49 protein-coding genes and 1 pseudogene are annotated in these 51,476 nt (G+C 64.6%); 22 read left to right on the forward strand and 28 right to left on the reverse strand.

Annotation, left to right across the window (positions count from 1 at the left end; all coding sequences use genetic code 11):
* Window positions 1–658 precede the first annotated feature (658 nt).
* The 4 genes from ABD53_RS13750 to ABD53_RS13765 all read left to right on the forward strand — a co-directional run bounded on the left by ABD53_RS13750 (window position 659) and on the right by ABD53_RS13765 (window position 6,159).
* On the forward strand, window positions 659–1,747 hold the full coding sequence (locus ABD53_RS13750) for an OsmC family protein (RefSeq protein ID WP_160309702.1): 1,089 nt from the start codon (window positions 659–661) through the stop codon (window positions 1,745–1,747).
* 100 nt (window positions 1,748–1,847) lie between these two features.
* Complete coding sequence (locus tag ABD53_RS13755; RefSeq protein WP_047866424.1) at window positions 1,848–3,350, forward strand: MFS transporter; 1,503 nt, start codon at window positions 1,848–1,850, stop codon at window positions 3,348–3,350.
* 158 nt (window positions 3,351–3,508) lie between these two features.
* Window positions 3,509–4,759, forward strand: coding sequence for a 4-hydroxybenzoate 3-monooxygenase (locus ABD53_RS13760; protein WP_047866399.1), 1,251 nt, complete (start codon window positions 3,509–3,511; stop codon window positions 4,757–4,759).
* A gap of 137 nt (window positions 4,760–4,896) precedes the next feature.
* The gene (locus ABD53_RS13765) at window positions 4,897–6,159 is read left to right on the forward strand and encodes a CynX/NimT family MFS transporter (protein WP_235401648.1); all 1,263 of its coding nucleotides are present in this window, start codon (window positions 4,897–4,899) and stop codon (window positions 6,157–6,159) included.
* 17 nt (window positions 6,160–6,176) lie between these two features.
* Here the strand turns inward: ABD53_RS13765 and ABD53_RS13770 are convergent, their stop codons facing one another.
* Window positions 6,177–7,040, reverse strand: a complete 864-nt coding sequence (locus ABD53_RS13770; protein WP_235401650.1) for a LysR family transcriptional regulator — start codon at window positions 7,038–7,040, stop codon at window positions 6,177–6,179.
* Between the two features lie 166 nt (window positions 7,041–7,206).
* Between ABD53_RS13770 and ABD53_RS13775 the strand changes: the two genes are divergently transcribed.
* From ABD53_RS13775 to ABD53_RS13815, 9 genes are all read left to right on the forward strand, one after another.
* Window positions 7,207–8,085, forward strand: a complete 879-nt coding sequence (locus ABD53_RS13775) for a CoA transferase subunit A (RefSeq protein WP_047866401.1) — start codon at window positions 7,207–7,209, stop codon at window positions 8,083–8,085.
* Between the two features lie 83 nt (window positions 8,086–8,168).
* On the forward strand, window positions 8,169–8,924 hold the full coding sequence (locus tag ABD53_RS13780) for a CoA-transferase subunit beta (protein ID WP_047866426.1): 756 nt from the start codon (window positions 8,169–8,171) through the stop codon (window positions 8,922–8,924).
* Between the two features lie 3 nt (window positions 8,925–8,927).
* Window positions 8,928–10,217, forward strand: coding sequence for a thiolase family protein (locus ABD53_RS13785; RefSeq protein ID WP_047866402.1), 1,290 nt, complete (start codon window positions 8,928–8,930; stop codon window positions 10,215–10,217).
* Window positions 10,218–10,228: 11 nt separating this feature from the next.
* Window positions 10,229–10,957, forward strand: a complete 729-nt coding sequence (gene pcaH / locus ABD53_RS13790) for a protocatechuate 3,4-dioxygenase subunit beta (RefSeq protein ID WP_084709693.1) — start codon at window positions 10,229–10,231, stop codon at window positions 10,955–10,957.
* Window position 10,958: 1 nt separating this feature from the next.
* Window positions 10,959–11,531: a protocatechuate 3,4-dioxygenase subunit alpha gene (pcaG, locus tag ABD53_RS13795; RefSeq protein WP_047866403.1), complete on the forward strand. Its 573-nt coding sequence runs from the start codon at window positions 10,959–10,961 to the stop codon at window positions 11,529–11,531.
* Window positions 11,524–12,933 carry a 3-carboxy-cis,cis-muconate cycloisomerase gene (gene pcaB, locus ABD53_RS13800; protein WP_235401652.1) on the forward strand — a complete coding sequence of 470 codons (1,410 nt, stop codon included), beginning with the start codon at window positions 11,524–11,526 and terminating at the stop codon, window positions 12,931–12,933. Before pcaG ends, pcaB begins: the two co-directional genes overlap by 8 nt.
* Window positions 12,926–13,732, forward strand: coding sequence for a 3-oxoadipate enol-lactonase (gene pcaD / locus ABD53_RS13805; RefSeq protein ID WP_047866404.1), 807 nt, complete (start codon window positions 12,926–12,928; stop codon window positions 13,730–13,732). The genes pcaB and pcaD overlap by 8 nt, the downstream gene beginning before the upstream one ends.
* Window positions 13,729–14,100 (forward strand): 4-carboxymuconolactone decarboxylase, encoded by a 372-nt coding sequence (pcaC, locus tag ABD53_RS17540; RefSeq protein ID WP_084709695.1) that lies wholly within the window; start codon window positions 13,729–13,731, stop codon window positions 14,098–14,100. Before pcaD ends, pcaC begins: the two co-directional genes overlap by 4 nt.
* Window positions 14,101–14,180: 80 nt before the next feature.
* The gene (locus ABD53_RS13815) at window positions 14,181–14,483 is read left to right on the forward strand and encodes an EthD family reductase (protein ID WP_047866405.1); all 303 of its coding nucleotides are present in this window, start codon (window positions 14,181–14,183) and stop codon (window positions 14,481–14,483) included.
* Between the two features lie 152 nt (window positions 14,484–14,635).
* Here the strand turns inward: ABD53_RS13815 and ABD53_RS13820 are convergent, their stop codons facing one another.
* Both ABD53_RS13820 and ABD53_RS13825 read right to left on the reverse strand, forming a co-directional pair.
* The gene (locus ABD53_RS13820) at window positions 14,636–14,863 is read right to left on the reverse strand and encodes a hypothetical protein (protein ID WP_047866406.1); all 228 of its coding nucleotides are present in this window, start codon (window positions 14,861–14,863) and stop codon (window positions 14,636–14,638) included.
* Between the two features lie 56 nt (window positions 14,864–14,919).
* On the reverse strand, window positions 14,920–15,807 hold the full coding sequence (locus tag ABD53_RS13825) for a M15 family metallopeptidase (RefSeq protein WP_053058098.1): 888 nt from the start codon (window positions 15,805–15,807) through the stop codon (window positions 14,920–14,922).
* A gap of 502 nt (window positions 15,808–16,309) precedes the next feature.
* Between ABD53_RS13825 and ABD53_RS13830 the strand changes: the two genes are divergently transcribed.
* A complete protein-coding gene (locus ABD53_RS13830; protein WP_047866407.1) occupies window positions 16,310–16,828 on the forward strand; it encodes a 2'-5' RNA ligase family protein in 519 nt (172 codons plus the stop codon).
* 50 nt (window positions 16,829–16,878) lie between these two features.
* Here ABD53_RS13830 and ABD53_RS13835 read toward each other — a convergent pair whose 3' ends face one another.
* From ABD53_RS13835 to ABD53_RS13885, 11 genes are all read right to left on the reverse strand, one after another.
* The gene (locus ABD53_RS13835; protein WP_047866408.1) at window positions 16,879–17,262 is read right to left on the reverse strand and encodes a hypothetical protein; all 384 of its coding nucleotides are present in this window, start codon (window positions 17,260–17,262) and stop codon (window positions 16,879–16,881) included.
* Window positions 17,263–17,436: 174 nt separating this feature from the next.
* Complete coding sequence (locus tag ABD53_RS13840) at window positions 17,437–18,015, reverse strand: hypothetical protein (protein ID WP_047866409.1); 579 nt, start codon at window positions 18,013–18,015, stop codon at window positions 17,437–17,439.
* Window positions 18,016–18,097: 82 nt separating this feature from the next.
* Window positions 18,098–18,940 (reverse strand): PIG-L deacetylase family protein, encoded by an 843-nt coding sequence (locus tag ABD53_RS13845; protein WP_047866410.1) that lies wholly within the window; start codon window positions 18,938–18,940, stop codon window positions 18,098–18,100.
* 19 nt (window positions 18,941–18,959) lie between these two features.
* Window positions 18,960–20,192 (reverse strand): glycosyltransferase family 4 protein, encoded by a 1,233-nt coding sequence (locus ABD53_RS13850; protein WP_047866411.1) that lies wholly within the window; start codon window positions 20,190–20,192, stop codon window positions 18,960–18,962.
* Window positions 20,189–21,127 carry a sugar phosphate isomerase/epimerase family protein gene (locus ABD53_RS13855; RefSeq protein ID WP_200900399.1) on the reverse strand — a complete coding sequence of 313 codons (939 nt, stop codon included), beginning with the start codon at window positions 21,125–21,127 and terminating at the stop codon, window positions 20,189–20,191. Before ABD53_RS13855 ends, ABD53_RS13850 begins: the two co-directional genes overlap by 4 nt.
* Window positions 21,124–22,653 carry a YcaO-like family protein gene (locus ABD53_RS13860; protein ID WP_160309703.1) on the reverse strand — a complete coding sequence of 510 codons (1,530 nt, stop codon included), beginning with the start codon at window positions 22,651–22,653 and terminating at the stop codon, window positions 21,124–21,126. Before ABD53_RS13860 ends, ABD53_RS13855 begins: the two co-directional genes overlap by 4 nt.
* Window positions 22,650–23,561 (reverse strand): MBL fold metallo-hydrolase, encoded by a 912-nt coding sequence (locus ABD53_RS13865; RefSeq protein WP_200900400.1) that lies wholly within the window; start codon window positions 23,559–23,561, stop codon window positions 22,650–22,652. The genes ABD53_RS13860 and ABD53_RS13865 overlap by 4 nt, the downstream gene beginning before the upstream one ends.
* A complete protein-coding gene (locus ABD53_RS13870; RefSeq protein ID WP_084709697.1) occupies window positions 23,558–24,655 on the reverse strand; it encodes a Gfo/Idh/MocA family protein in 1,098 nt (365 codons plus the stop codon). Before ABD53_RS13870 ends, ABD53_RS13865 begins: the two co-directional genes overlap by 4 nt.
* Window positions 24,656–25,879 carry a class I SAM-dependent methyltransferase gene (locus tag ABD53_RS13875; RefSeq protein ID WP_053058099.1) on the reverse strand — a complete coding sequence of 408 codons (1,224 nt, stop codon included), beginning with the start codon at window positions 25,877–25,879 and terminating at the stop codon, window positions 24,656–24,658. It abuts the gene before it with no gap.
* Between the two features lie 2 nt (window positions 25,880–25,881).
* Window positions 25,882–26,838, reverse strand: coding sequence for an HD domain-containing protein (locus tag ABD53_RS13880; protein WP_200900401.1), 957 nt, complete (start codon window positions 26,836–26,838; stop codon window positions 25,882–25,884).
* A 10-nt stretch (window positions 26,839–26,848) separates the two neighbouring features.
* Complete coding sequence (locus ABD53_RS13885; protein ID WP_047866435.1) at window positions 26,849–28,093, reverse strand: inositol-3-phosphate synthase; 1,245 nt, start codon at window positions 28,091–28,093, stop codon at window positions 26,849–26,851.
* 563 nt (window positions 28,094–28,656) lie between these two features.
* On the opposite strand from ABD53_RS13885, the gene ABD53_RS13890 reads away from it, so the two are divergent.
* The 7 genes from ABD53_RS13890 (at window position 28,657) to ABD53_RS13920 (ending at window position 36,967) form a co-directional block, all read left to right on the forward strand.
* Entirely contained in the window at window positions 28,657–29,625 is a 969-nt protein-coding gene (locus tag ABD53_RS13890; RefSeq protein WP_047866414.1) for an NAD-dependent epimerase/dehydratase family protein, read from the forward strand.
* Window positions 29,622–30,704: an NAD-dependent epimerase/dehydratase family protein gene (locus ABD53_RS13895; RefSeq protein ID WP_047866415.1), complete on the forward strand. Its 1,083-nt coding sequence runs from the start codon at window positions 29,622–29,624 to the stop codon at window positions 30,702–30,704. Before ABD53_RS13890 ends, ABD53_RS13895 begins: the two co-directional genes overlap by 4 nt.
* Before the next feature lie 112 nt (window positions 30,705–30,816).
* The gene (locus ABD53_RS13900) at window positions 30,817–31,710 is read left to right on the forward strand and encodes an NAD-dependent epimerase/dehydratase family protein (RefSeq protein ID WP_047866416.1); all 894 of its coding nucleotides are present in this window, start codon (window positions 30,817–30,819) and stop codon (window positions 31,708–31,710) included.
* A gap of 155 nt (window positions 31,711–31,865) precedes the next feature.
* Window positions 31,866–33,635 carry an SPFH domain-containing protein gene (locus ABD53_RS13905; RefSeq protein WP_084709699.1) on the forward strand — a complete coding sequence of 590 codons (1,770 nt, stop codon included), beginning with the start codon at window positions 31,866–31,868 and terminating at the stop codon, window positions 33,633–33,635.
* Window positions 33,636–34,982, forward strand: a complete 1,347-nt coding sequence (locus ABD53_RS13910; RefSeq protein ID WP_084709700.1) for an SPFH domain-containing protein — start codon at window positions 33,636–33,638, stop codon at window positions 34,980–34,982.
* Between the two features lie 438 nt (window positions 34,983–35,420).
* Window positions 35,421–36,008 (forward strand): metallophosphoesterase family protein, encoded by a 588-nt coding sequence (locus ABD53_RS18040; RefSeq protein ID WP_407690116.1) that lies wholly within the window; start codon window positions 35,421–35,423, stop codon window positions 36,006–36,008.
* A 626-nt stretch (window positions 36,009–36,634) separates the two neighbouring features.
* Window positions 36,635–36,967 (forward strand): SCP2 sterol-binding domain-containing protein, encoded by a 333-nt coding sequence (locus ABD53_RS13920; RefSeq protein WP_053058102.1) that lies wholly within the window; start codon window positions 36,635–36,637, stop codon window positions 36,965–36,967.
* Between the two features lie 53 nt (window positions 36,968–37,020).
* Here the strand turns inward: ABD53_RS13920 and ABD53_RS13925 are convergent, their stop codons facing one another.
* The gene (locus ABD53_RS13925) at window positions 37,021–37,758 is read right to left on the reverse strand and encodes a glutathione S-transferase family protein (protein ID WP_235401656.1); all 738 of its coding nucleotides are present in this window, start codon (window positions 37,756–37,758) and stop codon (window positions 37,021–37,023) included.
* A 140-nt stretch (window positions 37,759–37,898) separates the two neighbouring features.
* On the opposite strand from ABD53_RS13925, the gene ABD53_RS16700 reads away from it, so the two are divergent.
* On the forward strand, window positions 37,899–38,966 hold the full coding sequence (locus tag ABD53_RS16700) for a tyrosine-type recombinase/integrase (RefSeq protein ID WP_152670788.1): 1,068 nt from the start codon (window positions 37,899–37,901) through the stop codon (window positions 38,964–38,966).
* Between the two features lie 53 nt (window positions 38,967–39,019).
* On the opposite strand, the gene ABD53_RS13935 is transcribed toward ABD53_RS16700, so the two are convergent.
* The 13 genes and pseudogenes from ABD53_RS13935 to ABD53_RS13995 all read right to left on the reverse strand — a co-directional run.
* Window positions 39,020–39,550, reverse strand: coding sequence for an adenine phosphoribosyltransferase (locus ABD53_RS13935; protein WP_047866418.1), 531 nt, complete (start codon window positions 39,548–39,550; stop codon window positions 39,020–39,022).
* An 88-nt stretch (window positions 39,551–39,638) separates the two neighbouring features.
* Window positions 39,639–40,616, reverse strand: a complete 978-nt coding sequence (ftsR, locus tag ABD53_RS13940; RefSeq protein WP_084709704.1) for a transcriptional regulator FtsR — start codon at window positions 40,614–40,616, stop codon at window positions 39,639–39,641.
* Window positions 40,617–40,686: 70 nt separating this feature from the next.
* A complete protein-coding gene (locus ABD53_RS17875; protein ID WP_084709705.1) occupies window positions 40,687–41,148 on the reverse strand; it encodes an FHA domain-containing protein in 462 nt (153 codons plus the stop codon).
* Window positions 41,133–41,519 (reverse strand): RsiG family protein, encoded by a 387-nt coding sequence (locus tag ABD53_RS17545; RefSeq protein ID WP_053058104.1) that lies wholly within the window; start codon window positions 41,517–41,519, stop codon window positions 41,133–41,135. The genes ABD53_RS17875 and ABD53_RS17545 overlap by 16 nt, the downstream gene beginning before the upstream one ends.
* Window positions 41,520–41,604: 85 nt before the next feature.
* Entirely contained in the window at window positions 41,605–44,226 is a 2,622-nt protein-coding gene (locus ABD53_RS13955) for a sugar phosphate nucleotidyltransferase (protein WP_053058105.1), read from the reverse strand.
* 225 nt (window positions 44,227–44,451) lie between these two features.
* Entirely contained in the window at window positions 44,452–45,759 is a 1,308-nt protein-coding gene (der, locus tag ABD53_RS13960; protein ID WP_160309705.1) for a ribosome biogenesis GTPase Der, read from the reverse strand.
* A gap of 26 nt (window positions 45,760–45,785) precedes the next feature.
* Window positions 45,786–46,433 carry a lysophospholipid acyltransferase family protein gene (locus tag ABD53_RS13965; RefSeq protein WP_084709707.1) on the reverse strand — a complete coding sequence of 216 codons (648 nt, stop codon included), beginning with the start codon at window positions 46,431–46,433 and terminating at the stop codon, window positions 45,786–45,788.
* The gene (gene cmk / locus ABD53_RS13970; protein ID WP_200900403.1) at window positions 46,430–47,218 is read right to left on the reverse strand and encodes a (d)CMP kinase; all 789 of its coding nucleotides are present in this window, start codon (window positions 47,216–47,218) and stop codon (window positions 46,430–46,432) included. Before cmk ends, ABD53_RS13965 begins: the two co-directional genes overlap by 4 nt.
* Before the next feature lie 2 nt (window positions 47,219–47,220).
* Window positions 47,221–48,594 (reverse strand): 3-phosphoshikimate 1-carboxyvinyltransferase, encoded by a 1,374-nt coding sequence (gene aroA, locus ABD53_RS13975; protein ID WP_200900404.1) that lies wholly within the window; start codon window positions 48,592–48,594, stop codon window positions 47,221–47,223.
* Window positions 48,591–49,292 (reverse strand): pseudouridine synthase, encoded by a 702-nt coding sequence (locus tag ABD53_RS13980; RefSeq protein WP_047866421.1) that lies wholly within the window; start codon window positions 49,290–49,292, stop codon window positions 48,591–48,593. Before ABD53_RS13980 ends, aroA begins: the two co-directional genes overlap by 4 nt.
* Window positions 49,292–49,966, reverse strand: coding sequence for an SMC-Scp complex subunit ScpB (scpB, locus tag ABD53_RS16205; protein ID WP_084709708.1), 675 nt, complete (start codon window positions 49,964–49,966; stop codon window positions 49,292–49,294). The genes ABD53_RS13980 and scpB overlap by 1 nt, the downstream gene beginning before the upstream one ends.
* A complete protein-coding gene (locus ABD53_RS13990) occupies window positions 49,963–50,895 on the reverse strand; it encodes a hypothetical protein (protein WP_047866422.1) in 933 nt (310 codons plus the stop codon). Before ABD53_RS13990 ends, scpB begins: the two co-directional genes overlap by 4 nt.
* A pseudogene (locus ABD53_RS13995) lies at window positions 50,892–51,476 on the reverse strand (alanine dehydrogenase); the annotation flags it as partial. The gene ABD53_RS13990 and the pseudogene ABD53_RS13995, both read right to left, overlap by 4 nt.

Genomic DNA, 51,476 nt, shown 5'->3' on the forward strand with positions numbered 1-51,476 from the left:
AGGAAGGTGTCCACGTCGAGCATGAGCAGTCGGTTCCTTTCCCACGGGATCGGGTGGCAAGCCGACTCTAGGGCGTGGACACCTTCCACTCAAATCTTCACCACCTAACTCACACCAAGCGTTTAAGTCAACACAGGCTAATCTGAACGATAGAATATACCTCAAAGATATACCCAAAACATTTATTCGGTATTTGAACTATATCTTTTCTGCGAAGAGAATCTTACATAAGGAAAGCAAGAAGAAAGCGGAGGTCGAGCCATATGGTGGCCTTCTTGCTTTTTTCTAACAGGGGATTCTTATGGCTCGTAATCTACAAAGCTTTCAAAAGGGTGGGGCGCATCCGGCGGCTCTGGGTTATCTCGCGTGGCCGCATTTGTTTTTCACCAGGTGTGTAACGCCTACAACCTCTACCGCCGACCCACTCTTGCACAAGCGTACTCGGTAGCATGCGGTCTGGGTTTTATAGGCAAGGCGGGGCCTACCATACCGTAGCCCGGGCCCGAAAACGAATCTGAAAAGCCACTAAAAGTTCAGGGAGGTAGCAGGCATGGGCCAGGAAACTCACAACGTACTCGGTGGGGAGGGCCGACCCAGGTTCTTTTCCGTTGGTAATGCCGAGACGTTAGGGATGGAGCCGCCACAGAATCGCCGTGGTGTGGCGCTGAGAACCTGGTCGAGGTCGCTCTCGGGCATGCAGAAGGAGGCGCTGGTTGCCAACTCGGTGGATGGGAAGGTGTGGCGTCTCGTCAGTGATGAGGGTCCCTACCTGGACGGCTATGATGAGGCTCCGTTCCCACTATCTCACATGACCACCGGGATGGTGGCATCGTACATGAGCGAAGTCCTGGCACTCGCAGAGCAGCGCGATATTGCCTTGCGCGACCCGAAGCTAACCCTCCACAACTATTACTCTATGGAAGGCTCGGCGCGCAAGGGCACCATGGTAGGCGGCGCCTTATCACCAAAGCTGGAGGTCGAGGCCGGGGCGGATGTTGGACCGGATACTCTTCGGGAACTCGTGTCAGACGTGGTACAGGCCTCGCCGGTAAATGGCCTGCTACGGCACATCCACGAGAGCTTGTTTACCCTGACCGTGAACGGAGGTCGAGTCGGTCCCGAGCGTGTCAACGCGCTTGATCAAGCCCCGCCGCCCGATCCTGGGGACAGGTTTTCAGAGGTCGAGACCGGTGAGGACGGGATCCCGGCACTCATCGAGCTCTTGTCGAATGCCGAGCAGGTTGAGGGAGAAGGGGGTGTGGGGTCCAGCTACGCTGATTCCCAGAGCCGCATCCTGCACGTCCGCGGCGTCTGCACGGTCCGGGAGGACGGCGTCAAGGAGGTCGAGCAGCGCCTGCTACAGCCCCTCGGATCGACCTTCCGGTTCCTGTCCGACGAGGCACCGAGGTTCAGCGGTAAGGGACTCGCGCCCGACGCCTTAACCTACGTCTCGGCGGGTGTAGCCTTCTGCTTCATGACCCAGTTCGGGCGCTACGCCAAGATCACGAAAAAGACCCTCGACGATTACCGGCTCGTCCAGGATACCCACCTGTCCACCGGGGGCGCCTCGGACGGCACCGGGCAGCCCGGCACCGCGGAGCCGGTGGAGACCCACGTTTACCTGGAGACGCCGGAGGGTGAAGAGTTCGCCCGCAAGGCTCTCGATATGAGCGAGCAGACCTGCTTCCTGCATGCCCTGTGCCGTACGGAGCTAAAGACCACGGTAAAGATCGCGGCCCGGGTATGAGCCCCGAATACGAGACGGCTAAAGGGTGTTTGGAGCGTAGGGCGGTGGCGAAAGCCGTTCGGAAAGCTACCCGGATGGCTTTCTCCAGGAGGAGGATTTGATGCAGGCTGAAGCTGATAATGCGGCCCGGTCTTACCCGGCCTACCGTACGCTCTGGATCTGGCTCCTGCTAGGGTGGATAGTGAGCTACGCGGACCGGACCATAACGGGGCCGGTCGTCACTTACATGATAGAGAACGACATCGCCCTGCTGCGAGGCGTAGAGAACCAGTTTGCCCTCGGAGGCTTGGTGGGCAGTATGTTTTTCGCGGGCTACATGCTCACCCAGTTTCCCGGCGGTTATCTCGGAGACAGGTTCGGCCACCGGACGATCATCGTTATAAGCATCTTCTGGGCCGCCATAGCCACACTGGTGAGCGGCGTGATGACGGCCCTGCTTGGCTTCGTGGCTTTGCGCGTGATCACCGGCCTCGGAGAGGGCACCTTCTACTCCAATGACCGCACCGTGATAACCCAGCAGAGCCCGTATGAAAAACGCAGCCTCGGGCTGGGTGTCGTAATAACCGGGCTCTCGATAGGCCTTACGCTCGCGCTCCTGCTCACCCCGCCCCTGATCCGGCTGGGCGAGCCCATATTCGGTGCGGACGGGGCCTGGCGTATGCCTTTCTTTGTCCTGGGTGCGGCGACCGTGGTAGTCGCTCTCGGCATACAAAGGTTCTTCAAGGGCCAGGGCGGTGATTTCGAGTTCAGGCCTACCTACGGTTCAGCTCTCAAAGGGCTTGCCGGGTACTCCGTCGTGCTATTCGCGGCGGTAATGGTGGTGTACGTGGTCTCTATCCAGGCGGGCCTGCCGGAATGGGGTACGGCTATCCTCGTGACCGTGCTAGCCTTGTTCCTGATCGCCTTCGTGTTTGGCAGCAAGGGCGGCGAGGTATCGCCAATTCTTCACAACAGAAACCTGATCCTCATATATCTCGCGGCCATAGCCTATCTGTGGCACCTGTGGTTCTTGGGTTTCTGGTCCGTCTCTATAATCTCAGACACCGGGGGCACGACCTTCGTGACCGCCGGCCTCACGGCGGCTTTCAACGCCGGGGCCGGTATACTGGGATTCCCCGCCGGTGGCTGGCTCGCCGACTACGCCAAACGCAGAGGCTGGGGCCGCAAGGGCATGCTCGCCTCCTTCACCCTGATACTCGCCGTAATGACCGCCGGCTTCGGCTTTTATGTCGCGGCCGGCGGGCAGTCTCTGTTCGTCCTCAGCATTCTACTGTTCGTATCCAGCCTCTTTTTCTTCGCCCTGCAGCCGATCTCCCATGCTCTTACCGCGGACCTCGTCCCCACGGCGGCCCTCATGGGGGCGGCATTTGGGATGTGGAACCTGGTGGCCGAGATAGGGGCGGTCCTGTCTCCCGCCGTGAGCGGTGTGCTGCGCGGAGCCACCGGTGACTGGGTCGCGGCCGTAATGGTCGACGCCGGTATAGTCTTCGCCAGCTTCGTCCTGATACTCTTCGTTAGAGAGTCCGGGCCCCAAGAAACCTCATCTGCGCCCGAGGACTCGCCGAATGCGGCGAGCGCCCAGAGACAGGAGAACACCGTGTAACAGTGTAATCCGCCAGAGGAAGTAAGCAAGCTGCCGGTCGAGATCCACCACGAGACTCAACATCAGACCGGGCACGATGGCAGCGATAACAGCATTATTAGACGCCGGTACGCGGCATAGAAAAGCTCCCTATACAAGCCCAGACAAGGGGTGAAATCGTGCGCACAAAGGTAGGAATCGTTGGAGGAGGACCGGCGGGGCTGGTCCTGTCTCACCTACTGTACCTGGAAGGCATAGAGTCCGTGGTGCTCGAGTCCCGCAGCCGCGAGGAACTCGAGAACGAGATCCGGGCCGGTGTCCTGGAGCAGGGTACCGCGGACCTCCTTGACGCCACCGGGGTTGGAGACAGGATGCACCGCGACGGGGCGGTGCATCACGGCATAAACCTCCGATTCGCCGGCCGCACGGAGCGCATAGACTTCGCCGACCTCACCGGAAAGGCGGTAACCCTATACGGCCAGCACGAGGTGGTGAAGGACCTCATATCCCGCCGCCTGGAGGACGGCGGACAAGTGCTCTTCGGCGCGGAAGCCCACGAGATAACGGGTATCGAAAGCGAGGAGCCGAAGGTGCGCTTCAGCCACGAGGGCTCTGAGAAGCCCGAAAAGTCCGAAGAGGAGCTGGCCTGCGACTTCGTGGTCGGGGTGGACGGCTTCCACGGGGTGTCACGTCCTGCCATACCCGAGGCTGCGCGGACCGAGTACACCCGAAAGTACCCGTTCGGGTGGTTCGGGATACTCGTGGAGGCCCCGCCCGCCACCGAGGAGTTGATCTACGCCAACCACGAGCGCGGATTCACGCTGGTGAGCACCCGCTCACCGCAGATACAGCGGATGTACTTCCAGTGCGACCCCACGGAAAACGCCGACGACTGGTCAGACGACAGGATCTGGGCCGAGCTCCATGCCCGCCTCGACACGGAAGACTGGACCCTTACAGACGGCGAGATCATCGAGAAAAACGTGGTCGGCATGCGCAGCTTCGTGACGGAACCCATGCAGTACGGTAGGCTCTTCCTGGCCGGAGATGCCGCACACATAGTCCCGCCGACCGGCGCTAAGGGTATGAACCTCGCCGTCGCCGACGTGCGGGTTCTGTCTCAGGGCCTAGCCGCCTACTACTACTCGGGCGATACCGGAGCCCTCGACCGCTACTCGGAAAGATGCCTGAGGCGGGTGTGGAAGGCTAGCCGATTCTCCTGGTGGATGACCTCGATGCTCCACCGCTTCGAGGACGATGACGTCTTCGGCCACCGCATGCAAGTGGCGGAGCTCGACTACGTTACCGGCTCCCGGGCGGCCTCCGCCACGCTCGCCGAGAACTACGTGGGGCTTCCCCTAGAAGCCTCGAAAGGATCGGGGACGGAGTCGCCCCAGCGGCCCGCCGGCGCACCGATGGGCGGAGCCTAGCTTCGGATAGGTACCATAGACAGAATAGCCGAAAGATATATCCGACATCAGGCCCGGGGGCAGTCTTTACGATAGGCTAGCGGGATGGTTGCAGCAGCTCTTGCCGCGGCCAACGCGGTGGATGGAGGCTTCCCAGGGTGCGCGAGCCGAGAGTACCTGATAAAGAGGGACACGGGGCCTCGCCTCTCCGGCGTCTCCGAATCTTGTTCATCGTCGCCAGCGTCTTGCTCGTTGCCTCCAACTTGCGGGCTTCGATCACCGCCGTGGGACCGCTGCTCGATACTATCCAGGAGGGCGTGGGTCTCTCGACCGGGGTGGCGGGTTTGCTCACCGCCGTCCCGCTGCTCGCCTTCGCCGCGTTGTCTCCGGTGGCGCCGGGGCTGTCCGGCAGGCTGGGTATCGAGCGTGTGCTATTCGGTGCCCTCTTGCTGCTGGCGGCCGGGATCTTGCTGAGATCCAGCACCTCCACCCACCCGCTCGTCGCCTTGTTCGGCGGCACGCTCGCCATCGGCCTCGCCATCGCGCTCGGTAACGTGCTCCTGCCAAGCCTCATAAAACGTGATTTCCCTGCCCGTACCGGACTTATGACGGGCCTTTACACCGCCACGATGAACACCGCCGCGGCCCTGGCCTCCGGAATCAGCGTGCCACTGGCGAGTGGCCTCGGGATCGGCTGGAGCGGCGCGCTCGCCCTGTGGACGTTACCCGTTCTCGCGGCCGCTCTCTTGTGGATACCCCGGCTGCGGGTGGGCCCCCGGAGGGGGGACACGCGACACCGCTCGCTGGCGCGCTCCGGCCTCTGGAGCTCGGCGCTGGCCTGGCAGGTAACGCTCTTTATGGGGCTGCAGTCGGTGGTTTTCTACGTCTCCATTACCTGGCTGCCGGCCATCCTGCGCGACGGGGGCCTGGCGGCTGCCCAGGCCGGGTGGATGGTCTCGATCATGCAGCTCGTCGCCATACCAGCGGCGTTTTTCGCCCCGGTGCTCGCGGAGAGGGGCGCGTCGCAGCGGATGGTGATCGTCTGTGCATCCACCCTGAGTGGCGTGGGGATACTCGGGCTGCTCCTCTCCGCCGGCGGAGCCGGCGTGATCCTGTGTGTCATACTGCTCGGCCTCGGGCAGGGTGCCTGCATAAGCCTCGCGCTTACCCTGTTCGCGCTCCGGGCGCCCGACCCCGGACGCGCCGCCGAGCTCTCCAGCATGTCCCAGACCTTCGGATACCTGCTGGCCGCCGCCGGACCGCCCGCGTTCGGCCTCCTGCACGAAGCCAGCGGCTCCTGGAGCCTCCCGCTCCTCGCACTCCTGGCCGTTACCGTGGGCCTCGCCGCCTCCGGCCTTGGCGCAGGCCGGGACGCCCTCGTACCCTCGAGGAGCGCGGTGGGAGTACCCGAAGAAGGATAGCCGTACCTCCGAGGGTGTCAGCCGTTGGTGGCGCAGAGTAGGAAGGACTCGACTACCGGGCCCTGATTCCCCCGGCGCCACACCATGCCGAGCTCTACCGTCGGCGATAGTCCGGCGACCGACCGGTACACCACGCCCGTGCGCCGGAAGTTCCTGAGCGAGGCCGGCACCAGTGAGACGCCGAGGTTCCCCGCCACGAGCCCGACTATGGTCTGCATCAGCCACACGTCCTTCTGTACGGCATCCGGGGTGAAGCCCGCCGCCTGACACGCCTGCGTAACCTGAGCGTAGAGGCCGGGCATCTGGTGCCGGGCCGGCATGATGAAAGGCTCGTCCGCCACCTCCCGCAGATCCACACTCTCCCTCGGAGCAAGGGCGTGCGAGGCCGGGAGCGCGAGCACCAGCGGCTCGCGCGAGACACACGCTATATTCAGCGCCGCGTCCTCGAGTGGCAGGTACAGAAAGCCGATATCCGTCTGTCCGGCGTGCAGGCTGCTTACGATCTGATCCGGCCTCATCTCGCGCAGGAAAAGCTCCACGCCCGGATACCCGGAGCGGAAAACCTTGAGCAGCTCCGGCAATACCTCGTTAGAGGCCGACGGCACGAAACCGAGCGCGATCCTGCCGACCTCGCCGTTGCCCGCCCGGCGCACCGCGCGGGCCGTCTGCTCCACCTGTGACAGAATCCGCCGGCTCTCCTCCAGCAGTAGCCGCCCCGCATCCGTGAGCTGTACCCCGCGGCTGGTGCGGTCGAATACCCGCACCCCGAGCTCGGTCTCTAGCTGCTTGATCTGGCTGGAAAGGGGCGGCTGTGCGATGTGTAGCCTCTGTGCCGCCCGGGAGAAGCTCTGCTCCTCCGCGACGGCCACGAAATATCTCAAACGCCGGAGATTCACGGCCCGATTATATCGTTAAAATATGCCCGGAAGATAAACATGGTATTAGACATATACTAGAAACGCGGCGAAGATGTGTTGAAGCGGTACTACGGGATTTTAGCCGGTTTAAAAGGGAAAGGTGGAGTCATGGATCCAGAAGAGCCAGAGGTTGGTTGAGGTGGAGAGCCTCAGGGAAGCGGTGGCGGAGCTGGTCCACGACGGGGACGAGGTGGCTCTAGAGGGCTTCACGCACCTCATACCCACGGCCGCCGCGCACGAGATCGTCCGCCAGGAGAAGAGGGATCTTACCCTGGTCAGGATGACGCCGGACATCATCTACGATCAGATGATCGGGGCGGGCTGCGCCGCGAAGCTAATCTTCTCCTGGGGCGGCAACCCCGGTGTGGGCTCTCTGCACCGTCTGCGCGACTCTGTAGAGCACGGTCACCCTCATCCCATAGAGTTAGAGGAGCACTCCCACGCCGGGATGGCCAACCGCTACGTCGCCGGGGCCTCGGGGCTGCCCTTTGCCGTGATGCGCGGCTACGTCGGCACGGACCTGCCGGAGGTTACGGGCACCATCTCCACCGTAACCTGCCCATTCACCGGTGAGGAGCTGGCCGCCGTACCCGCCCTGAACCCGGACGTGGCCGTGATCCACGCCCAGCAGGCGGACACGAAGGGCAACATAATGCTCTGGGGCATCACCGGCATCCAGCGCGAGGCTGCGCTCTCGGCGAAACGCGTGATCGCGACCGTCGAGGAGGTCGTCGAAGAGTTCGAGCCGAGGCCCTTCGGGGTCGTGCTGCCCTCGCCGGCGGTGGACGCTGTCGCCGTCGAGCCGGGCGGCGCCATTCCCTCGTACGCGGCCGACTACTACGAGAGGGACAACACCTTCTACGAGGCCTGGGACGCGGTGGCCCGCGATAGGGAGACCTTCGGAGACTGGATGGAGCGTCACGTCCTCTCCACGGAGGGCTTCCCGGAGTACCTGCGGAGCGTCCAAGCAGAGGGATACCACGCAGGCGTAGAGGAGACGACGAGATGAGCCAGCCCGCCGGAGACAGGACCCGCACCGAACAGGCGGAGCAGACTAATCAAAACAGCTACTCGAACTACACCACGGACGAGATGATGACCATCGCGGCCTCCAGGTTGCTCGCCGACGGAGCCGTGTGCTTCGTCGGCATCGGGCTGCCTTCGGAGGCCGCGAACCTGGCGAGGGCGACCCACGCCCCGGAGTGTCACTTGATCTACGAGTCCGGCACCATCGGCGCCAAGCCGGAGGTCCTGCCTCTCTCCATAGGCGACGGAGCGTTGGCCGAGCACGCCGACTCGGTGGTCTCGGTACCCGAGATCTTCAACTACTGGCTACAGGCCGGCCGGGTTGACGTGGGCTTTCTCGGGGCGGCCCAGATAGACCGCCACGCGAACATAAACACCACGGTGGTGGGTTCCTACGAAGATCCGAAGGTTCGCCTGCCCGGAGCCGGAGGAGCGCCGGAGATAGCGGCGTCCGCAAAAGAGGTCGTCGTGGTGCTCCGCCAGAAGTCCCGGGCCTTCGTCCAAGAACTGGACTTCGTAACCAGCGTAGGCTACGCGAAAGGCGGAGACTCCAGAGATCGCCTCGGCTACGTGGGCTCCGGACCGAAGACCGCGATCACGGACCTCGGCGTCATGACCCCCGACCCCGAGACCAAAGAGCTCACCCTCACCGCCCTGCATCCCGGGGCCACGGCGGAGCAGGCGAAAGAGGCGACGGGCTGGGACCTCAAAGTGGCGGACGACGTGGCCCGGACCGACCCGCCAACAGAGAAAGAGCTCGCGGTGCTGCGCGACCTGCACACCCGCACCGAGGCCGCGAGAGAGCAGAGAAGGGAGGCCTGAGGCATGGCACATGGAGCATACGAAGGAGCCACGGAGGCCTGGATCGTCGGTGCCGTGCGTACGCCGGTCGGGCGTCACGGCGGCCAGCTCGCCGGCGTCCGGCCCGACGACCTCGCGGCGGAGGCGATCTCCGCGCTCGTCGAGCGTACCGGCGTATCCGCCACGGAGATAGAGGATGTCTACCTCGGCTGCGCAAACCAGGCGGGCGAGGATAACCGGAACGTAGCCCGCATGGCCTCTATCCTGGCCGGCTTGCCGGAGGAGATCCCGGGCGCGACCGTAAACCGGCTCTGTGGCTCGGGGCTAGAGGCGGTGGCCAGCGCCGCCCGGGGCGTGATGCTAGGTGAAGCCGACGTGTACGTGGGCGGCGGGGTAGAGTCCATGAGCCGCGCGCCCTGGGTGATGGAGAAGCCACAGAAGGCGTACCCGGCCGGTCACCGCACCGTCTACGACACCACCCTGGGCTGGCGCATGACCAACCCGAAGATGGAGAGGATGGGCCACACCGACTCTCTGGGCATGACCGCCGAGAACCTGGCCGAAGAGCGTTACGCGGCGAACACCGGCGAGGGTAAGCCTGAGAGGCTTGCCGGAGAGTACGACATCTCCCGTGAGCGTCAGGATGAGTTCGCCTTGCACAGTCACGAGAAGGCCGTGGCCGCGCAGGAGGCCGGGCGCTTCGACGAGGAGCTTGTGCCGATAACGGTAAAAGGCCGTAAGGAGACGACCGTGGTCGAGGCCGACGAGGGTCCTCGTTCCGACACGACCCTGGAGAAGCTCGCCAAGCTAAAGCCCGCCTTCAGGGAAGACGGTAGCGTGACCGCGGGCAACTCCAGCCCGCTGAACGACGGGGCCGCCGCCGTGATGGTCGTCTCCGCGGAGTACGCCCGCTCCCACGGGCTCACGCCGCTGGCGAAGATAAAGAGCGTGGCGACCGCCGGGGTGCCGCCGCGGGTAATGGGTATCGGGCCGGTCCCGGCGACCCGCAAGGCGCTGGAGCGGGCCGGGCTTTCTTTCGACGATGTAGGGCTAATAGAGCTCAACGAGGCGTTCGCCGCCCAGAGCCTGGCGGTCCTGCACGAGTGGGGCCTCTCCTACGACGACGGGCGACTCAACCCCAATGGCGGCGCGATCGCACTCGGCCATCCTCTGGGTTGCTCCGGGGCGAAGCTGCTTACGACGCTCGTACACGAGATGAACCGCCGGGACGTAGAGGAAGTACGCTACGGTCTGGCGACCATGTGTATCGGCGTGGGGCAGGGCATAGCAATGGTAGTCGAGCGGCCGGAATAGGGAGAGTGGGGATGTCGCGTAAGGTAGATGAGATACACGGGGTAGAGGCTCCCGCGGATACGGGCGACGCTCCGCACCCGCCTTACTCGTACCCCGGCTACGAGTCCACCCGCCTGAGGGCGCCCAAGCGTACGCTTACCATAGCGCCGCGCACCCTGTCCGAGCTCACCGGCCCGGTCTACGGCCACGAGCGAATCGGCGCGCTCGACAACGACCTTACCCGCCAGTACGCCGGCGAGCCGCTCGGTGAGCGCATCATCGTCACGGGCAGGGTGCTCGACGGCGACGGCAGGCCCGTCAGGGACGGTCTTATAGAGCTGTGGCAGGCGAACGCCGCCGGGAGATACACCCACGCCGGGGACCGCCACCCGGCGCCGCTCGACCCGAACTTCTCCGGCGCGGGCCGCTGCGTTACGGACTCCGAAGGGCGCTACCGCTTCGTAACGGTCAAGCCCGGAGCCTACCCGTGGGGCAACCACCCGAACGCCTGGCGGCCGGCCCACATACACTTCTCGCTTTTCGGGCGATCTTTCAGGAGCCGGCTAGTGACCCAGATGTACTTCCCGGGGGACCCGCTCTTCCATCAGGATCCCATATTCAACTCCATCCCAGACGAGCGGGGGCGGGAACGTTTGATCTCCTCTTTCGACCTCGGCATCACCGAGCCCGAATGGGCGCTCGGCTACAATTTCGACATCGTGCTCGAAGGCCGCGACGCGACCCCGATGGAGGACCATTAGGATGCCTGGCGTTACCCCCTCACAGACGGTGGGGCCTTTCTTCCACGACGCGCTGCTCGCGGAGGACCAGACGCGGCTAGTAGACGAAGAGTATCCCGGGGCGATCCGCCTGCACGGCACGGTCTACGACGGCGCCGGAGAGCCCGTGCCCGACGCGATGGTCGAGATCTGGCAGGCCGATTCACGGGGTCGGTATCCTCACTCCGACGCCCCTCTCAAAGCGTCTGAGGACTCAGAGAGCTTTACCGGCTTCGGGCGTTCCGGCACCGACTGGGAGGGCCGGTTCGGGTTCGTTACCGTGAAACCCGGGCGGGTGCCGGGGCCAAAGGGTACGGATCAGGCGCCGCACGTCCTGATGACGGTCTTCGCCAGAGGCCTCCTGAAAAGGGTGGTGACCAGGATCTACTTCCCGGACGAGGAGGCGTCGAACGCCGCCGACCCGGTCCTGCTCACGGTACAAGAGGACCTCCGATACACCCTCGTCGCGGAGCCCGGGGCCGGGGGATTGAGGTTCGACGTACGCCTCCAGGATGGACCCGGCGGCGAGCCCGAGACGGTGTTTTTCAGTGTCTGATTCTCCCGGGACGGACGGAGCGTCGGGCGGGCTCTTCGGGCCCATCTTCGCGCCCGACGATCCTGATGGGGTTCAAGGGGAGACCGGAGACGAGGCCTGGCTACAGGCCATGCTCGACGCGGAGGCGGCTCTCGCGGCGGCCCAGGCGGGCGCGGGCCTCATATCCGACGCCGACGCGGGGGCGATCCGCTCCCGCTGCAAGGCGGAGCTCTTCGACGCCGGGGAGCTCGGGAGAGAGGGCCGGGCCGCCGGCAACCCCGTGGTCCCGCTCGTAAAGAGGCTGACCGCCGAGGTGGATAAGGCGTCCGGCACGGCCTCCCGTCAGGTGCACCGGGGGGCGACCAGCCAGGACATCCTGGACACCGCCGCGATGCTCGTCGCGGCCCGGGCGCTGGCTCAGATCCTCCCAGAGATTGACGGCCTCGCCGCGGAGTGCGCCGCCCTGGCCGAAGATCACCGCGCGACCCTCATGGCCGGCCGTACCCTAATGCAGCAGGCGCTCCCGGTCACCTTTGGCCTCAAGGCGGCGGGTTGGCTCGTCGCTTTGATAGAGGCTCGGCGAGGGCTGCACCGCGTCCGGCGGGATAGGCTGGCCGTCCAGCTCGGGGGCGCGGCGGGCACGCTCGCCTCCCTCGGGGCGGCGGGACCTGCCGTGCTCTCCGGCTTTGCCACAGAGCTGGGGCTCGCCGAGCCCGTCGTGCCCTGGCACTCGAACCGGGTCAGGGTCGCGGACCTCGTCGGCGCGCTCGCTGCCTGCGCCGGGGCCGTAGAGAAGATCTCGGGCGACGTGATCCTGATGTCCCAGACCGAGGTGGGCGAGGTGGCCGAGCCCTCGGGCGGCGGCCGCGGCGGCTCCTCGACCCTGCCGCACAAGCGCAACCCCATACTCTCGGTCACCGCCTCGGCGAGTGTGCGCAGGGCCAGGGCCGCCGCCCACACCCTCCAGTCCTCCATGGACCACGAGCACGAGCGCGCCGCCGGAGCCTGGCACGCCGAGTGGCAGGCGCTCTCCGAGGCGCTCTCCGCGACCGGTGGCTCGGTCGCGACGATGCGCGAGGCGACCGGCGGGCTTGAGGTCTACCCGGGCCGGATGCGCCGGAACCTCGACGCCACCGGCGGCCTCATAATGGCCGAGAACGTTAGTACCGCACTCACCGGAGAGCTTGGCCGGCTACAGGCCCATGAGCTGGTGCAGGCAGCTTGCGAGCGCGTGTCCCTGAACGGTACCGGGCTAGAGCAAGAGCTCCTGTCCGAGCCCGAGATAAGCCGGGCGATCTCCGAGGAAGAGCTGGATTCCGCGCTAGATCCCGGGAGCTATCTCGGCTCCGCGCAGACGTTCGTGGACCGGGCTCTGGCCCTCTACAACGAGGAGGTTAGAGAGATGAGAGACCAAGATGGCTAACCCTGCGAAGCTCTATCACGAGCTCGAAGGCCCTGAGGATGCCCCACTGCTGGTGATGGCAAACTCCCTGGGCACGGACCTGCGCATGTGGGACGAGCAGGCCCCGGAGCTCCGGCTGCGCTTCAGGCTGCTCCGCTACAATCACCGGGGCCATGAGGGCTCCGAGGAGCCTCCCGGACCGTACTCCATAGCAGACCTCGGAGAGGACATACTGGCGCTCGTGGATGAGCTCGGCGTGGAGCACTTCTCCTTTGTCGGGCTCTCCATCGGCGGCATGGTCGGTATGTGGCTCGCGAGTGAGGTCCCCGAGAGGGTAGAGCGCCTCGCGCTCTGCTGCACCACGGCCCGGATGTCCTCTAAAGAGCCCTGGGACGAGCGAGCCGCAAACGTGCGGTGGGCCGGCACGGCGTCCATCGCGGCAACCGTCGTGGAGCGCTGGTTTACCCCGGCCTTCCGCGAGGCCGCGCCGGAGACGGTGCAGCGGGCCGAGGACATGGTCCGGCGCACCCCGGACGAGGGCTACGCGGCCTGCTGCGAGGCGATCCGCGACATGGACCTGAGCGGCCGCCTCGGCTCTATTACCGCCCCGGCGCTTGTAGTCGCGGGCGAGGAGGATCAGGCCACACCGCCGGATCACGCCGCGCTTATCCGGGACTCCATCCCTGACTCCGGGATGACGGTGGTCCAGGACGCGGCCCACCTCGCAAACGTTGAGCGTCCGGAGACCGTAACCTCCCTGCTGCTCGACCATCTCGACCACCTAGATCACCCCGATCCCGTTACGAAGGCCTCTCCTTGAGCCGGGAAAGCCGCCGCGACGAAGGGATGAGGGTCCGGCGCGAGGTGCTCGGCGACGGGCACGTGGACCGGGCTATAGAGCGCACCACCCCCCTGACGGAGGATTTCCAGGACTTCATTACGCGCTACGCGTGGGGTGAGATCTGGACCCGCCCGGGTTTGGACCGGAAAACCCGGAGCGCCATAACGATGACCGCGCTCATAGCACTCGGCCACCACGACGAGCTCGCGATGCACGTCAGGGCCGCCTTGCGCAACGGGCTCACCCCGGAGGAGATAAAAGAGGTGATCCTGCAGAGCGCGATCTACTGCGGAGTGCCCGCGGCGAACTCGGCCTTCGCCGTCGCCCAGGGCGTGCTCGAGGAGTAAGCCCGGTAAGTCCGCCGCGTACCAGGAACGGCTTTGTGGGATCATGCCAGATGTACACAACCGTATGGGGAGAAATCCAGATGCACAAGCTGACCGTGCTCTACCATCATCCGGAGGACCCGGAGGCCTTCGACCAATACTACGAGACCACCCATGTTCCCATAGCCGAGAACATACCGGACGTAAAGCACTTCGAGTCCGGCCGGCTGCTGGCCACGCCCGACGGTGAGGAGCCCCAGTATCACCGGATCGCGGAACTCTGGTTCGAGAGCGCGGACCAGCTTCAGGAAAGCATGGGCTCCCCGGAAGGCCTGGCCGCGACCGGCGACATAGCCAACTTCGCCACCAGGGGCGTAACCTCGTTCATCTCGGAGGTGGAATAGCCGCGCTCGCCCCCGCGAGCCGCAGATGGACCGGGCGCGTGGTGGCGTCTCCGTGTCTGATCGAGGATCGCAGGCGCCGGTACACTCGGGAAGGCTGCTCCCGAACAAGATCAACCGATGTAACGGCGTAACGCCGATGCGCTCTATAAATCCTACTCCTCGTCGCGTGGCGCGAGCCGGATATATCTGCGCGCGGCCTCCCTGAGCGCCCGCATGTCCCGGGCTTCGAAGGCCAGGCGCATCCTACGGATGGCCTCCTGCTCGGCCGGGGTGTCGCCGCCGTGGCTGTCAGGGTCGCGCCGGAGCTCGACGTACTCGAACGTCCGTTGCAGCCAGGAGACGGCCAGAGACTCGTCCCAGAGGTTCCGGTGGTCTGACACGAACCTATCATAACCCCATCATATCTGGACCGTGACCCCGGAACTCAAGGGTAATCTTACTCCGTCTCGGGCGTCCCGCTTCTCTCCCGGAAGAAACTCTGCGGGCTGGCGTAGTCGCCCTCTTCGTATAGCCGGGCGTTCTCTTTTCCGATGTACCTGTAATGCCAGGGCTCCCAGCTGTAGCCGGTGTGCTCCTCGGCCTCCCGCGGATACGAGAGCACGAAGCCATAGGACGCCGCGTTGTGATGCAGCCACTCCGAGGCCGCCGTCTCCCCGAAGTGCTGTATGAGACGGTAGTTCGTGTCGGAGTTGGAAACGTCTATGACGGTGCCGAGCTGATGCTCGCTGTGACCCGGCGGGGCGCTGAAGTTCTTTGCCCGCTCACCGTAGATCGCGGTCAGCCTCCCGTAAGAGACCACCTGCGCCTCGTAGGACCTATAGGCCGAGGAGACCAGAAGCTCGATACCGTCTTTGCGGGCGGCCCCGATCATCCGCGAGGCGGCACGCGCTGCCGGCTCCCGGAGCTTCATGCTGCCGCCACCGAGGGTCGGGACGTTGCGCGGGTGCAGTAAGACGAGCTTGTCCGGCTCGTAGCCGGGGGGCAGGCCGTTGTGACGGTCCACGACCACCAGTAGCTCGTCGGGGCTCCCGGCTGGTGAGGCATCCGCGGCATCCGAGGCATCCGTAGCGTCCGCGACTTTATCTCCCTCGCCGGTCTCTGCCCCCTCCCGGTTAGAGCCCTGCCTATCCGGGAGAGCCGTTCCGCCGGAGCCGCTATTCCGGGCCCAGTAGGGCTCGTAGACCTCTCGTATCGCCTCCCACTCTGAGGATTGTTCCGGTACAGTGGCTGGGAGGTCCTTATCCGGACCGCTATCCCGGGATGACTCTATGTTGCCGAGGGAGCTTGGAATCTCTGCGGCGCAGCCCGCTCCCGATACTAGCAAGCATCCCGCGAATGCCAGCGTACAGACGGCTCTGACCGGACGCGAGAGTAGACCTCGCCGGGCATTCTCGTCTATGTTAAGCGGGGGTGTGATCTCTACTCTCCCTGGGTATACGAGTCGAGCGCCGACTACACTGGATGCCCACACAAAAATACTAACATCGTATTTGGGTGGTGGAAAAACCGGCACCCTACTGAGACCCTACTGAGTGTCTAGCACGGGGCTATGGCTCACCTTGGACCATGTCTACGAGGGTCTCCGGTGCGGCCGGTACGCCACCGGCCTGGACATACCCCGGTACGTGATACACGTTTGCCTCGATAAAACTTCCCCCCGAACAGGTCCGGATTTCCTAATATTCTCTTGGCTGCATCAGAACACCCCCGCGTGTTTCCGCATACAACCGCCGGTTGCCGGGCGGGCTACAGTGCTCTCGACGGACGGTGAAGCGGGAGACCTTCTGGAGATGAGCGGAACACCATGAAGCCCACGAACCCCACGAATGTCCACTAACCCCACGGCCAGCCCCCTGATACTCACGGCGAAGTTCGACGAGGTCTCGCAGGCCCGTCTGGACGGGCTGCGTGAGCGGTACTTTCCGCCGGAGCGAAATATGATCCCGGCCCACCTCTCGCTCTTCAATCAGCTACCGGCAGGGATGACGGGCCTCATCCCCGACCTGGAGGAGGCCTGTGCGCTCCGGGGGAGGGTCGAGGGCCGGTTCGACGGGCTGAAATTCCTCGGAAAAGGGGTTGCCTATACTCTGGACGCCCCCCGGCTGGTCGAGCTCAGGAAGAAGCTGGCCCGCGAGTGGGAGCCCTGGCTGGCGCCCCAGGACCGCCAGAAGCTCTCGCCGCACGTAACCATCCAGAACAAGGTGGATCCGCAGACCGCCAGGGACCTCCACGCCCGCCTCACCGCCACCTTCGAGCCCTTCGAGACGGTCATAGAAGGCGTATCGCTCTGGCGGTACCTGGGTGGGCCCTGGGAGCCCGTGCGGGACCTCTACTTTAGCGGGTAACCCGCGGTAGGCCCCTGGACCTGTTTATTCAACCTACGTGATTATGTAGGTTATGTAGACCGCTCCTCGCGGTACTCCTCTATATCCTGGTAGAGCGTATCCGGGAAGGTGAGCTCGTTGTAGACGTTGCAGGAGTCCGGGTCGTCCGGGGTGGGGCAGATCTCGAAGTCTTGCTCTTTTTGCCACTGCAGGATACGCTCCCGGCGCGGCGGGTTGTATCCTTTGTCCTCGACCTGCTGCACCATCGCGCGGGCTTCGCGCTCGCTCTCGTCGTCGTCCCGGGCGAGCAGCTTTACCAGCTCCTCGTTGTCCACGAAGTAGCGGGCGACCATCGCGAAGGTCAGCCTGCCGTAATGCCCTATGTCCTCGCCGTTCTCCAGCGCCTCCAGCATGCGCTCCATCATCGGGCTCTGCCTGAGATCCTCTACCGGCATAACTCCTCCTTTATCAGCGCCTCTAACGCCTCTGACATCTCCAAAGCTCCGAAAAGCTTTGTACTCTGTAACTTTTTGCGAATCTCCCAGAGCCTAACCGTCTCCCGGCAGATGAATGTAAAGGCTGACACGCAATACGGCCCGTCCGGGAAGCGCCGCCCCTCTTCTACCCCTCTACTCTGCGAGCCTCGCGTCCAGGGACCGGAGGAGCGTCCTGCGGGCCCTGTGGCGGCGCTCGTACTCGCGCACCCGCTCGACCTCCTCGTCTGAAAGGCCCTTTACCTTGCTCTGTATGTCTCCAACCGAGAGCTCATCGTAATCGGCGAGCGGCGGGGCAAGCGACTCTTCCCTGGCCTCTTTGGCAGAGCCCGTGTTCTCCACGAACTGCCGGCCTTCTCTGGAGGCTTCGCGCTTACGCTGGTCCGTCCTCTCGGCCTCTTTGATGCTCATCTTCTCCCAGGCCTCTTTCGGCAGGTAGCGTTTGGTCTCGCCGGTCCAGGAGTCTCGGGCCTCGACCTCGCCGTCCTTTGTCTGCCACTCCTCGTTGCTCCACTCGGTGAGGCTGCGCTGCTCCTCGTCCTTGCCGCCCCGGTAACCGCCGCCGTGCTTCTCGTACTCCTGCTTGAGCAGCTGGGCCTTGCGGGCCGACCACTGGCCCGGCTCGCCGCCCTTGTCGGAGGCTTTGATCTCCTCTTTGAGGCGGTCCCGCAGCTCCGGGTGCGTGTACTTTTCGGAGTAGCTCTGGCTCGACATTGCTCTCTTCTCCCGTCTCTTCCGCCTTCGTATAGATCGTGTTCAACCTGCGTCCGTCTAAACCATCCCGGTTCCGGCCCTGTTACACCTCGTGTGCCCCGCCCACGGCGTCTCCTAAAGCCTCCAGCGCCACCGGACCGGCGAGGAAAGCCTCTGCCGGGGCCCCGTAACCCAGGCGGCGGCCTTCGGAGAGAGAGAACTCCTCCAAATCCCGACCCATCTCCCCAACGCCGCCGAACTGGAACCCGAGCTGGCTTTCGTATGCCCCGCAGGCCCGGAGCTTGTCCTCCAGCTCATTCCGCATTACGACGCCCGTCTCGGAGACCTCCGGGGGCGTGGGTACCCGCGGCGTCGCCTCCGGGGCGCGCAGGGCGTAGGGAGTGTCCCGGTAGTAGAGCGTGCGGGGGGCCTGGCTCTGTAGTATCCGTCCCGTTTCAGCCAGAGCGCCCAGAGCCCGGATCACCTGCAAGTGATCCACGTGCCCCCCGAGACCCTGGGGCGCGAAGACCAGCTCCGGCTCGGTATCCCGTATCAGTGCGGCGAGGCTCTCCCCGGCCGCCAGGTGGGCCTCATCGCCGGGGAGAACCCCGGAGAAGAGCTCCTCCGCGCTCTCGTAGCCCCGGTGGGGGGCCTCCGGGTGCGCGAGGTGTACGGGATCCGCCCCGAGCTCCCGGCACGCCGCCGCATCCTCGGCGCGTCTGAGCTCCATGTAGTCCACCGTCTCTGGTATCCCCTTGTCCGTCTGGCACGCGAGGGCGAAGCCGCCGGGCTCCGGCACGCTCGCGGCAAAGACCGTGGCGAGCGTAACGCGCCAGCCGAGCCGGGAGAGCCGGGCCGCCGTGCCGCCGCAGGAGAAGGCCACGTCGTCCAGGTGGGGCGAGACGAACAGCGCGGCCGGAGACCTGTTACGCGCGTTGTTATTCACGCTAGAAGAGATAGAGACGCTAGAGGAGATGCGGGGCCTCCCGGAACCGGCAGGTCTCCACGGTATCGTCCAGGGTCCAGCCCGTGTCCGGCGGGGTGCCGACGAGCAAACGGTAGACTTCCTGTATACGCTCCGCTATAGCGGGCCAGGCGTAGACGTTCCGGGCCTCGGCGAGCGCGTTCTCCGCCAGGCGCCGCCGCAGTCCCGGATCGTCCAGCACCCGGCCTATAGATGAGGCCAGGGCCTCGTGGTCGCCGGGCTCGACGAGCAGCGCGTCCTCTCCGTCTGTCAGGCAGTCCACCACCCCGACGGCCCTCGTCGAGACTATCGGGAGGCCCGTGGCCATCGCCTCCAGGATGGTGTTCGAGAACCCCTCGGCGTGGGTGGGCGAGACGAAGACCTCGGCTTTCCTGTAGACCTCCGGCGTCTCGTCGTAGGGGGTGTATCCGGCAAACTCCACCCGCCCGGACAGGCCGAGATCCGAGGCCAGGTCCTTCGCGCTCTCCACGTCCGGCCCGATACCGCTGACCACGAGCCCGAAGTCGTTCCTACCCTCTTCCGAGAGCAGAGACATTGCCCGGAGGAGATCCAGAATCCCTTTCCGGGCGTCCACCCGGCCGTGATACAGCAGGGTGGGGCTCTCTGGTACACGGCCCACTACTCTCTCGTCCGCGGGGTGGAACCTGCGAGTGTCCACCGCGCCGGGGATTACCATGAAGGAGTCCGGCGGGACGCCGTGGTTCTCGTGTACCTCTTCGGCGAAGGAGCGGGAGCCTATGAGAAGCGCCCCGGCGTGGCCCAGCACCGCCTGCATGGCCCTGGCGTGGGTGCCGCAGCAGCTACCGACCCAGTGTCCGTCGCCGCCCTGGATGGAGACCACGTTCGGCACTCCCGTCTCGGCGGAGGCCTCCAGCGCGGCCAGGCCCGTGGGGTAGCCGTACTGGGCGTGAATGATGTCGAAAGGCTCCCGCTCGTGCTCGGCCGTTATAGTCTGGACCATGTTTCGGATGTCGCGCTCGAAGTCCCCGCCCTCGCGCTCGCCGACGGCTTCTAGCCCGATCACCCGCACCCCCGGTACCTCCGGCGGCGGCCCGCCGCCGTACACGCCCCGGCCTTCCGGGCCGTCGCGGTACTGGCTGACCAGCGTAACGTCGTGGCCCTGCTCCACGAGCTCGCGCAGCAGGTTGGCGGCGTACACGCTCATGCCCGACACGGCGGGGAAAAACCGCCGCGACACAAAGCAAACTCTCATCGGAACTCCAGACCTCCACTCCCGTACTCCACTCTCGTCTCCGCCTCCCTGAGCGCGGCGAGCGACCCCGGTATCTCCTCGTGCGCCCGGTGCGACTCGCGGGAGAGCTCCACGCAGACCAGCCGCCCGAAGCCGACCTTCCTGAGCGCGCCGAGCACCGCCGGGACGTCCATATCACCCTCTCCGAAGGGCCGGTGCTCGTGTACCCCGCGCGGCATATCTTCTATAGATACGGTGCCAAGGCTCCCGGCGAACTCCCGCACCGCCTCTTCTGGTTCACGCTCTCCGGTCACCAGGCAGTGTCCGGTATCGAGCGCCAGCGAAAGGCTCTCTGAAACCCCTCCTGAAAGCTTCTCTATCTCTCCGGCGAGGCGCGCGTAACCGTCCGGGGTCTCGACTAGCATCCCGGGCTCTGGCTCGAAGGCCGCGGTTACCCCGAGCTCCGAGGCCCTCTCCAGCACCAGGCCGACGCCCTCCGCCAGCCGCCGCCACGCCTCGCCGGGGTCGTCGCCGGGCCACGGCACTCCGGACCAGAAAGAGACGGCCTCGGCGCCGGTCGCCGCCCCGACTTCGAGGGCCCGGTACAGAAAGTCCAGCCGGAGGCCGCGGGCGTCCGGGTCCGGGGTCACGAGGGTCGGCTCGTGCTTGCGGCGCGGGTCCAGCAGGAAGCGGGCCCCGGTCTCTACTACCACCCCGAGGCCGAGCCGGGAGAGCCGGGAGGAGAGCCGGTCTGCGCGCCGGACGAGGCCCGGGGCGAACGGGTCGAGGTGATGGTGGTCCAGGGTGAGGGCGACGCCGTCGTAGCCGGACCCGGAGATGAGGTCCAGAGCATCTTCTAGCCGGTGGTTCTGGGCCCCGTTGGTGTTGTAGGCATATCGCAGGCCCGGTGGACTCTCCTGGCTCGATGAGCTCGATGGTGGCCCCGATAGGCTCAACAGATCCCACGCTCCTCGGCGGCGAGCGCGGCGACGTGGCGGCCCGGCTCCCGGTACAGCGGATACAGGTTCCCGACGGTGCGCTCCACCGCCTCGTAATCTAGCCAGGCCGGGCCGAGCTCGGCCTCCGCCTGCGGCGGGAGCAGTATACGGTGGGCTCCGGGACGCCCGCCGGGGCCGCCGGTTATCACGAGGTCGCTGCCACGGTCGAGGAGCCGGCGGAGGTTTCGCGGCCCGATGCGGCCGTAGCTCAGGGTCTCTACCTCGAGCCCCGGGACGAGCGCCTTGACGGCCCGGGCCCCGCCGTCCTCCGGTGAGAGGTCCAGATACAGCACCTCCAGCCCGGCCTTCGAGAGCCGGTCCACGACCACCTCCAGCAGCCGCTCCCGGTAGTCCGGCGCCTCCTCGTCCATCCCGAGCGTCGGGACGCCGGAGAGCGCCGTGCGGGAACGGACCGTGAGCACCGGGTCTGAGATGAGATCCCTCAACTCTCCGTAAGAGCGAGAGAGCCAGTCGAGCGTCGCCTCCAGCGAGCGGTCCTCCTCGCTGCCTAGTGGCTGCCCGCGGAACCTCTCGACGTATCCGGGCGGGGAGATGGCGTGTATCGGGGAGAGCGGACCGTGGTTGAAGGGTTTTCTGGCCCGGGCCGCGCAGAACTCCGCCAGGCATTTGCGCAGCGCGATCTCCCGGTCCGGGTGGGCCGCTTCGCCGCAGGCCGTGACCGTGAGCGGATGCACACCGCCTCCCGGCTCTCCGGGCTCCCGGTCCTCGCCGACTGCGTAGAAGTTCGCTATCCCGAGGTCGGTCTCCGCGAGCTTTACGGTAACGTCCACGCCGCCGCCGGCGATCATCCTTAGGAGCTCCCGCGCCTGACGGTCTTCGACGCCGTCGAGATCCACCGCGATACCCTGGTCCAGCGCCCGGTATGAGACGCTGTTGCCGTCGCGTTGGACGAGCTCCAGCAGGGCGTGGGAGAGGGCGTGGGCGAAGGTCGGACCGGCCCCGAGGCCGTTCGTGATCGGGGTGGTCAGGCACTCTTCGGGGGGCGGGCTACCGCCGAGGTCCGCGAACCGGCTCGCCGCGAGCTCTACCGGGACCAGCACCTCCTCGCCGCCGGGATGGCGGCGGGCCGGGACCCACTCGAGCTCGGTCTGCGGCGTATAGTCGCTGCCGGCGGGCAGGCAGGCCTCACGGGGGTCCAGGACCCCGCGCGGGCCGCGCTCGGAGACGAGTTCCTCGTAGGAGCCGCGCGTCCGGGGCAGGGTGGAGAAGGTGCGCCAGGCGTTCACGGACTCGAACATCTCGCCGTGGGCGCTGGTGCGGGCTGCTCCACGCGTGGTCCCGTAGCCTATGCCGTTCGTGAAGGGACCGCTCTCGGGCCACAGCGCCGCAGACCACACCGGGACGCCGAGGTGGTCGAGGCCCGAGATCTCGAACTCCGCCTCCGCGCCGGGGGGGAGGGACCGGCGGTACGGTGCTACCGTCTGTTCTCCGGGTAAGTTCCCGGCCTCACTCAAATCGCTCAAAGCGGCAACACCTCCACGAAAGGTCTCCTCTCTAGCTGGGCGTCTAGCAGCGCGAGCACCTCCCGCTCGCCGACGTTCGTACACTGCTCGAACGGGGTAAAGGTCTCGTCGAACCCTAGACCGGAGAAGACCTCCCTGTAGCGGTGCGCCTCGTCCGGGGTGAGCGGTATGCGCCGGACGAACGCCTTGTGGGTCGAGATGCCGTCGGCGGTCCTACCCTCCGGGTCCGATCCGGCTAGCTCCAGCTTCACGGCGTCTCCTATATATAGCCTGCGGTTACCGGGGTCGTGGAGGACCGAGTGGCCGGCGAAGTGGCCGCCGGTATTTATGAGGCGGAGGCCGCCGGGGAGGTCGAGCGCGGCGTCGAAGGGCAGGGTTACCCCGAAGGCCCTGGCCCAGCCGAGGTCCTCGCGGTGTATGGCGACCTCGCAGCCGAAACGCTCGGCAAGCCGCCACAACGCGCCGTAGGTGTGGGGATGAGACGCCGAGGCGTACGCCACGCCGCCCAGGGACTCGATGTGATCGAGAGCCCCGTCGTCGTACAGGGCAGAGGCCTCGAATGCCACGTTTCCCTCCAGCCGGACGAGCACGTACCCCGAAGGTGAGATGCCGAGCGGCGTATCCAGACTGTACCTCCAGACGCCGGGCCTCACCTCACTCCAACTGCAGCGGGACCTCTCCGCCGCCTCCCCGGCGTCCAGAAACTCGAAGCCCCGCTCGGGGAGCACGTGGCGGAAGTCCTCGCACAGGGGACAAGTGGCCGGGCGCTCGAAGCGTTTCTGCCAGAAGCCGCAGTTGGTGCAGACGTAGGCCTGTAACTCCGCCTCCCGCGGCCAGTCGGCCGGTATGCGGGAGCCGTGGGGCGTGCCGCGGGGGCCGGCGTGAGGCTGCGATCCGGGCTCCGTCACGCTGTCTCTCCTTTTGTCTTCTCTTTTGTCTTCTCTTTTGTCTTCTGTATTTTCTTCTGGCTAGAACTCTCCGGGCTACCGGATGGTATGGCTGAAGCCGCCTCCTCCAGGAGCCTCATGGTGTGGAGGTCCCGCTCCGGCCCGTGGTCGGGCTCCCGGCCCTCGAGTATGGTGCGGGAGAAGGACTCGATCTGGCCGGTGAACGGCGAGAGGTTCTCTTCGGAGGGTATCTCCACCCGCTCGCGTGACCCGTCGGATGCCCGGACGAGCTCCAGGGTGCCGCCGGGCTCCTGGCCCAGGGTGTCCGTGGTGACGGCGAGCGCGCGGGTGCCGGACACTTCGAGCGTGCGCCTCGGGTAGACCTCCGGCGTGCTGTAGGAGACGTGCTGCAGGAACAGGACGCCGCTGCCGGTGTTTCCCACCAGCGCCGCGCCGTCCTCCACCGGATAGTCGAAGACCCGGCGCTGCAGGCGGGCGCTCACCGACTCCAGACTCTCGTCCAGGAGATACTGGACGAGGTCGAGACCATGCGGGGCGAGATCCGTGAGGGCACCGCCGCCGGCGCGGCCCGGATCCGCCCGCCAGTTGTCCTCGGACCACTCCGGGGGCAGCCAGCAGGCGTAATGTATGCGTACCGAGCAGACCGTGCCCAGCGCCCCCTCCGAGACGAGCCTCCGCAGCCTGCGGTGCGCCGCATGGAACCGCTGGTCGAAGGCGGTCGAGAGGACCACGCCCGCCCGCCGGCAGGCGGCGGCCATCGCCTCCGCGTCCGGTAGCGCCGGTGCCAGCGGCTTCTCGCACAGGACGTGCTTGCCCGCGGCGGCGGCGGCCTCCACAATCTCCCGGTGCAGGTGGTTCGGCGTGGCGACGTACACCGCGTCCAGCCCGGGCCCGGACAGGAACTCCCCGAGGTCCGTGTGCCGGCTCGCCTGTGGCGCAAGCTTTCCGGTCGCGGACAGGGCCCCGGGCGAGGGGTCGAGGAGCGCGACCGGGTCCGCGTTCCGGGCCTCCGTGACGGCCGGCGCGACGAAGTCTCTGGCGACCCAGCCGCAGCCCGCGATGCCCCAGCCCAGGGTCTGCGTTGAGCCGGCCACCTACATCCCCTCCGGTAGATCCAGGAGAACCCGGTGGCGGACGAGCCGGTCTATCTCGGGCGAGGCCCCGACTCCCTCTTCCGCGCCCTCCCTGAGAACTGTCTCGCTGGGGGAGATCCGCTCCGGGAGGTAGCCGGACCGCGGCGCATACTCCTCTTCGTAGTGCCCTGACGGCCACCCCAGCACGTGGGACCCCTCGCCCAGGTCCTTGTAGAGCGGGTTCAGACGGAGCGGCGTGCCGGGTGGCGGGAGCAGGAGATCCGGCGCCCGCCGCGGACGCGAGCTGGATCTGGAGCCGGACCTAACGAGGCTCACCGCCTCGCTCCGGGAGAGCTCCCCGGCTTCTCGCGGCGTGGGGTCTCGCCCGGCCACAGCGGCTTCCGTGAGCTCTGCGTCGTCGTAGAGCGTGGATCCCGGGAAGAGCTCCAGGTGCCGGGCGACGCCCGCCGGCTCTCCGGATGAGAAGTTTTCTACCGCCGCATTGTGTGAATGTCCTATTACAATGGTTCCGTCGTCTCCGGCGATCCGGCCGAGCTCGGCCGCCACGTGAGGCTTATCCGGCAAAAAGTAGAAGGCGTCCTGGCACAGCGCGAGGTCCGCCGAGCCATCCTCCACGGGGAAGCGGCGGGAGGCGTCGAAGCACACCAGCTTCGCCTCCGGCACCAGGTAGCGGCGGGCGAGCCACAGCTTGGCGAAGACCACGTCTCCGGCGGTGGCCTCGATCCCGCGCCGGGAGAGCTCGCGGGTGTAATGTCCGATGCCGCAGGCCAGCTCGAACGAGCTCTGCGGGGCGTCCCAGCCGGTCTGTATGAGACACAGGCCGGCGAGGTAGACGGGGTCCGAGAGCCTGTAGGAGAAGTAGTCGGCCACCGGGCCGAAGCCCAGATAATGCATTACCTCTCTGGCCGGACCGCCGGCGTCCGCCACTGATACGGCGGCCCGCACGCTTTGAGGGGAGGGCGGGGAGGTGGGGGCCCAGTCGTCCTGATCTCGTAAGAGCCCGGCGAGCGCCGCGTCATGATCTCCCCGGTCGAGTGCGGCGTTGACGCGTTCCAGAAGCTCTTTGCGGCCCGCGCGCAGGTACGGTATCTCCTCGACCACGGGCCAACGCTCGCCGCCGGAGCCATCCGTGAGGAAAGGGCCTCGGCGGTAGAGGGGCCGTCCGGTCTCCGGGCTGGAGAGTGACGCGTCGGCCCAGGTGGGGATAAATACGGGATTACCCAACCTTATCGTAGCCCTGCCTGTGAGAGTACGGCGTCCTGGAACTCGTTCAGGGGCCCCGGGTGGACGAGGTCCATCTCGCCGAGCGCCTGATCCAGGGTGAAGCCCGCCTGTCTTTCGTGGTTTTGCATCTGGAGCACCCGGTCGAGAACGTCCGCCGCGTGGAACGCCCGGCCCTCGGGGCTGTCGGCGTCCCGGGTAGTCTCCAGGCACGCCTCCGTCTCTTCTCGGAGCGTCTGCGGCAGCTCCGCAAGCGCGGACTCGCGGAACCTCCCCGCCACCCGCTCCAGATACCCGCCGAGCAGCTCCTCACCGGTAAAGCCCGAGTCCGGGAGCCCGGCGTTGTGCAGGTGATGGGCGAGGCCGGCCAGAAACACGGGGGCCGGGTCCGCCTCGAAGAAGCCGGAGAGTATTACCCCGTACACCGCGACCGTGGCGCAGTGCTCGGCGTGGGACTCCGGGGGCTCCAGGATCAGGCGCGGCCTGCCGGGCCTCGTTGCTCCGGCCCGGGGCTGACGCGCCAGGGCGGCGGCGAATCCCGGGGCCTGTCCTGTACTGTGGTGCCCGGGGGCCGGGGCTCCGGGGACCGCCACAGCGGCCCGTAGCTCACCCAGCAGGGGCTCTGGTATGGGGGAGGAGACGGCGTCGAATCCAGAGAGGAGCACCTCCCGCGCCTCCTGCGACGAGAGGCCGCCCGTGGCGAGCACGGATCCGTCCACCGCGCCGAGCCGGGCGGAGCATAGCGCCGAGGCGGTCGCGTGGAGGGCCGTATCCCTGGTGTCCAGGGCCTCGGAGCCGCCACGGGGGCTGCTTAGCGCGGCCCACGAGCTCCGAAAGTGGGCGTCGGCGACGCTGCCTTCGAGCCGGGCGGCCCGGACCCTTTTGAGGTCCCCGATCTCGGAGAGGAGGGAGAGGTACGGTGGTATCCCGGCCGCCACGGACTCTGCTGAGGTTCTCTTCACGTCCGGGAACCTACGCGCTGGCGGAGTCTACCCGGCCCGCGGAGGCGGCGCCGTTGGAGATCCAGTCAAATAGCCGCTGCTCCTGGCGGTAGAAGTCGTGGTCCGGGGAGTCGCCGTCCCGCACGGTCATCGGGGCCTTGAAGAAATGTCCGAACTGCTCCTGGACCCCGCCGGAGCCCCGCCTGCGGGCGAGGTCGGATAGCCTGGCGAGCTCTATTACGAGGGGGGCCGCCAGCACCGAGTCTCCGCAGAGGAAGTTGACCTTGAGCTGCATCTGCTTGCCCAGAAAACCCGAGACGTCCACGTTGTCCCAGGCCTCCTTGTTGTCGCCGCGCGGCGGGTAGTAGTGGATCGAGACTATGTGGTTCTCGACCTCGTAGCCGAGCATGTGATCCAGCACAGACCCCTTGGTCGCGTTCTTGGAGGCCAGGGAGTCCGGGTCGTCCAGGATGTGCCCGTCGCCGTTTCCGAGCATGTTGGTCGAGTACCAGCCCTCGACGTGCAGCGCGCGCGAGCGCAGCGCCGGGGCGAGCACGGTCTTTAGCATGGTCTGGCCGGTCTTGCCGTCCTTGCCCGAGACCGGGACGTTCCTGAGCTCTGAGAGGCGTTTTATCGCGGGCACGTCGGCGGCGACGCTGGGGGTGAAGTTCACGTACGGCGCGCCCTCGCTGATCGCGGCGTAGGCGTAGAGCATCGCCGGACCTATCTCCGGCGCGTCGGCGTCCAGGCCGCTCTCGAAAGCGTCTATGGTGGAGAGGACCGGCGCGGATATGTCCGCCACCCTCTCCGTCGAGGCCAGGTTTACCAGCACCACCGAGTCCAGGCCGTTACGCTCCTTGAAGTCCCGGAGGTCGGCGCGGATCGCCTCTACCTTCGCCCGGTGGCCGTCGGCGGCGACCACGTTCGAGCCGGCGGCGTTGCGGCAGAACTCGCTGTCGAAGGCGGCTGGCCAGGGCGTAACTCCCCCGAGCCTCTCCCGGATGGCCTCTAGCTGCCGGTAGTCCAGAACCCCGGCCCTCTCCGCCGCGGTTGCGAGATCGTCGCCCGAGAGATCCCAACCCCCGAAGACCAGATCCTCGTAAAGAGCCATCTCCTCCGTACCTTTGAGAGGCCGCGCCTCTCCGCCCTCGTCTCGTACGCTGGCCTCCGCCAGCGGCAGGCCCTCCGTCCCGGCGAGCCCGGCCTTCATGAGCTCCGTCCCGGCGACCGCCGTCGAGGCGACCGCCCCTCCGAGACCCACAACGGCCACGCCCAGCCCGCTCTTGTAGCGGCCCCCGCCGCTCTCCTCGCCGTTCCTTTCGCTGCTTTTTCCGCCGTTTGGCTGCCTCTGCTGCAATTGATGGCTCCTCACCCGGGATCTGTATCCCGGCTCCGGTACTTTTCGGTACTTTTCGGTACTTTCTCAGCCGAAGCTCTCGGCCGACGCCAGACTCTCTGGCTCCTGTCAAAGCGTTCCTGATTTCCCAACATCCCTCAACGGTACGAGCGAGCCGTAGTGTATCCGCCTCCTACGGCCTCGCTGTGTTAGCTAACATAGTTCCGGCCTTCTCCCGGCACGCCCTCGCGCTGAGAAACGCCCATGAAGATCCCGTGAGATATGCACCTTGAAGCCGGCGCGAAACTCGCACTGTCATAGCCATTACGGCCGCCCCGGCAGACCCGGTTACCCTGCGTCTGCCGGTTTTGATGTTCTCGAGGTTCTCGAGGTTCTTGATGCCGGAGGATCTCGTAGGTCCCACTCGTAGAACTCGTAGATTCCAAGGGGGTACGTTGACGGATGCTCTGCCGGACCGAGGTTCCGGCTCCGCGGGGAGGGTGATGATTACGGGGGCCACGGGCTACGTGGGCTCGGCGGTCGCTGCCGCCCTGGACCGTGCCGGATACGAGGTCTGTGGCCTGGCCCGCTCGCGGGCCTCGGCGCAAGAGCTGCGGGGCAGGGGCTACGCGGCGTATCCCGGAGATATGAAGCGGCCCGGGGACCTCTCGCGGGCCATACTGGAGTCCGGTGCCGGCGCCGTCGTCCACGCCGCCACGACCGGAGACTCAGAAGCCGAAGAGGCCGACAGGAACGCGGTCGAGGACGCTCTGCGGGCGCTGCGGGGCACGGGACGGACCTTCGTATACACCAGCGGCGGCTGGGTCATGGGCGAGACGCCGGGCTCGCCGCAGGACCCGCTCGCGGACGAGGAAACCCCGCCGGAGCCCGCGCCTTCCCTGCACTGGCGTCCGGCGGTCGAGCGATGGGTACTGGAGGCCGCTGCGAGCCACGGGGTGAGCACCTTCGTGGTCCGGCCCGCGCTGGTATACGGCGGGGGCGGGGGAGTGGTCGCGGAGCTCGTGCAGTCCGCCCGGGAGCGCGGCTCGGCACGGTACGTGGTGGGAGACGCGCCGGGCTCGGGCCCCCTGTGGACGCTGGTCCACAGGGGGCCCGACCTCGGCGACCTCTACGCCCGTATCCTGGCTCGCGCCGAGCCTGATGGGACCGGCGGGTCTCTCGGGACCCTCGTGGTCGCCGCCGGCACGAGCCCCGTGCCGGTGCGTGAGATCGCCGCCGAGGCAAGCCTGCTATACGGTTCGGGAGATCCCCCACAGCCCCTACCCCTCTCCGAGGCGCGCCGCGAGCTTGGCGTCTACGCGGACTCCCTGGTCCTCAGCCAGCGGCTCTCGGGCGCCCGCGCCCGCCGACTCTTCTGTTGGGAGCCCTCCGGCCCTCCGGTCCTCGAGGAGCTTGCCACCGGCTCCTACGCCCCTCCGGGCTCCTCAGAGGGTAACGGCGGTGTCAGATGAGGCTCCTGGTGCTCGGCGGCACCGGGTTTCTCGGCTATCACGCGGTCACCGCCGCCATAAGCGAAGGTCACGAGGTGTCGGTCTTTACCAGGGGAGGCGAGGCCCCGGCCGACGGAGTAGAGATGCTCTACGGCGACCGCCACGGCGACCTCTCTGCCCTGCGAGATAGGGAATGTAGGGAATGGGACGCCGTGCTCGACACCTTCTCCGACCCGGAAGCCGTCGCCGAGACCGCCCGGCTTTTCTCCGGCTCCGCCGGGGCTTACGGCTTCGTCTCCGGCATTACCAACTATCACCCGCACGGCCCGCGGGTAGTGGACGAGGAGTCCCCTTTGAGGGTATCCGGCGACGCCCCGTCCGAGGACCCGCTCCAGGAGAGGGGCCTGGCAAAGCTCGGGTGCGAGAGCGCGGTGCTCCGGGAGTTCTCCGGAGAGACCTTTATCGTACGGCCGGGGATAATGGTCGGCCCCCGGGACCCGACCGACCGCTTTAGCTGGTGGCCCGCGAGGTTTGCCCGGGCGTTTGGGCTGTCGGGACTTGCGGGGACCGGGGCTGGGCCCGCTAACGTACACGAGGTGCTCGCGCCCGGGGACCCGAACCGTCCCGTACAGTTTACCGACGCCCGGGATCTCGCCCTGTGGATGGTCCGGATGCTCGCCTCCGGGACGGGGGGAATCTACAACGCCGTCGGGCCGGGCCGCCGCGAGCCCATCTCCGAGGTCCTGGATACCTGCCGCCGGGCCGCGGCCGAGCTGGCAGAGTCTGAATCTGCTGTCCCGGCGGCCACCGCCTATCCGCGTCCGACCTGGGTGGATGAGACCTTTCTGGCGCACCATCTCGAAGACGTTACAGAGGAGAAGCGCCCCCTATGGTTTCCGGAGCCCCAGATACCGTTCGACGAGGTCGACTCCTCCCGCGCCATAGACGCCGGCCTGTGCTTCAGACCCACCGTAGAGACCGCCCGCGACACCTTGAGATGGCTCGGACCCCGCGCCCAGGACCCCTCGAACCTCGCGGCCGGCCTGACTTACCATCGTGAGCGCGATCTCCTCCGAGCGTGGCACGGAGTCGGGCCGTGATCCAGGTCTCGCCGGCAAAACACACAAGACACACAAGAACCCGCCCCGATAATACGAGACACTGGTCCAGCACGAAATCAACGCATAATACAGTACAGGCTGGGGCTATCTTTTGATACTGGTCACCGGTGGGGCGGGGTTCATCGGGTCTCGACTGGTATCCGCGTTAGTGGCGGATGGTCTGGAGGTTGCGGTGCTGGACGATTTGTCCGGCGGTAGTGCCGCAAGCCTGCCTGCTGGGGTCCGGTTTCTGGAGGCGGACGTGGCGGACCCCGGGGTAATCGGCGAGATTGAGCGCCTCTCTCCGTGGGCCGTGGTACACGCCGCCGCCCAGATCAGCGTCCCCGCCTCCGTGGCAGACCCCGGGCGCGACCGGGCGGTAAACGTCGAAGGTACGGAGAACGTGATCTCGGGTGCCATAGCGGCCGGTTCCGGGAGGTTCGTGTTCCTCTCTTCCGGTGGCGCCGTATATGGAGAAGCCGATGGCGCGACGGAGCTCACGCTGCCGGACCCCACGAGCTACTACGGGGCGCACAAGTACCTCGCCGAGCGGTACGTCGGTCTCAGCGGTCTCTCGTTCGCCATAGCCCGGCTCGCGAACGTTTACGGAGCGGGACAACGCTCCGACCTCGAAGGCGGGGTAGTATCCATATTCTTGGAACGTCTGCTGTGCGGCTCCCCGGTAACCATCTACGGCACGGGCCTACAGTCCCGGGACTTCGTGTACGTGGGCGACGTTGTAGACGCACTCCTCACCATGCTCGGGAGCCGCTCAGAAGGAACCTGGAACGTCGGCACCGGAGCCTCGACCACCCTCCTCGGCCTCCTGCAAAGCCTCCAGGACGAGCTCGGTACCGGGATCTCGCCTCACCACGCCCCGCCTCGCCCCGGAGACGTGCGGGGATCCCGCCTGCATGTAGACCGTATCCTGGAAGACCTCAGCTGGAAACCCCGCCACAGCCTGCCCGAGGGACTCAGGGAGACCATCCGGGAATCCAGGAGGTAATAACGCATAATACTAAAAAGCTGTACGGAAGTGGTGCCTGGATCGTCTGGGGGATAGTATGATCTGGAGCATAGTCTTATAATTACGGGTGGTGTCTTGATTATCTCACTGGTACATACCGGCACATCCGGAGCATCCGAAGTAGGGGAGTGATCATGTCCGAGGTGCGTAGGCGGGCGCAGGATGCGGTGGAGGAGTTGACGCAGGATGGTGAAATAGAGGAGTTCAGTGTAAACGAGTCTGACTTTCTGTCCGTCAGGGAGCGCGGCGGGGCGGCCGGTACCCGGATAGAGCAGAGCCCGGCGAAGCTGTCCGAGGCGTCTGAGATCGCGAACCGGAGCTTCCCGGAGCGGGGTCCCTCGGGACAGTTTACCAACGTGGTGTACCCGGTGGTGATACCCGAGCGCCAGTCTCTTTTCTGGAGGGTGTTGCCCATAGGGCTGCTCGTCGTGTTCGTCGTGGTCGGCGTCCTGTCGGTCGGGCTCGGTGCCGTACCCGGGGTTGGAGGGTTGGCCCTGGCGGTTGCCGGGCCTCATCTATGGCTTCTCTTCGCCCTTCTGGCGCTGTTCTCGTGGTGGAGGCAGAGCGTGGTAATGGTGCCTGACGGATGTCAGGCTCTGATCACGCGCTTCGGCAGGCTTGAGGATACCGTGGGTGCGGGACGTATCTTACTGTTTAACCCCTGGAAGCAGGTTGGCTACATAGTAAACACCGTCCGGGAGTACCCCTACAACGCGCCGATCCGGGAGGCCCCGACCTCCGGCAGGGTCAACGCTTCCGTGGATCTTTTTCTCCAGTTCCGCATCGAGCAGCCTGCGGAGTTCGTGTTCACCCTTGGTGGGGTCAAGGGCTTCTCCGACAAGCTGGAGAACGCCATAAGCGAGGTTACCCGGGCTCTCATCTACGAGCAGCGCGCCGAGGATATCTACGATCTCGTTGGTGAGGATACGGACAACTTCATGGGGTCTCTCAACGACCAGTTCCTGCCCGCCGTGCGGTTCACGAACGCGAACATCACCCACGCCGAGCCTTCGAGCAAGGAGTATAGGATAGACCTCGCCTCCCCGGAGATGGTCCGGGTCGCAAAGGAGGCGTACACGTATCAGTACGAGCTCAGGCTCCGCAAGGAGCAGGACGAGGGTGAGCTGAACAAGGAGCTCGCCGAGCTCCGCAAGACGCTCTCCGAGATAACCGCCGATATAGCCGCTTACCAGGCTCAGATGGACACCGCCCGCGAGCGGGAGACCAACGGCGCGGAGGCCCGGGCCCGTCAGCGGCTGGTCGAGGCCGAGAGTGAGGCGAACGCGAACGCGGCTCTGCTAGAGGCCCAGGCCCTGGACATCCGGGCCGTATCCAGCGCCGGCGCGCCGGAGATACTGGAGTACCGTTTCCAGCGCGAGGTGCTCGACAAGCTGGAGTCAGTCGCACAGCGGCTGCCCCGGGTGGTCCAGCTAGGCGAACAGGGCGGCGACGGCAACGTGGACTTCCTGGAGATAGCTCGGCGCATGATCGGCACCCGCGAGGAGCCGCTGTACTCCGAGGAGGACATGGAAGGCCTGCGCAGGAGAATCGAGGAGATCCAAACCCGTATCGAGGAGCGCCAGCAGGAGATACAAAGCCTCTCAACCGCTCACGCCGATGACGCCGATGAAGCTCCCCAAGAAGACGATGCCGGAGGCGGAGATGAGGATAGGGTAGAGGAGATCCGACGCTCCGTCACCGACGAAGCCGTAAAGGAACGTGTAGAGCGAATCGGCGACGACAAAAATCATACCCATAATACAAGTAATGCAGACGGTACTGGCACCGACAGCACTGAAAGCACTAACAGACCTAACGGGCCTGAGAAACCCGAGGATTCCAGAGGTAACTCTAGTAGTTCCGGTAGTGGATCCAACAACTCCGTCGACGGTGGGGAGGACTAGATGTCAGACTCCGGTGGTTCTGTTGGTACCCGGGACTTCTCGAAAATAAAGGAGGAGGTTGCGTCGTGGTCCGGGGTGAGGCGGTATCTGAGGGGTGGTGATGAGGGGTACATAGTCCCGGTTGTGATACCGAAGGACCGCGGTCGGTATGGATGGCTGCTGCCACTCGGGTTCTCGCTTTATCTCTTTGGCGCCGCTCTGTTTGTCGGTGTTATTGCCCTCTCGGGGCTTGCGGCCAGCGCCGGGGTTCTTCTGCTTGCGATATCCGCCCTGTGGCTGTGGCGGGGGTCGATAGTCGAGATCGAGCAGGGCACCAGTGGGGTTCTTTCGAGATACGGGGCGATAGTGGGTACGCTTGAGCCCGGGCGTCACTATCTGTGGAGGCCGTGGGACAAGGTCGAGGCGGTGGTTGACACGGCGACCGAGATTCCGTATCTGGCCCCGGTCGCCGTGTGCCCGACGAGAGAGAACGTGCCGCTAAAATCGATAGAGTTCTTCCTCAAGTTCCGTATAACGGACCCGGTAGCTTTCGTGCGCAGCATCGGAGCCTCTAACTTCGACATGGTGCTCTCAAGCGCCGTTCAGGATGCCATAAGGCGCCGTAGCCGGCGGGTAGAGACCGAGCGCGCGTACGACCTGCGCGGCAGCGACGTAGGAGATATGCAGGAGTATCTGAACCGTCAGCTGGAGAGCTACGGTGTAAGGATACTCGGCGCGAACATCCCGGATGTTCAGCTGCCGGACCAGTACCAGCAACACCTCGCAACGCGGGAGCGCGTCGCCAAGGAGCTTGCCGCCTACGAGCGTGAGTGGGAGCTTACCCGAAAGCGCCGGATAGACCGGGTGCTAATGGAGATAGAGCGCTCGAAAAAGGAACGGGACGCCCGGCTGATAGAGGTAAACGAGGCAAGGAACAAGGCCCGTCAGGACGTCGCCAGGATGCTCGAGGAGCGTGAGACGGAGGCGCAGCGTGTCAGGCTTGAGATAGAGACCAGGGGGAGATCCTCGCTCACGGAGGCTGAAAACGAGGCCCGGGAGCTCAAGTATCTCGGCCAATCCCACCGGGATAACCGGGCTATTGTGCAGTACGAGCTCGCCCTGCGGAGAGTGGAGGTCGGCGAGAAGCTACTGCGTGGAGCCCCGAGGCCCGTGGTCGTCCGCGGAGAGGGGAGTGAGCAGTCCGCTCTGTCCACCATGATCATGGCCCGTCTGATACCAGAGCTGTCAGGTGATTTAGGTGGCGGTGCTGAGGAGCCCAACGGACACCCTCGTCAAGGTAAAGGAGATCCTAGGAGCCGCGCCGGGGATGCCCTGGACTCGGTAACAGGTGTAGAGAGAGGAGACTAGACGAAACTAGATGAAGCAGGGTATATAACGCTGATAACGAATATCCGTCGGATTTACCGCCGGTATTCTTCCCTCATGGCGTAATCGTAATGACCCCATCGGGGCCGCCGATGCTATTCTAAGCACCCTGCATTGCATCGTCTATTATCTTGCGATGGTCAAAGGTAAGCTCTGTCTCTTTTACGAGCCTTACACTCCTTGGTTGAGACATCTCTCTTCTTCTAAGATCCTGGTCAGGGTCGGAACTATATTTCCGCATCTTACACACTACCTATACACTACCTCTTTATCCCTGATACTCTTCGACACTTGAGGGTTGATGCCGGGTGATGCATAATACTTCTGTAATCTACTGTAGTCACCATATCATATAGCTTATATATAGCTTATATAGAAGAGAGAAATACAGGTTTGAGAGTACTTGCAGTTAGCGACAGGGTGGAGCCGTTACTCCAGGGTCCTGGTCTAGAATCTGTTACTAATGGGGTAGAGGCAGTCCTTTCCTGTGGGGACCTCCCTTTCGATTACCTGGAGTACCTCGTAACCTTTATCGGAGTTCCTCTCTTCTATGTCCGGGGGAATCACGATCCCAGGGACGATACCGGAAAGCACCCGGGGGGCTGCATACCCATCGGTGGCCGGGTCGAGGATTTCGGGGGCTTCTCTATAGCTGGGCTGTCCGGCTGTATGTGGTACTCGGGAGGCTCCAATCAGTACACGGAACGTCAGATGTCTCGTGCCAGCCGGTCAATCTCTCGCAGGCTAAGGATCAGTCGCTCTTTTGGTAAGGGTCTCCCTACCGTATTCGTGAGCCATGCTGCCCCCAGAGGCATCGGGGATGCCGGGGACCTGTGTCACAGGGGTTTCGGGGCTTTCCTAGATCTCACACGGAGGCACAACCCGGAGCTGTGGGTCCACGGCCACGTCCACCTCTACGGCAGACATGATAACGATGATTCGCATGACCTTAACTTAGGCTCAACGCGCGTCGTCAACGCTTACGGATACCGCCTGCTTGATCTTTAGTCTATAGTTCCTCTTGCGGCGTTTCTCCCGAGGCTGTAAATTCACCTCTTACTAGATGAGAGACGTATACCCCAGTGAATCCCACGATGCCGCCAAGAAGGCATTCTCCAGGGCCCGTAGGGAGGCCATCCTCCGTCATGCCTGGGCCCGGGCTAGACACGGTCTCCACCGTATCAGCCTGGAACCCTTTGAAGATGCGAGATCTAGTGTCGCCCTATCCGGGATTATAGAGAAGGTTCCTCTCGGCATGAGAAAGGTCTCGCTCTCGGACATACGTGGCAGTGTCTCCCGGAGCCGGGACTTCGATGATAGATTTCTCCCTCTTAACAACGGGCTCCGCGAAAGGTGGGAGGCGGTCTATAAAGCCTTCCAACACTCCTCTCACCTCGGTACCCCGGTTCCTCCCATAAGCCTTTATATGGTAGAGGACAGGTACTTTGTCAGGGACGGTAACCACCGTGTGTCCGTCGCTCTCTTCAGGGGATCAAGCACTATCGAGGCGGATATTACCCTGCTCCATCCTACTCAGACCAACCCCCGCACTTCCGGCCCCCGCCTTGCGTGAAACTTGTAGAGTAAAATCCCACGATGTCAGTACGGTGTAAGAGACAGCAGGAGTAAAAATCGTGCCCGAGTATGGCTCCGCTAAAGAGTACTTCGACCATATCTCCCAGGAAGTGACCCCTGATCAGGCAAAGAGCCTTAACGGTCTCTTCAAGTTCAATATCAAGGATGCCGGCGATTGGATATTCGAGTTTACCGAGTCGGGTGATGTCGGAGAGCTTTCACCCGCCGATGATGTCCACCCGGACTGCACGATAACCTCTTCTGAGAAAGACTGGCTCGACATAGTCTCAGGCCGTACGAAGCCAATGAGTGCCTTTGTCACTGGCAAACTCAAGGTCCAGGGTGCTACGAACAAAGCCATGAAACTCCAGCAGATCCTCGGAGCCCAGTAGGACGTATAATACTTCTCTCTTTCCTAGTATATGGCGATGTCAGGCTTATCAGCTTACTCAGACTCAGGAATCTTATTAGAGAACAGTATCCTTCGTGTCTCTTCATCAATCTCGCTAGTGGGCTTCCGCCACTCTTTCCCAAGATCTAGGCCTCTAGATACCGCTTCCCGGTTTTTGATGTTTTCGTACCATCTCCCGAGGCTCGGATAGTTCTCTAGGTCTTGTCCCTGGTTATCATGGGGTATTATCCAGGGGAGTATTGCTATGTCTGCTATAGAGTATCTTCTCGCAAAGAACTCGTTGTTTTCAAGATGACGGTCCATCACCCCATATATCCTTGCGGCCTCGTTTGTATATCTCTCATAGGCGTATTCGATCCGCTCCGGTGCGTACTGTCTGAAGTGGTGAGCTTGTCCCAGCATGGGGCCTACAGAGCCCATCTGGAACATTAGCCACTGGTTTACCACATGCCTTTCCTCTTTGAAATCGCCGTATAGCGTGCCGTACTTCTCTGCTAGGTAGATCAGTATCGCTCCAGACTCGAACAGCGCGGTATCTTTCCCTCCGAAACCGTCATGGTCCACCAGTGCGGGCATCTTGTTGTTGGGACTAATCTCTAGAAACTCTTTCTTGAACTGATCTCCCGCAGCTATATCCACGGGAACGGCATCGTAATCCGCCCCGACCTCCTCCAGCATAATAGATACCTTCCAGCCATTCGGTGTCGGCCAGTAGTAGAGATCCATCCCCATAACTTCTTCACCTTTCCTATTCGTCTCCCAGTGTGTCATGCCGCCTGGCAGTTTCTTACCTCACTTTCTACCAGATAGATTCTAAAATAACCCACTCCACCCTTGCCTTTACAAATTACTTATGAGAATGTACCTTCCCGAAAGTAATTGCTGGATTATCGTAGAAAGTAGGTTCCTTAGTGAACAGCGATGTGAGGTACGAGGTGATCAGCGAGTCCAATCAAGAACAACGTTACCAGATAGATCATAAGGGCAATCAAGGACTTTCTAGTACCTCTCTAGTAGGTTCTACAAGATTCCCAGAGGACTCACATCCGGTCTTTATATATCTATCTTCCTTGTCTCACGGTTCGAGAAGGACTATGAAGAGCTCACTGGACATGGTAGCGGGGTTCTTGTCTGGAGGGTTATCCGATGCTCTCACGTTGGACTGGAGTAGGATGAGGTATCAGCATATGGCAGCAGTCAGGTCAGCCGTATCAGAGGTTTACGCCCCTTCCACGGCTAACAAGATAATATCCTCGGTAAAGGGTGTCCTCAGAGAGTGCGTAAGGCTGGATTATCTCTCACCGGAAGACCTCTCAAGAGCATGTGACGTCTCTGCCGTGAAAGGAACCAGAGAGCCAAAAGGACGCGCGCTTTCACAGGATGAGTTGAGCCGTGTGTTCCTTGCTTGCTCCTCAGATGACAACAGTACGAGAGGAACAAGGGACTATGCGATACTCGCGGTAATGTACAGCTCTGGCTTACGTAGAAGCGAGGTAGCGGCACTAGAGATTCGGGACTATGTCGGATCTTTAGGCGGGAATGGAGAACCTGATAGCTACGCTTACTTATCCGTGAGGTCCGGCAAGGGAAATGCAGACCGCACTTGTCCCATAAACTCGTCCGCAAGAGACTCGCTGGATCTCTGGCTGTCTATTTTGTATCCCCGAGGATCCGATAAAGAATCCTCGGGATCACCCCTCTTTAGACCTATATCGAAGTCAGAGAAGGTAATGGAGCGCGGGATGACTGATCAAGGAGTATTATACATATTGCAGAGGAGGGCTCGAGAGGCCGGTGTGGCGGCTTTTACGCCGCACGATCTCAGGAGGACTTTTATTGGGGATCTCTTGGACCGGGGGGCGGATATATCTACCGTTCAGCAGTTGGCCGGGCACGCCAACGTACAGACAACGGCCCGCTATGACAGGAGAGGTGAGCAGGCCAAGCGGAAGGCCGCTTCTCTGCTGGATCTCCCTTAGGGTCTTGGGGTAGTAGAGGTGCGTGAAGAGTTGCAACGGTTACAATTCATGTCCTACTCGTCGTAGGGTACCAGGCTTACCACGTGATACTCAGGGAGCAGTGATCTCCCGTCCAGGTAAGAGAGCTCTATAACGAATGCAACCGCGGCGACCTCGCCGCCTGCGGACTCCACGAGCCTGCACATCGCCCTAGCGGTCCCCCCGGTGGCGAGGAGGTCGTCTACCACCAGAACCCTCTCTCCTGTATACACAGAATCCCCGTGTATCTCTAGTGAGTCCGAGCCATACTCAAGGTCATAGCTTTGGGATATGGTCTCTCTAGGGAGCTTGTTGGGCTTTCTGGCGAGCACTATACCCTTACGCTCCTTGTAGGCCAGAGCGGTGCCGAACACAAAGCCCCGGGCCTCGGCACACAGTACCTTGGAGTATGAGACGTCTTCGACTGACTCGGAGATGAGGTCAACCGTGTCGTTCATGACGCCGGCGCTCTCTATAAGCGGGGTTATGTCCTTGTAGGAAACACCTTTTGTGGGATAGTCCGGGACCTCCCTTATATACTCCTTGACCTTCTCTAGTCTGGACAACAGGCCTAGCCCCACTTCCTGACCATCTAAAGATCTACAAATTCCCTACCGGGTCCTTACCGATTTTCTCACCTTCTTGCTGAGAAAATTACTGCGAATTTCCCTCGAGAGACTCTATAGAGCCGGACATTATAAGCTCCTTCAGCCGGGAGTCTACCGACGCCAGGTAACGCGCACTCTCCATCGCTTTGGCTGTTCTCTGGGTGTCGCCGCTCCTGAGCTCCGGGTTGAGAACCTGCTTGAACATCGCAACCTCACGCTCTACGGCTGCCACTATACCCCTCAAGTGGCGGGGCTGTATACCATACCGCGACATCTCGACTGCCATCCTCGCTATCTCGAGATCCCGGGATTCCAGGCTAACCCGGTTACCGCTGCTGCCCCTCCCTATTACTCCGACCGAGACAAGCTCCTCTATAAACCCGGAGTCAGCGCCTAGGAGCTCACAAAACTCCTTCTTCGTGTAGACCCGTGACTCGTCTGAATCGTCTGATTCCTGAGACTGTATCTCCGGGTACCCTGAGGGGTCGCCCGCCCCTCCCGAACTACCCGTGTCGCCGTTATGTATTATGCCACTATCAATCCGCTGTTTTATAACCTCGAGCGGGAGGTACTCCCGCTCCTGGAGGCCGAGTATGAGCCTGAGGAGTCGGAGATCCTGGTCCGTAAAGAGCCGGTAACCCCCGCTGGTACGTTCTAGCTGCAGGAGACGCCTGCGTTCGAGGTAACGCACCTTGCTGACGGATAGGGAGGGAAAATCCTCGCGAAGCTCGGAGACGACCTCACCGATCGTGTATCTCGTGTGAGGGTCGCCAGAGTAAACACCAGCAGGGCCACCGAAGGGTGAAGGTCTCACATCCTCTGCAGCCCCGCCAGTGGCCCCCTCAGTAGCCTCTTCAGTGACTTCAGTGCGTTCGACGGCGGATCCGCCAGTGGATATATTCGGGGTTTCGTTTGAAGGCTCTGGCTCGGTAGAGGGGCTTCCGGTGGGTGGACGGACCGAAGAGGACTCGGAACCCTCGGAGCCATCAAAGTTTTTCCTCTCGGACCTATCGACCCTATCCAAAGTCTCTCACCCCCTGGTGCGCTGGTGTTTTGAGCGCTCCATAATTTTCATGGTTTCACGAGTTCCCGCTTCAAGTAAACACGAACTTGAAACGGTATTTACCGATCTGTATCTCGTCCCCGTTTCTCAGGTAGACACTATCGACGCGGACGCGGTTGACGTAGGTTCCGTTCAGGCTGCCGGCGTCCAGTATCTTGAACCCCCGCTCCTCCTGGGCTATGCGAGAGTGTTCCCGGGAGACGGTAACGTCGTCGAGGACTATGTCACTAACGTGGCCTCTGCCGATGGATATACTGTCATGCCCGACGTCGTGCATCCTGCGCCCGGCGGTCCCCTCTACCTGGTCGAGCTCTATCAGGGCGGCCGTGTCAGAGGTGTCCTCCGCACCTTCGGGATCCTCATCAAAGAACCCCGGGGAGTAGGAGACTGTGGATTGAGTGGGGTTTAGGCGAGCCCCGCACTCACCGCAGAACTTCATCCCCTCCCCGAGGTTAGCGCCGCATTCGGGGCACCTGGTCAAGGCCCCCTCCACTCTTCTCTCCCGCTTTTACCCCGGTCGCCGGGATCGTCGGTGTCTCCGACTCCGCCACCTCCGTACTCAGCAGTCTCGTCAGGAGCTCCGGGAGAATCGGAAGATCCGGGAGCTCGGGGGTCATCGAGGTCGGCATCGCCGACACCGTCAATCAGGGCCTGGGCGAGCTCGCCAGCCGAGACGGAAGACTTTCCCCGGCGGACGAGCTCGGCTCTGAGGAGGTCTATCCTACCCTGGAGAACCCGCCGCCGGTAGCTCACCTCGGCCTCTTTTATGACGAGCGACTGGAGATGGTCCTTGAGCTCTTCCTCAGAGGAGACTGTCAGGTCCGGAAAGTCCTCCCACTCAAAAGGTGATTCTGTCTCTCCCATCCTATAATTATAACCTTACCTCAACCTCAAGTACACACTAAAGCAATACGGGTAGAGCCGCCCGTACCAGGTAATCTCAGGGGTCTCAAGAGCCGGTGTCGGGGGGCGTATCTTGTATCAAGGAGCCGACGAGATCGGCGTGCTCGTCGGCCATCTTGTCGGCCACGCTTTCGGGGTTCCCGCTGTTACCGGTGTGCTCGGCGTAGACGTAGAAGAGCGGGTTGTCCGGGTCGGGAAGCATGAGCACCCACCCATCGTCCAGGTTAAGCTTTATGCCGTCTGTGAGTATCACATCCGGGTCCCCGCCGAACCTCTCGGCGAGGCCGCGCATAACCCGGCCCTTCTCGGTCCACGGACATTCTAGCTCCCGGTACACCACGCCACCGAAGGGCTCGCTGATCTCTGTTCTGAGGTGAGACAGACCACCTTGCCCGAATAGCTCCAGGGCTTTTCCTATCGTCATGAAGCAGTCCGGGGCCGGGAGGAAATCGGGGAATATGTAGCGGCCGTCACCGGTCCCAGCGAGGGTCGCCCCCTCCTCGGAGGCCTTGAGGGACACGTTGCCGAGGCCGGTACGGCTCTCGAGGAGCTCGCCGCCGCCAAGGAGGTCGGCGTACCTGCTCGTCAGGTTTAGTGGAAGGACGGCCCTTGGGGGAGCCAGGGTGTGCATGACGCAGGCAAGCATAACGCCCGGGGGTACGAGCTCGCCCCGGTCGTCTACGAACTGCAGATCCTCTCCTGTGGGGCCCACAACGCAGCCGAAGGCCGCCCCGACACTCGGGACTATACGCCCTACCCTATCCAGCCTCTCCCGGGCCTCCGGAGCCAGACAAGTGTCTTTAGTATCTTGCGTATGTTGCGTACCGTAAACACCCTGGCCGGCGTGGCCTGAGGCACCGGTGATGCCACCTGCGCCGGGCCCGGGCACCCTGGCAACGTTGGCGTTCGAGAACCCGGAGAGCACGACGGCGTTGACCCCGAGACGTGAGAAGACCCGGCTCGCCACGAGGTTCGCGACCCCTTCCGAGAAGTCCACGACTATGGTGATACCGGAGGTACCGCTGCGGTCGAGGGCACGCTCCAGACGCTCGACATACTGCTCCACTGCGCGTCCGGGGTAGATCACCTCTCCTATGTCATCCGCGTAGGCGCGGCGGTACTCTTCCCGGACGTACACCTTCTCTACCGAGCGCTGGTCGGCCTCTGTCATCGGTGTCGCGTCGGAGGAGAAGAAGAGTATCTCCACGTCATCCCGGTCGTAGCCGGAGCGGACGTGAACCCCGGCCGAGGCCTTGCCGGCGAGAACGTCGTGACGCACGACTCCCGCGTGAGCGGCGCGCAGGTCCCGGACGCTGATGCCGGTGCCGTTGATCGCGCTCACGAGCGCGCGCTTTGAGACCTGGGCCTGAAGAGAATCGTCTCTGCCGACCGTGACTATAGCACCCGGATCGAGCGTGGTGCCGAGCGAGGAGGCTAGCCGGATCACGAACTCCGGCGTGACGTCCACGTTGAACTTACCTGAGACCACCCCACCCTTGAACAGGGTACGCAGCCCCATACTCTCGTAGATCAGACTCTGCGTGACGTTTGCCCCGCTCTCGACCGTCTTGTGCGGGTACACCTTTACCTCGGGCGATACGGTTGCTCCTTCGCCGACTATTACATCGTCGCCGAGCGCGCTCCGCTCCAGTAGCCGGGCCCTGGGCTGTATGTAGGACGAGCGTCCCACGAGCGTGTCGATTAGCTCCGCGCCGTCCCCGATATACGAGCCGTCCGCGATCACGCTGCGCTCTACCGAGGCTCCGGCGGAGACGACTGTATTTGCCTCTATCACGGAGTACGGCCCGAGGTAGGCCCCCTCCTCTATCCTGGAGTTATCCCCTATAACCACCGGCCCCGAGAGGGCCTCCTCGTCCACCTGCACCCGCTGGCCCACGTAGATGCTCTCCTTCAGCCTGGTGCCGGGAGGCCGGACGCCGCCAACCTTGCCGTCGAGCACGTCGCGCTGGGCGGCGGAGTACTGCTCTAGGGTGCCGATGTCCTCCCAGTAATCCCCGGTGATGTATCCATACATCGGCCTACCGTCCTCCAGGAGCCTCGGGAAGAGATCCGCCGAGAAATCATACTCTCCCCTGTCGGGTATCTCGGCCAGCACCGAGGATTCGAGCAGGTATATACCAGTATTCACGGTGTCCGAGAATACCTGGCCCCACGCGGGCTTCTCCAGAAAGCGCGAGATGCGCCCGTCCTCCTCGGTTATCACTATGCCGAAGTCCAGCGGGTTCTCGACGCTCTTGAGGACCATCGTGGCCTCCGAGCCCCTCTCGTCGTGGAACCTGAGAAGCTCCGTAAGGTCCGAGTCTGTAAGCGCGTCGCCACTGATGACCAGGAACCTCTCATCCTCGTCTCCGAGGCTCTTGATCTCTTCCTCCGCCATCTTCACGGAGCCCGCCGTGCCGGCCGGCACGTCCTCGACGGAGTAGCGCATGTTCACGCCCCACTCGGAGCCGTCCCCGAAGTAGTCCCGGATCTCATCCGGCATAAACTGCAGGGTCACGACGATATCCTCGAAGCCGTGACGCTTGAGGAGATTTACGATGTGCTCCATGCACGGGACGCCGACTATCGGGATCATCGGCTTCGGCTGATTGCTCGTGAGCGGCCTGAGCCTCGTACCCTGCCCGCCCGCCATTATTACGGCCTTCAAGGACATACCTCCGTTGAGACTCTTGAGACTCTTACAGGGAGTGGAGAGCGTGACCTACTGCCGGGTCTACCTCCCCCGGACGGTACGTCTAGCCTCCTCCATACTCTCCCCGCCCCGAACGTCTTACCCGGACACGCGGTATCTAAATCCAGAGCCCTAGCCCCGGAACTCCTCCGTCCTACAAGAAGTTGTGGGGGTTACTGGCTGCTTTACAGGCTACTATTGTCACCCCTTGCGTCCGCTGCGGCTGCTCATCGCCTTGATCCTGATGGTACACCCAAAAAGATCGTACCGTTTGCGGAGCGAGTTCTCGATGTACCTCATGTAACCGTCCGAAAGGTCCTCCGGCCTGTTGGCAAATATTGCGAACCTCGGCGGGGCCTGTCCGGTCTGTGTGGCGTACCGGATCTTCACGCCTTTCGGCGGCGTCGTCCTAGAGACCAGCTCGTTTACGAACTCCGCCAGCTCGTGCGTGCTAATCTTAGTATTATACGATTTATATAGGCTTTGGGAGAGCTCCGGGATCCTTTCGACGCCGACTCCAGTAAGGGCGGAGACGGAGAGGAACGGGGGCTTGAGGTCGGTGAGCCGGGCGGAGAGGGTCTGCTCCACCCAGTCGAGGCGGTCGGGGTCGGCGAGGTCTCTTTTGTTCACCAGGATGCCGCAGGAGCGGCCGGCCTCGGCGATCATGCTCGCTATTCGCAGGTCTCCGTTTACGAGGCCCTCGACGGCATCCACGAGGAGCAGGGAGACGTGGGAGCGTCGGATAGCCTCTTCGGTGCGCAGGTAGGAGTAGTAGGGCAGGCCGTCGGCTTTGCGGGCGTCCCGGCCCACACCTGCGGTGTCGAGCAGCAGGTAGCGTCCGTCCTGCCCCATATCGAGCTCGCCTGCCACGGAGTCCGTGGTGGTTCCGGCCAGCTCCGAGACCACGGCCCGCTCGGAGCCCAGGAGCCGGTTGAGGAGCGTGCTCTTGCCGACGTTCGGCCTGCCGACTATCGCAATGCGCGGGATGTCTTCGGCCTCGTCCGGGGTTTCCGGCTCCGGGAGGGCGGCGACCAGCACGTCCAGTAGGTCGCCGAAGCCGAGCCCGTGGCTCGCGGAGATCGCGTACGGCTCGCCTTCGCCTAAAGAGTAGAACTCGTAGCGCGCGCTGTCGTCGGCGGGGTTGTCCAGCTTGTTCACGGCGAGCAGTACCGTGCCGCTCACCCCGCGGAGCTCGCGGGATATGGCGGCGTCGGCCTCGGTCACACCGAGCCTTGAATCTGCGAGGTGCAGGATCACGTCAGCCTCTCGGGCGGCGGCCCGGGCCTGCGTGGTGACCAGGCTGGAGAGGCTCGGGGCCCCGCCGCGGGAGCCCGGCTCTATGCCACCGGTGTCCACCAGGGTAAACTCGCGTCCGGACCACTCCGCCCGGCGGTATCCCCGGTCCCGGGTGGTGCCCGGCTCGTCGGCGACCACCGCCTGACGGCGGCCGATCACCCGGTTTATGAAGGAGCTCTTGCCGACGTTCGGCGCGCCTACCACTGCGACCACCGGCAGCCCCGGCTCCCGGGCCTCCACTATACGGCCCCGCCGCTTGGGGCCTTGGGTAGGTCATAGATATCGCTTATCAGGCTCTCGGCCGCCGCTGCGTATGATCTCCGCCCGCCTTCCCGGATGACGCGGGGCTCGCCGAGGTGTATCTCAAGGCGCTCGCCTCTTAGCCTCTGCAGGAGGTTTGGGACCGGCCCGACGTAGACCGGAAGAACCGGCGCCCCGCTGCGGGAAGCGAGCATTATGGCCCCGCTTTTCGGGGCTTCCCGGTCTGTCCTGGTCTCCCTCCTGCGGGTGCCCTCGGGGAAGATGCCCAGCGCGGCGCCGAGATCCAGATAGCGCAGAGCGGCCCGCAGCGCTGCGCGGCCTCCCCCCTGACGGTCTACCGGGAAGCTGCCTATGAGGTAGAAGAGCCCGGCGAACGGGAAGACGAACAGCTCCTTCTTTCCCATCCACTGGATCCTGCGCGGCACCGCCATGCAAACGTATACGGGATCCAGATACCGCCGGTGGTTGGAGGCGATTATCAGGGGGCCGGTGCGGGGAACGTGCTCCTCGCCGTGAACCCTGAGACCGAGCAACAGTCCGGCCACGGCGACGACCACCCTCCTGAAAAGTCCATACCTGCGGGAGATCCCGATAGAGACCTTCTGTGGAGCCTCGGGGGCACTCAAGCTCCACCAACCCCCTGATGCTCTCCCCTGTTCGACGCCCGGCCCTGGACGTCGGCGGCGAGCCCGGTTATCCGCTCTACGACCTGATCCAAAGCCAGGGAGGTGGTATCCAGGATCACGGCGTCCCGGGCAGGTTTTAGAGGCGAAGCCTCGCGCTCACTGTCCTGGCGGTCCCGGGTCTGTATCGCCCGCCGTATCCGCTCTATCTCCTCTTCACGGCCGGTCTGGGCCGCCCGGCGGCGGGCTCTCTCCTCGGCGGAGGCGGACAGGAATATCTTGAGATCCGCCTCCGGCAAGACCACCGTGCCTATGTCCCGGCCTTCTACGACCCCCCCGCCATATCTGGAGGCCCCCGACGCGGCCTGTCGCTGCACCTCGCCCAGCACCTCCCGCACCTCCGGGTGCATGGAGACGCTGGAGGCCGCGGCCGATACCTCCGGGGTCCTGAGATCCGGCTCGGGTATCCGGGCTCCGTCCGCGCTGACACCTTCTCCGTCCAGCTCCAGGCGTGCCGCGCAACCGGCGAGACCGGGCCCGTCCGTAACATCCACACCGTCCCGCAAGGCTACGAGCGCGACGGCCCGGTACAGGCCTCCGGTGTTGAGGTTCGTGGCCTCGAGCCGGGAGGCGACCTCGCGGGCGACGGAGCTCTTACCGCTCCCGGCGGGACCGTCTATGGCTATTATGAGGCTCGTGGCGTCTTCGGGTTCCGGTTTCATCCCGGGCAGTATATCCGATACCCGGACCCGGATACCGCCCCGGCGGGTCTGAGCCGGGTCCGACAAGCCTACAGCCTCCCGAGACGCTCGAAGTAGTCGGGGAATGTCTTGGTGACGCAGTCGGGGTCCAGGATCGTCACACCCTCCACCATCAGCCCCACCAGAGAGAACGCCATCGCGATACGGTGATCGCCGTAGGTCTCGATCCTTGCCGAGGAGAGCTTCTTTTTGGGTATTATGCGTAAAGAATCCTGAGTTTCCGTTGCCTCGACGCCGAGGCGGCGGAGCTCTGTGGCGACGGCGGCTATGCGGTCGGTCTCCTGATGGCGGGTGTGGGCGATTCCGGTGATGGTGGTCGGGTCGGCGGCGAACGGGGCGATGGCGGCGAGGGTGATGAAGGTGTCGGAGATATCGTTCATGTCCACCTCGACCCCCCGGAAGAGTTCGGGTCCTCGCACCTCGGTTTCCGCGTTCCTAACCTCTACCGAGCAGCCCATGCTCCTTAGGACCTCGACGAACCGGAGATCCCCCTGGGAGCAGCCCTGGCCGAGGCCGGGCACGGTGACGCGGCCCCCGGTCAGGGCTGCGGCGGCGAAGAAGTACGAGGCGGCCGAGGCGTCGGGCTCGACGTGGTAGTCCCGGGCCTCGTATACGGCGGGCCGGACGAGATACCGCCCCGGGCTTTCGGAGACCTCTACGCCGAACTGCCGCATCACGCCCGTCGTGATGCCGACGTAGGGCCGGCTGACGAGCTCACCGGAGAGGTTCAGTGTTACCGGGGCGTCCGCGGCGGGCGCGGCCATCAGGAGGCCGCTCAGGAACTGGCTACTCCTTGAGACCTCGACCGTCGTCTCACCCCCCGCGATGCCGCCCCCACGCACCAGGAGCGGGAATTGGCCCTCCTCGCCGGCGTACTCGACCGATATACCGAGCCCGCGCATGGAGTGTACGAGGTCGGCCACGGGACGCTCGCGCATGCGCCGGACCCCGTCGATCCGGTACGCCCCCCCGCCAAGGGCGAGCACCGGGGGCAGGAACCGGGCGGCCGTGCCGGCGTTGCCCACGCAAACGTCGCAGACCTCGGTATCGCCCCCGGGCACCGCGCCGCCGCCACCCCGGACCTCTACCGTCCCCTCGCGGGAGTCCGCCCGGACCCGGAACCCGAGCCTGACGAGGGCGTCCATCAGCCAGTACGAGTCCTCCGAGAAGAGGGAGTTTCGGATCACGGAGTCCCCGGCAGCGAGCGCGGCCACCACCAGGGCCCGGTTGGTGACGCTCTTCGAGCCCGGCACCGACACGTTGGCGTACACCGGCCTCCCGAGAGGCGTTATCTCCATCTCTTCCGGAAACTCTCCCCGCACCCCGGCGAGCGTAAAGTCCTCGCCCGGCACACCGGAGACGTAGCTCTCGTGCCTCTCGTATCTCCCGCCATCTCCGCTCAAGGCAGCCTCTCCAGCTCGTCCTGGTACAGGCTCCGGTACTCTCCGGCCTCCAATTCACCTACGGCAACCGGACCGACCCGGATCCGGTGCAGCCCGACGACCTCCAGGCCGACCGCCGCGCAGGCCCGGCGTATTATGCGATTACGGCCCTCGTGGATGGTCAGCCGGAAGCTGGTCGAGAGGCCGGAGGTCTCGACGTCCCGCAGCCCGGGCGGGGACATCGGGCCGTCGTCGAGGTCCGGGCCGGCGGCGAGGGCATCGAGGGCACCTTCCGGGGCGTTGCCGGAGACGGTCACGAGGTACTCCTTCTCCACCTCCCGGGAAGGGTGGGTGATGCGGTGGGCCAGCGCACCGTCGTTGGTGAACAGGAGGAGGCCCGTGGTCTCGGCGTCGAGCCTGCCGACCGGCACGAGGCCCGGTACCCGCGGCATCAGCCGGGTCACCGTGGGGCGGCTCTTGCCCGGCTCATCTTGCAGGGTCGTCAGGTAGCCGGAGGGCTTGTTGAGGGCCAGATATGCGTGCTCGACGGGTAGCTCGACCGGCTCCCCGTCCAGCTCGACCGTGTCGTCGGAGCCGGCTCCGTCGCCAATCGTCGCGACGCGGCCGTTTACCCGCACCCGGCCGGTCTGGATCATCTCCTCGGCCTTGCGTCGGGAGGGGGCCGAGCCGCTGCGCGACAGGTAGCGTTGCAGCCGCACTACCCGTCCTCGCTCTCGGAGCTTTCGGTATTTTCGGGGGTCTGTGTGGAATTCGGAGTCTCGGGGGGACCGGCTACTTTCTCGCGCACCCGGTCTAGCTCTTCGCCGTCCACCAGGCTCTCAAGAGCCGGGAAGTCATCCCGGGAGGCGGCGCCGGCGGCGACCAGGAACCGCTCCGTCACCTCTAGAGTGGCCGGGGAACCGGGCGCGGCGGTGTCCTGGCCCGACTCGGCCAGCAGGCCCCGGTCCATAAGGCTCCGCACCACGGCGTCGGAGTTTACCCCGCGCGAGGCCGAGACCGCCGCCCGCGTCAACGGCCCGAAGTACAGCACCGTGGCGAGCACCTCTGTCGCCGCCCCCGAGAGCGGGGCCGGGCGGGACTCGCCGCGCAGCCGCTCGACGGCCTCGGCGCAGGCCGGGTTGGTCGCGAGCTGGTAGCCCCCGGCGACGCGGCGGAGCACGATACCGGAATCAGCCGGCGAGTAACGCCGCTCCAGGGCCGGGATCTCGGCCTCGACCTCCTCGACAGAGAGGAGCGTCGCGGCGGCCAGGGTCCCGGCGGAGAGCGGTCGGGCGCTGGCCAAAAGGACCGCCTCGATGAGCGCCCCGGCACCCGGCGGGTGCGACGGGTGCGGCGTATGCGCATCCTGTGGACCTTGCGGACTCTGGCTCAAGCCTGCTTCTCCTGCGACTCTGGCTGCTCTCGTGGCTCTCGTTGCTCTCTCTGCTCTCTCTGCTCTCTCTGCTCTCTCCGCTGCGGCGGCTCCAGGATGAGCGGGCCCATCGGCTCTGACTGGGAGAGTCTTACGTTGCCCTCCGAGGCCAGGGAGAGCGCGGCGGCGAAGGTCACCGCGGCGCGCAGGCGGTCCATCCCCCGGGTCAGCTCCTCGAAAGAGAGCGAGCCGGAGGAGCGGGAGAGGGAGACCCGGATCACATCCGCCAGCTCCTGCAGCGTGACGGTGATGGGCCCGAGATGCCGGGTCGGGGGCTCCTTGAGGCGTGCAGAAGCCCGGCCCAGCGCCCGGGCCAGCCGCGAAGGCCGTATCTCGAGCTGTCCAGGACGAGGCGGGGCCTCGTGGGCGGAAGGGTAGTGGCCGGCGTTGTCCGCCAGTCGGCCGGAGAGTCTCTCGGCGGCGCGTTTCACCTTCAGGTAGCCCGCCAGCCGATCGGCGAGCTCCTCCGGTGAGATCTCCTCCTCGGCCTCCTCGGGGTCGGGCTCCGCCGCCGGGGCCAGCGTCCGGCTCTTGAGCAAGACCAGCGAGGTCGCCGAGTCCACGAAGTCCGTATCCCGCTCCAGCGCCCGCTGTATCGCCTCCTCCGGACCCTGAAAGTTCTGGAGCGCGCGCGGCCCGGTTTTCTCCCCCGTATCCTGTACCTCTTGTGGTTCTTGTAGCCCCCCCGCGTCGGCGGGATGGGCGGCCCGGTAGAGACCCACGAGCTCGTGCAGCGGGATCTCGAAGATCTCAAGCTCGTCGCGCAGGATCAGGGCCAGCAGCCATTCGTAGGGGCCGGAGTACACCTCGAGCTCGACAGTGAACTCCGAGAGCGCCCGTGAGGTCTGTGAGGTCTGCGAGGCGCCCCGCCCGCCGGGTACGCTACTCAACGGATCTCCTCGTGCAGCGGCAACAGAGAGGTGAGAGGCTGGTGCTCCACGCCATACTCTCGGGCCAGCGTGGGGCCAACTATCCTCCCCTCGGCAACCGCCACGCCGTGCCGCAGGGCCGGGTCCGCGTTCAGCGCATCCACCAGGCCGACGCCGGCAACCCTCTTCACGTAAGGCAGCAGCGCGTTGGATAGCGCCCGGGTAGAGGTGACGGGAACGGCGGCGGGCACGTTCTTCACGCAGTAATGGATGACCCCGGACTCGACGAAGGTCGGGTCCGCGAGCGTCGTGGGCCGGGAGGTCTCGAAACATCCGCCCTGATCCACGTCCACGTCCACTATAACGCTGCCCCACTTCATCTCCCGGACCGTCTCGCGGTCCACCAGGTGCGGGGTCCTGGAGCCCACGACCAGCACGGCGCCTATCACGAGATCGGCCCGCAGGACCGCGTCCCGGATGGAGAGCCGGCTCGCAGCCAGCGTGGTTATCCCGCCCCCCGGAAGCTCCTCCTCGAAACGCCGCAGCCTATCGAGGTCGCGGTCGAGGACGACGACCTCCGCGCCGAGGCCACTGGCAGCCCG

Source organism: Rubrobacter aplysinae (genome assembly GCF_001029505.1).
GTDB classification, from domain to species: Bacteria; Actinomycetota; Rubrobacteria; order Rubrobacterales; family Rubrobacteraceae; genus Rubrobacter_A; species Rubrobacter_A aplysinae.

Coding starts and splice junctions, on each gene's coding strand:
- ABD53_RS13925 (WP_235401656.1), bottom strand. CDS start 37,758: ATGACACACTGGGAGACGAATAGGAAAGGTGAAGAAGTTATGGGGATG.
- ABD53_RS13890 (WP_047866414.1), top strand. CDS start 28,657: ATGATTACGGGGGCCACGGGCTACGTGGGCTCGGCGGTCGCTGCCGCC.
- ABD53_RS13850 (WP_047866411.1), bottom strand. CDS start 20,192: ATGAGAGTTTGCTTTGTGTCGCGGCGGTTTTTCCCCGCCGTGTCGGGC.
- ABD53_RS13785 (WP_047866402.1), top strand. CDS start 8,928: ATGGCACATGGAGCATACGAAGGAGCCACGGAGGCCTGGATCGTCGGT.
- ABD53_RS13780 (WP_047866426.1), top strand. CDS start 8,169: ATGATGACCATCGCGGCCTCCAGGTTGCTCGCCGACGGAGCCGTGTGC.
- ABD53_RS13755 (WP_047866424.1), top strand. CDS start 1,848: ATGCAGGCTGAAGCTGATAATGCGGCCCGGTCTTACCCGGCCTACCGT.
- pcaH (WP_084709693.1), top strand. CDS start 10,229: ATGTCGCGTAAGGTAGATGAGATACACGGGGTAGAGGCTCCCGCGGAT.
- ABD53_RS13895 (WP_047866415.1), top strand. CDS start 29,622: ATGAGGCTCCTGGTGCTCGGCGGCACCGGGTTTCTCGGCTATCACGCG.
- ABD53_RS13840 (WP_047866409.1), bottom strand. CDS start 18,015: ATGTCGAGCCAGAGCTACTCCGAAAAGTACACGCACCCGGAGCTGCGG.
- pcaG (WP_047866403.1), top strand. CDS start 10,959: ATGCCTGGCGTTACCCCCTCACAGACGGTGGGGCCTTTCTTCCACGAC.
- pcaD (WP_047866404.1), top strand. CDS start 12,926: ATGGCTAACCCTGCGAAGCTCTATCACGAGCTCGAAGGCCCTGAGGAT.
- ABD53_RS17545 (WP_053058104.1), bottom strand. CDS start 41,519: ATGGGAGAGACAGAATCACCTTTTGAGTGGGAGGACTTTCCGGACCTG.
- ABD53_RS13905 (WP_084709699.1), top strand. CDS start 31,866: ATGTCCGAGGTGCGTAGGCGGGCGCAGGATGCGGTGGAGGAGTTGACG.
- ABD53_RS13830 (WP_047866407.1), top strand. CDS start 16,310: ATGTCCACTAACCCCACGGCCAGCCCCCTGATACTCACGGCGAAGTTC.
- ABD53_RS13910 (WP_084709700.1), top strand. CDS start 33,636: ATGTCAGACTCCGGTGGTTCTGTTGGTACCCGGGACTTCTCGAAAATA.
- ABD53_RS13835 (WP_047866408.1), bottom strand. CDS start 17,262: ATGCCGGTAGAGGATCTCAGGCAGAGCCCGATGATGGAGCGCATGCTG.
- ABD53_RS13815 (WP_047866405.1), top strand. CDS start 14,181: ATGCACAAGCTGACCGTGCTCTACCATCATCCGGAGGACCCGGAGGCC.